Source organism: Lactonifactor sp. BIOML-A5, assembly GCF_009677585.1.
Lineage (GTDB): Bacteria > Bacillota > Clostridia > Lachnospirales > Lachnospiraceae > Lactonifactor.
Genome location: NZ_WKYV01000029.1, coordinates 1 through 54,455 on the forward strand (window position 1 = coordinate 1; position 54,455 = coordinate 54,455).

64 protein-coding genes and 1 pseudogene are annotated in these 54,455 nt (G+C 41.4%); 61 read left to right on the forward strand and 4 right to left on the reverse strand.

Features of this window, described 5'->3' with window-relative positions:
* From GKG41_RS23345 to GKG41_RS18705, 9 genes and pseudogenes are all read left to right on the forward strand, one after another.
* Window positions 1–234: pseudogene (locus GKG41_RS23345) on the forward strand (hypothetical protein); the annotation flags it as partial.
* Window positions 212–802: a DNA-directed RNA polymerase subunit alpha C-terminal domain-containing protein gene (locus tag GKG41_RS18670; protein WP_173015654.1), complete on the forward strand. Its 591-nt coding sequence runs from the start codon at window positions 212–214 to the stop codon at window positions 800–802. The pseudogene GKG41_RS23345 and the gene GKG41_RS18670, both read left to right, overlap by 23 nt.
* A 90-nt stretch (window positions 803–892) precedes the next feature.
* Window positions 893–1,105 carry a helix-turn-helix transcriptional regulator gene (locus GKG41_RS18675; protein ID WP_154261367.1) on the forward strand — a complete coding sequence of 71 codons (213 nt, stop codon included), beginning with the start codon at window positions 893–895 and terminating at the stop codon, window positions 1,103–1,105.
* Between the two features lie 22 nt (window positions 1,106–1,127).
* Window positions 1,128–2,198 (forward strand): adenine-specific methyltransferase EcoRI family protein, encoded by a 1,071-nt coding sequence (locus GKG41_RS18680; protein WP_154261368.1) that lies wholly within the window; start codon window positions 1,128–1,130, stop codon window positions 2,196–2,198.
* A 3-nt stretch (window positions 2,199–2,201) separates the two neighbouring features.
* A complete protein-coding gene (locus tag GKG41_RS18685; RefSeq protein ID WP_154261369.1) occupies window positions 2,202–3,365 on the forward strand; it encodes a DUF262 domain-containing protein in 1,164 nt (387 codons plus the stop codon).
* Window positions 3,366–3,558: 193 nt separating this feature from the next.
* Entirely contained in the window at window positions 3,559–4,269 is a 711-nt protein-coding gene (locus GKG41_RS18690; protein ID WP_154261370.1) for a hypothetical protein, read from the forward strand.
* Window positions 4,270–4,308: 39 nt separating this feature from the next.
* Window positions 4,309–4,566, forward strand: a complete 258-nt coding sequence (locus tag GKG41_RS18695) for a hypothetical protein (RefSeq protein ID WP_154261371.1) — start codon at window positions 4,309–4,311, stop codon at window positions 4,564–4,566.
* 603 nt (window positions 4,567–5,169) lie between these two features.
* Window positions 5,170–5,388, forward strand: coding sequence for a DUF6809 family protein (locus GKG41_RS18700; protein WP_154261372.1), 219 nt, complete (start codon window positions 5,170–5,172; stop codon window positions 5,386–5,388).
* A 69-nt stretch (window positions 5,389–5,457) separates the two neighbouring features.
* Complete coding sequence (locus tag GKG41_RS18705; RefSeq protein ID WP_154261373.1) at window positions 5,458–5,691, forward strand: hypothetical protein; 234 nt, start codon at window positions 5,458–5,460, stop codon at window positions 5,689–5,691.
* 47 nt (window positions 5,692–5,738) lie between these two features.
* Here the strand turns inward: GKG41_RS18705 and GKG41_RS18710 are convergent, their stop codons facing one another.
* From GKG41_RS18710 to GKG41_RS18725, 4 genes are all read right to left on the reverse strand, one after another.
* Entirely contained in the window at window positions 5,739–5,993 is a 255-nt protein-coding gene (locus tag GKG41_RS18710; protein WP_154261374.1) for a hypothetical protein, read from the reverse strand.
* A 26-nt stretch (window positions 5,994–6,019) separates the two neighbouring features.
* Window positions 6,020–6,430: an ATP cone domain-containing protein gene (locus tag GKG41_RS18715; protein WP_154261375.1), complete on the reverse strand. Its 411-nt coding sequence runs from the start codon at window positions 6,428–6,430 to the stop codon at window positions 6,020–6,022.
* 172 nt (window positions 6,431–6,602) lie between these two features.
* A complete protein-coding gene (locus tag GKG41_RS18720) occupies window positions 6,603–7,124 on the reverse strand; it encodes an ImmA/IrrE family metallo-endopeptidase (protein WP_154261376.1) in 522 nt (173 codons plus the stop codon).
* 66 nt (window positions 7,125–7,190) lie between these two features.
* A complete protein-coding gene (locus tag GKG41_RS18725) occupies window positions 7,191–7,517 on the reverse strand; it encodes a helix-turn-helix transcriptional regulator (protein WP_154261377.1) in 327 nt (108 codons plus the stop codon).
* A gap of 524 nt (window positions 7,518–8,041) precedes the next feature.
* Between GKG41_RS18725 and GKG41_RS18730 the strand changes: the two genes are divergently transcribed.
* The 52 genes from GKG41_RS18730 to GKG41_RS18985 all read left to right on the forward strand — a co-directional run bounded on the left by GKG41_RS18730 (window position 8,042) and on the right by GKG41_RS18985 (window position 54,445).
* Window positions 8,042–8,302 (forward strand): helix-turn-helix transcriptional regulator, encoded by a 261-nt coding sequence (locus GKG41_RS18730; RefSeq protein WP_154261378.1) that lies wholly within the window; start codon window positions 8,042–8,044, stop codon window positions 8,300–8,302.
* Window positions 8,303–8,487: 185 nt separating this feature from the next.
* Window positions 8,488–8,886, forward strand: a complete 399-nt coding sequence (locus GKG41_RS18735) for a DUF4406 domain-containing protein (protein WP_154261379.1) — start codon at window positions 8,488–8,490, stop codon at window positions 8,884–8,886.
* Between the two features lie 17 nt (window positions 8,887–8,903).
* Window positions 8,904–9,215, forward strand: coding sequence for a hypothetical protein (locus tag GKG41_RS18740; RefSeq protein ID WP_154261380.1), 312 nt, complete (start codon window positions 8,904–8,906; stop codon window positions 9,213–9,215).
* Window positions 9,215–10,345, forward strand: a complete 1,131-nt coding sequence (locus GKG41_RS18745; protein WP_154261381.1) for a DUF2800 domain-containing protein — start codon at window positions 9,215–9,217, stop codon at window positions 10,343–10,345. Before GKG41_RS18740 ends, GKG41_RS18745 begins: the two co-directional genes overlap by 1 nt.
* Window positions 10,346–10,349: 4 nt before the next feature.
* The gene (locus GKG41_RS18750; RefSeq protein WP_154261382.1) at window positions 10,350–10,895 is read left to right on the forward strand and encodes a DUF2815 family protein; all 546 of its coding nucleotides are present in this window, start codon (window positions 10,350–10,352) and stop codon (window positions 10,893–10,895) included.
* A gap of 53 nt (window positions 10,896–10,948) precedes the next feature.
* Window positions 10,949–11,113, forward strand: coding sequence for an NUMOD4 domain-containing protein (locus GKG41_RS23640; protein ID WP_243141075.1), 165 nt, complete (start codon window positions 10,949–10,951; stop codon window positions 11,111–11,113).
* An 83-nt stretch (window positions 11,114–11,196) separates the two neighbouring features.
* Complete coding sequence (locus tag GKG41_RS18760; RefSeq protein ID WP_154261383.1) at window positions 11,197–13,137, forward strand: DNA polymerase; 1,941 nt, start codon at window positions 11,197–11,199, stop codon at window positions 13,135–13,137.
* A gap of 11 nt (window positions 13,138–13,148) precedes the next feature.
* Entirely contained in the window at window positions 13,149–13,586 is a 438-nt protein-coding gene (locus GKG41_RS18765; RefSeq protein WP_154261384.1) for a hypothetical protein, read from the forward strand.
* Window positions 13,561–15,924, forward strand: coding sequence for a virulence-associated E family protein (locus tag GKG41_RS18770; protein ID WP_154261385.1), 2,364 nt, complete (start codon window positions 13,561–13,563; stop codon window positions 15,922–15,924). Before GKG41_RS18765 ends, GKG41_RS18770 begins: the two co-directional genes overlap by 26 nt.
* A gap of 244 nt (window positions 15,925–16,168) precedes the next feature.
* On the forward strand, window positions 16,169–16,456 hold the full coding sequence (locus GKG41_RS18775) for a VRR-NUC domain-containing protein (protein WP_154261386.1): 288 nt from the start codon (window positions 16,169–16,171) through the stop codon (window positions 16,454–16,456).
* Window positions 16,437–17,804 (forward strand): DEAD/DEAH box helicase, encoded by a 1,368-nt coding sequence (locus tag GKG41_RS18780; RefSeq protein ID WP_154261387.1) that lies wholly within the window; start codon window positions 16,437–16,439, stop codon window positions 17,802–17,804. Before GKG41_RS18775 ends, GKG41_RS18780 begins: the two co-directional genes overlap by 20 nt.
* A complete protein-coding gene (locus tag GKG41_RS18785; protein WP_154261388.1) occupies window positions 17,782–18,267 on the forward strand; it encodes a hypothetical protein in 486 nt (161 codons plus the stop codon). The genes GKG41_RS18780 and GKG41_RS18785 overlap by 23 nt, the downstream gene beginning before the upstream one ends.
* Before the next feature lie 10 nt (window positions 18,268–18,277).
* Entirely contained in the window at window positions 18,278–18,643 is a 366-nt protein-coding gene (locus tag GKG41_RS18790) for a type II toxin-antitoxin system PemK/MazF family toxin (protein ID WP_154261389.1), read from the forward strand.
* A gap of 120 nt (window positions 18,644–18,763) precedes the next feature.
* On the forward strand, window positions 18,764–19,171 hold the full coding sequence (locus GKG41_RS18795; RefSeq protein WP_154261390.1) for a hypothetical protein: 408 nt from the start codon (window positions 18,764–18,766) through the stop codon (window positions 19,169–19,171).
* A 173-nt stretch (window positions 19,172–19,344) separates the two neighbouring features.
* Window positions 19,345–19,698: an HNH endonuclease gene (locus tag GKG41_RS18800; RefSeq protein ID WP_154261391.1), complete on the forward strand. Its 354-nt coding sequence runs from the start codon at window positions 19,345–19,347 to the stop codon at window positions 19,696–19,698.
* A gap of 91 nt (window positions 19,699–19,789) precedes the next feature.
* Complete coding sequence (locus GKG41_RS18805; protein WP_154261392.1) at window positions 19,790–20,095, forward strand: hypothetical protein; 306 nt, start codon at window positions 19,790–19,792, stop codon at window positions 20,093–20,095.
* A gap of 262 nt (window positions 20,096–20,357) precedes the next feature.
* The gene (locus GKG41_RS18810; RefSeq protein WP_154261393.1) at window positions 20,358–20,822 is read left to right on the forward strand and encodes an RNA polymerase subunit sigma-70; all 465 of its coding nucleotides are present in this window, start codon (window positions 20,358–20,360) and stop codon (window positions 20,820–20,822) included.
* Window positions 20,788–22,041, forward strand: coding sequence for a site-specific DNA-methyltransferase (locus GKG41_RS18815; protein ID WP_154261394.1), 1,254 nt, complete (start codon window positions 20,788–20,790; stop codon window positions 22,039–22,041). The genes GKG41_RS18810 and GKG41_RS18815 overlap by 35 nt, the downstream gene beginning before the upstream one ends.
* A gap of 70 nt (window positions 22,042–22,111) precedes the next feature.
* Window positions 22,112–22,867 (forward strand): phage terminase small subunit P27 family, encoded by a 756-nt coding sequence (locus GKG41_RS18820; RefSeq protein ID WP_154261395.1) that lies wholly within the window; start codon window positions 22,112–22,114, stop codon window positions 22,865–22,867.
* 1 nt (window position 22,868) lies between these two features.
* On the forward strand, window positions 22,869–23,093 hold the full coding sequence (locus GKG41_RS18825; RefSeq protein ID WP_154261423.1) for a DUF4314 domain-containing protein: 225 nt from the start codon (window positions 22,869–22,871) through the stop codon (window positions 23,091–23,093).
* A gap of 3 nt (window positions 23,094–23,096) precedes the next feature.
* A complete protein-coding gene (locus tag GKG41_RS18830; RefSeq protein WP_347563350.1) occupies window positions 23,097–23,330 on the forward strand; it encodes a DUF5049 domain-containing protein in 234 nt (77 codons plus the stop codon).
* 128 nt (window positions 23,331–23,458) lie between these two features.
* Window positions 23,459–23,785, forward strand: coding sequence for a hypothetical protein (locus GKG41_RS18835; protein ID WP_199884606.1), 327 nt, complete (start codon window positions 23,459–23,461; stop codon window positions 23,783–23,785).
* 14 nt (window positions 23,786–23,799) lie between these two features.
* The gene (locus tag GKG41_RS18840; RefSeq protein ID WP_154261396.1) at window positions 23,800–24,039 is read left to right on the forward strand and encodes a hypothetical protein; all 240 of its coding nucleotides are present in this window, start codon (window positions 23,800–23,802) and stop codon (window positions 24,037–24,039) included.
* A 103-nt stretch (window positions 24,040–24,142) separates the two neighbouring features.
* Window positions 24,143–24,622, forward strand: coding sequence for a phage terminase small subunit P27 family (locus tag GKG41_RS18845; protein WP_154261397.1), 480 nt, complete (start codon window positions 24,143–24,145; stop codon window positions 24,620–24,622).
* A complete protein-coding gene (locus GKG41_RS18850) occupies window positions 24,622–26,169 on the forward strand; it encodes a terminase TerL endonuclease subunit (protein WP_154261398.1) in 1,548 nt (515 codons plus the stop codon). Before GKG41_RS18845 ends, GKG41_RS18850 begins: the two co-directional genes overlap by 1 nt.
* Window positions 26,170–26,234: 65 nt before the next feature.
* The gene (locus GKG41_RS18855) at window positions 26,235–27,461 is read left to right on the forward strand and encodes a hypothetical protein (protein ID WP_154261399.1); all 1,227 of its coding nucleotides are present in this window, start codon (window positions 26,235–26,237) and stop codon (window positions 27,459–27,461) included.
* Window positions 27,418–28,458, forward strand: coding sequence for a MarR family transcriptional regulator (locus GKG41_RS18860; protein WP_154261400.1), 1,041 nt, complete (start codon window positions 27,418–27,420; stop codon window positions 28,456–28,458). Before GKG41_RS18855 ends, GKG41_RS18860 begins: the two co-directional genes overlap by 44 nt.
* Before the next feature lie 75 nt (window positions 28,459–28,533).
* The gene (locus GKG41_RS18865; RefSeq protein ID WP_154261401.1) at window positions 28,534–29,796 is read left to right on the forward strand and encodes a phage portal protein; all 1,263 of its coding nucleotides are present in this window, start codon (window positions 28,534–28,536) and stop codon (window positions 29,794–29,796) included.
* Between the two features lie 149 nt (window positions 29,797–29,945).
* The gene (locus tag GKG41_RS18870) at window positions 29,946–30,677 is read left to right on the forward strand and encodes a head maturation protease, ClpP-related (RefSeq protein ID WP_154261402.1); all 732 of its coding nucleotides are present in this window, start codon (window positions 29,946–29,948) and stop codon (window positions 30,675–30,677) included.
* Window positions 30,678–30,692: 15 nt separating this feature from the next.
* Window positions 30,693–31,889 carry a phage major capsid protein gene (locus tag GKG41_RS18875; RefSeq protein ID WP_154261403.1) on the forward strand — a complete coding sequence of 399 codons (1,197 nt, stop codon included), beginning with the start codon at window positions 30,693–30,695 and terminating at the stop codon, window positions 31,887–31,889.
* Window positions 31,890–31,912: 23 nt separating this feature from the next.
* Window positions 31,913–32,176 carry a head-tail connector protein gene (locus GKG41_RS18880; RefSeq protein WP_154261404.1) on the forward strand — a complete coding sequence of 88 codons (264 nt, stop codon included), beginning with the start codon at window positions 31,913–31,915 and terminating at the stop codon, window positions 32,174–32,176.
* Window positions 32,176–32,511 carry a phage head closure protein gene (locus GKG41_RS18885; RefSeq protein WP_154261405.1) on the forward strand — a complete coding sequence of 112 codons (336 nt, stop codon included), beginning with the start codon at window positions 32,176–32,178 and terminating at the stop codon, window positions 32,509–32,511. The genes GKG41_RS18880 and GKG41_RS18885 overlap by 1 nt, the downstream gene beginning before the upstream one ends.
* A 2-nt stretch (window positions 32,512–32,513) precedes the next feature.
* Window positions 32,514–32,891, forward strand: coding sequence for an HK97 gp10 family phage protein (locus GKG41_RS18890; protein WP_154261406.1), 378 nt, complete (start codon window positions 32,514–32,516; stop codon window positions 32,889–32,891).
* Window positions 32,891–33,208, forward strand: coding sequence for a hypothetical protein (locus tag GKG41_RS18895; protein ID WP_154261407.1), 318 nt, complete (start codon window positions 32,891–32,893; stop codon window positions 33,206–33,208). Before GKG41_RS18890 ends, GKG41_RS18895 begins: the two co-directional genes overlap by 1 nt.
* A 5-nt stretch (window positions 33,209–33,213) precedes the next feature.
* On the forward strand, window positions 33,214–33,813 hold the full coding sequence (locus tag GKG41_RS18900; protein ID WP_154261408.1) for a major tail protein: 600 nt from the start codon (window positions 33,214–33,216) through the stop codon (window positions 33,811–33,813).
* A gap of 13 nt (window positions 33,814–33,826) precedes the next feature.
* A complete protein-coding gene (locus GKG41_RS18905) occupies window positions 33,827–34,201 on the forward strand; it encodes a hypothetical protein (RefSeq protein ID WP_154261409.1) in 375 nt (124 codons plus the stop codon).
* The gene (locus GKG41_RS23210; protein WP_173015655.1) at window positions 34,198–34,362 is read left to right on the forward strand and encodes a hypothetical protein; all 165 of its coding nucleotides are present in this window, start codon (window positions 34,198–34,200) and stop codon (window positions 34,360–34,362) included. The genes GKG41_RS18905 and GKG41_RS23210 overlap by 4 nt, the downstream gene beginning before the upstream one ends.
* 48 nt (window positions 34,363–34,410) lie before the next feature.
* Window positions 34,411–37,401: a phage tail tape measure protein gene (locus GKG41_RS18910; protein WP_154261410.1), complete on the forward strand. Its 2,991-nt coding sequence runs from the start codon at window positions 34,411–34,413 to the stop codon at window positions 37,399–37,401.
* Window positions 37,398–38,048: a hypothetical protein gene (locus tag GKG41_RS18915; protein WP_154261411.1), complete on the forward strand. Its 651-nt coding sequence runs from the start codon at window positions 37,398–37,400 to the stop codon at window positions 38,046–38,048. The genes GKG41_RS18910 and GKG41_RS18915 overlap by 4 nt, the downstream gene beginning before the upstream one ends.
* Complete coding sequence (locus GKG41_RS18920; protein WP_154261412.1) at window positions 38,045–39,502, forward strand: phage tail protein; 1,458 nt, start codon at window positions 38,045–38,047, stop codon at window positions 39,500–39,502. The genes GKG41_RS18915 and GKG41_RS18920 overlap by 4 nt, the downstream gene beginning before the upstream one ends.
* 78 nt (window positions 39,503–39,580) lie before the next feature.
* Window positions 39,581–39,754 (forward strand): hypothetical protein, encoded by a 174-nt coding sequence (locus tag GKG41_RS18925; RefSeq protein ID WP_154261413.1) that lies wholly within the window; start codon window positions 39,581–39,583, stop codon window positions 39,752–39,754.
* A 17-nt stretch (window positions 39,755–39,771) separates the two neighbouring features.
* A complete protein-coding gene (locus tag GKG41_RS18930; protein WP_154261414.1) occupies window positions 39,772–41,592 on the forward strand; it encodes a hypothetical protein in 1,821 nt (606 codons plus the stop codon).
* 15 nt (window positions 41,593–41,607) lie between these two features.
* Complete coding sequence (locus GKG41_RS18935) at window positions 41,608–42,165, forward strand: hypothetical protein (protein ID WP_154261415.1); 558 nt, start codon at window positions 41,608–41,610, stop codon at window positions 42,163–42,165.
* A 17-nt stretch (window positions 42,166–42,182) separates the two neighbouring features.
* The gene (locus GKG41_RS18940) at window positions 42,183–44,102 is read left to right on the forward strand and encodes a DUF859 family phage minor structural protein (protein ID WP_154261416.1); all 1,920 of its coding nucleotides are present in this window, start codon (window positions 42,183–42,185) and stop codon (window positions 44,100–44,102) included.
* Between the two features lie 32 nt (window positions 44,103–44,134).
* Window positions 44,135–44,545: a phage holin family protein gene (locus tag GKG41_RS18945; protein ID WP_154261417.1), complete on the forward strand. Its 411-nt coding sequence runs from the start codon at window positions 44,135–44,137 to the stop codon at window positions 44,543–44,545.
* 48 nt (window positions 44,546–44,593) lie between these two features.
* Entirely contained in the window at window positions 44,594–46,162 is a 1,569-nt protein-coding gene (locus GKG41_RS18950) for an N-acetylmuramoyl-L-alanine amidase (protein ID WP_154261418.1), read from the forward strand.
* Between the two features lie 171 nt (window positions 46,163–46,333).
* Entirely contained in the window at window positions 46,334–46,750 is a 417-nt protein-coding gene (locus GKG41_RS18955) for a recombinase family protein (RefSeq protein ID WP_154261419.1), read from the forward strand.
* Window positions 46,741–48,021, forward strand: coding sequence for a recombinase family protein (locus tag GKG41_RS18960; protein WP_347563351.1), 1,281 nt, complete (start codon window positions 46,741–46,743; stop codon window positions 48,019–48,021). The genes GKG41_RS18955 and GKG41_RS18960 overlap by 10 nt, the downstream gene beginning before the upstream one ends.
* Complete coding sequence (locus tag GKG41_RS18965) at window positions 47,966–49,300, forward strand: recombinase family protein (protein ID WP_154261426.1); 1,335 nt, start codon at window positions 47,966–47,968, stop codon at window positions 49,298–49,300. The genes GKG41_RS18960 and GKG41_RS18965 overlap by 56 nt, the downstream gene beginning before the upstream one ends.
* A gap of 154 nt (window positions 49,301–49,454) precedes the next feature.
* Window positions 49,455–51,227, forward strand: coding sequence for a DUF4209 domain-containing protein (locus tag GKG41_RS18970; RefSeq protein ID WP_154261420.1), 1,773 nt, complete (start codon window positions 49,455–49,457; stop codon window positions 51,225–51,227).
* Between the two features lie 783 nt (window positions 51,228–52,010).
* Window positions 52,011–52,865 (forward strand): KilA-N domain-containing protein, encoded by an 855-nt coding sequence (locus GKG41_RS18980; protein ID WP_154261421.1) that lies wholly within the window; start codon window positions 52,011–52,013, stop codon window positions 52,863–52,865.
* A gap of 107 nt (window positions 52,866–52,972) precedes the next feature.
* On the forward strand, window positions 52,973–54,445 hold the full coding sequence (locus tag GKG41_RS18985; RefSeq protein WP_154261422.1) for an SMEK domain-containing protein: 1,473 nt from the start codon (window positions 52,973–52,975) through the stop codon (window positions 54,443–54,445).
* Window positions 54,446–54,455: the final 10 nt, after the last annotated feature.

Below are 54,455 nucleotides of genomic sequence, written 5' to 3' on the forward strand. Positions count from 1 at the left end.
TCAAAATGGACGATTAAAAGTTTAATAGGGATAGTATGCGCTTTTTTGGCTATCCGATGGTTTTTGTTTCATAGTAATGAATTATATACGTTGGGTGAACATCGCTTGGGATATTGGATTCGTGATTTTTGGGTTCATATTGACCACAAAGAGGATCGATCAGATATCATGGTGATTTATGCACCGGAAGATAAGATGGAAGGTTATAATTATGCTAGTGAAGACATCGAGTAAAAGATGCAGAACGGATAATCTGGAATGGCTTCTGAATGAAATTGGAGTTAAGGATATTTCGGAAGTCCAGGGATTAAGTGTATCAGAGTTCATAGAAAGATACTCACAGAAGCATTTCAGCAATATATGTCTGGATAGGTTGCTGGAAGTGGGATATGTGTATGTACCAGAAGGGGAGAAGCTGGTTGCAGAGCTTCCGATCACGACCCGACTGAAAAACATTTTATTACGAAATGATGTGTACATATTATCCGATATTGTCAAATATTCCAGAGAGGATATTATGAAGTTCCGAAACTTGGGAGAAGAAACAATGAAGGAGTTGGAAGGTGTTTGCGAACAGGAAGGTGTCCGATTCATTTCTTTACACGAGATTGAAGACCGGATGCTGGAAGTAAAATTCAGTGATAGGCAGCTGACTAAAATGTTTCATTTGAATATTCTTCACTCGGAGGACTCTTTGAATGTGACAGATGAAGAGGTAGAATGCCTTATACAGTTGGATAAAGGAATGCTGAAGAAAATAGAGAAGATGCAAAAACTCTGCGAAAATCATGGTAATAAATAATTATCTAAGTGTCATCATCCATCATATACATAGAAATATTGAAAAATTCACAGAAATGTGATATGCTGTGTTTAAATTGGGAGGTGTAGAATGGCTGTTACGTATAAAAGACTTCAACACATGATGATTGAAAAAAATATTTCGAATGCAGAGCTTATGCGCAATGCTCAGATTTCAGCAAATATTATTACAAAAATAAAAAATGGACAATATATTGCACTTGATAAGGTTGAAAGTATTTGTAGAGCAATGAGATGTACACCTAATGATATATTAGAATTTATTCCAGAAGATGGAGAATGAGCATGATGCGAGGAGAGTTATAATGGCACGATTAAATGATAAAATGGCAGATGCCAAGAAAGCAAAGAATGATGAATTTTATACTCTATACGAGGATATTCAGAAAGAAATTAATGCTTACTTAGAATATAATCCAGACGTATTTAGAAATAAAACTGTATTGCTTCCATGTGATGATCCAGAATGGAGTAATTTTACTAGATTTTTTGCTCAAAATTTTGAAAATTTTGGACTGAAGAAGTTAATAAGCACAAGCTACGCAGCAGATAGCAAACCAGCAGGTATTCCTTATCAACTTACATTATTTGAGATGGAAGGCTTCGGGTATGATGAAGCGAAGACACGAAGTCATGGAAAGATTTTTACTTTAACAAGAAGAAAGAATAAATCTGGGAAGATAGATATAGATGACTTGGAATGGCAATATCTTGAAGGCGATGGAGATTTTCGTAGTGATGAAGTGAAGGCACTAAGAGACGAAGCAGATTTTATCATTACAAATCCACCATTTTCAATGTTTAGAGAATTTTTGTTTTGGATTATGGAGGCAAAAAAACAGTTTCTTATTATTGGAAATATTAACTGCGTACTGTATAAAGAAGTATTTCCCTTGATAATGGATAATGAAATTTGGCTTGGAAATGGTATGGGGCGTTGGATTTCGGGTTTTATCGTACCGGAAGCATATGAACTTTATGGAACAGAAGCAAGGATTGAAAATGGCCAGCGTATTGTTGCAACGAATAATTGTTTGTGGTTAACAAATATAGAACATGGTCGGCGTCACCAACCACTTCATCTTATGACAATGGCAGATAATCTTAAATTTAGCAAGCACAAGAGTATTCGAGAGCAGGGTTATCCCAAATATGACAATTTTGACGCAATTGAAGTATCTTATACAGATGCAATTCCAAAGGATTATGATGGTATTATGGGTGTACCCATTACATTCTTAGATAAATACAATCCAGATCAGTTTGAAATTGTTGGAGAATTCAACCACGGTAAAGACGGAGATTTTGATTTGGCTGCTCCGACAATTAATGGTAAGAGCATATATAAGCGTGTTGCAATTCGCAAGAAAGGTTAAATTATGGAAACGAATTTAAGAATAGATATAACAGTCGAAGATATATGTAAAGGATTTGTATACAACGAATATGAAGGAAAAGGCTTGTTTGGTTTATCTGGTAAGTTGACTATTCAGCCGGAATATCAAAGAAACTATATCTATGCTGATGGGAAAAAGGATGTCGCTGTTGTGGATTCTCTTTTAAAAGGCTATCCTTTGGGATTAATTTATTTTACGAAAGTTGCGGAAGATAAATATGAAGTTTTGGATGGTCAGCAGCGTATTACCAGTTTTGGTAGATTTGTTACGGGGAAGTTTGCAATAAAAGATGCAAATGGAATTCCACACTATTTTAGTGGGCTTGCGGAAGATCAAAAAGAAAAGATTATGAAGAGCAAGTTGACTATTTATGAATGTGAAGGAACCGAAACTGAAATAAAAGAGTGGTTCAAAACTATCAATATTGCAGGTGTTCCGTTAAATGACCAAGAATTATCCAATGCAATTCACTCTGGACCATTTGTTACTTTAGCAAAGGAAGAATTTAGTAATAGTCAGAATGCAAATGTACAGAAGTGGAGCGCATATATTGCGGGTTCTCCATTAAGACAAGAATTTTTGAAAACAGCGTTGGATTGGGTAAGTAAGGGTAATATAGACGCTTACATGAGTCGGCATAGATATGATACGAATATTACAGAATTGAAAAGTTACTTTAATAGCGTTATTGATTGGATCTCTAGTGTTTTTGATGACGTTGATAGCTCAATGAGAGGATTGGATTGGGGTAGATTATATGAAAAGTATCATAGAAATGCATATAATCCGCAGGAGGTTTCCAAAAAAGTTCAAGCATTGTTATCAGACTATTATGTCAATGATAAAAAGGGAATTTATGAATATATTTTAGGTGGATGTGTTGATCACAAACTATTAAATATACGTGTATTTAATGAGCCAACAAAAAAATCTGTATATACAAAGCAGACTGCTGAAGCGAAATTAAAGGGGCATTCCAATTGTCCTCTTTGCGCTTTGGGGTCAGATAATAACAAGACTCGTATCTGGAAACAAACAGAAATGGATGCGGACCATGTTACAGCTTGGAGTAATGGTGGAGCAACGGATGTTAGTAATTGCCAGATGTTGTGTAAGACACATAATCGTGCAAAGGGAAATAGATAGGTTTTCTACATAAGGCTGCAGTTTCAAAGTATTCTGCAGTCCTTTTTATATCAATGAATCATTACATTTCGTTACATAAAAGAAAAATGTAACGATTGTGCATTGACAGTATAGAGTAGAAATGATAAGATGTATTTATCAAAATTGGCTTAATGACCAATTGAAGAGAAGTATCTGACAAGGAGGCAAAGCGTTGAGTGCAATAGTCGTGAATGAGAATAAACTTGCTGAATTGATATCAAAAGCTTGTGGACCAAGAAGTTTATCCGAATACAGTAGAGCTTGTGGTATATCACCAGCACATTTATCCAGAGTAAAATCTGGCATTTGCAAGCCTTCAAAGAAAATGTGTTTCAAATTGGCATCAGAACGTTATGCAAAAGAAATAGGCTTATCCAGCCAGGAATTCTTAATAGCAGCTGGTTATAACGGTGATGAAATCGAAAGTACGAAAGAATTTGAAGCTGTAGCATTTCAACAAAGCGATGTAATAACCTTAGGAATTGTTTCTAAAAGGTTGATGTTATGTGGCTGTACATATCAGTTGCTTTCGTTGGGAGAAAACAAAGAGGTAGACTTCGCCTTTTTGGTTTCGCAGGATGGTACCAAGGTCAGATGGGAATTCGTATTAAGCTTCTCGTACCAGATATCCGATTATGTAGCTCGTAGAAATGCGTACTATTATAATCTTGGAAGAATCTTATCTTTTCGGCCACTTCAAAATACACAGTATACTCTTATACTTAATGATGAGGCGCTGTATGATGAATTGGTTCAAGAGATTAATCGGTATATGGTATTAGCGAATGTTTCTGTTGCATTGATTGATTTTGAAGCGATGGAAATCAAGAAGGAGGTCGTGTTAGACCGAGGCGGTAGAAACATGAAACTGTCCTTAATTTGACAATTGAATAAAGAAAATTAATTACGGAGGTCGTGTGTAATGAACGATATGAAAAATTGTTTATTTGAAGCCTACTGCGAGTATACGGAAGAAAAGCAGTTGGAGTATCAGAAAACAGAGCAGTATCAGGAATTACAGCGACAGTTGGATGAAAACAAAAGAGCGATTGATCGTCTAATCTCCGATAATCTGGAGTTGAAAGAATTATTCCGGGCAAGAGAAGATCTGTTATTAAAACATTACACAGATTTAGAAACTGAGACGATAAAAGCATTTATCAATCTGATTCATCATTAACTCGCTGATTCCTTCACCGGTAGATGGGTGTCATGAGAATGATGACACCCTGGCGAATCGGTGTTAGATGATGAAACGGAATATAGAAGGAGGAACATAAAGTGTTAAAGAAACAAAGGTGCCAAAAGGATATAATAAAATATATACTACATATATAATTCTTATTATTTACGACATACCCGGGAACATTTATTGAAGAGTTTGTTTTAAGTTTCAAGTGAAGTTTTTTATCGATTAAATTATCAAAATTGAATAATGTGATTGTGGATTTGTATATAGAACGTGGGTAGATTTTTGTTGAACATTTTTTGAATATTATAATAGGTTTTTTTGTTGTACCAAAAAATAGATTTGATAATAATTTTGATGCTAAATTTCATGAAAAAATTAAAGGCTAGTTATGCAAAAATGATATTTGTATAACTAGTCTTTTTATGTGACAAGATAAAATTGATAATCGAACTAATGTTCGATATAATATAAATAGGTTCGCTACCAATGCAGGACATTTGTTAAACAGACCAATCAGTATTTATCCCGGTATTGGAGGTGTGGTTTACGATGGAACTTGAAGAATGAATCAAGGATGCACTTGAAGAATCAATGCAGGCATATATACATTCGGAAAAATACCAAGAACAGAAGCAGAGCGTTAATGATATGGTAACAGATTTTCGTGATGGCCTAAGCGAGAGCCAGAGTCGGAAATTCAATGCTATATTAGATGCAATGACGGATCAGAATTCAATGTTTGCTTCAGAAGCATATATGCATGGTGTTGTAGAAGGAATTGCTTTACACAGCAAGGTAATAAGTGAATGAGAAAAGGACGGACCGGCTTTGATTTCCCTTTGAGTTGGTTTTTCTTTTTGGTGAGAGGATCGTGGTAGAATGGAAGAAAATTATAAAGTTGGAGATACGGTATACATTATAGAGAGTAATCGGATTATTCGTAAATGCACTGTTGGACGTGTATCGGGAGGGATATATTTGATTCGATTTGAAGAAGGTGGAGCGATACAAGTAAAGAAACATAGATTGCATGGCAGCAGGGAAGCAGCAGAAGCGAGTCTGCCTCAGACACAGAAAACAAGACGTTTAACTCAATATGACTATATGCATTAAAATAGCCCGGTTGATTTTCAGCCGGGCGAAATTTTTTTATTCAGTTTTTATAGCGTCTTCTGTCTCAGTGCGATACCGTTTACAACACCAGTTACATATGCTTTTGATGCGAATGTGCCATCGCTAGTATTGATGGCATCGATTATTTTGTTAAATTTGATCTGCTGTTCTGGATTAAGACCAGAGCGGAATTCTGAAAGCATATTGTTGATTTCTGTTTTTTCTGTTCTATATTCTTCGGATTCTGTATAATTTTTCATGGCATCATCAATGGAGTCCATGATACATTCTGCTAATTCCATGTTGTAACCTCCTGCTGGAATAAGTTTTATACTGTTGTAGTTGCAATGTGTATAAAATTATTGTCAGCACTGTCGGCATCGTTACTGCGATCCTGAGTCCTCAGTAAGTAAATGTTTCGAATTCTCTGGGAGAAACGACAAAATACTGAGGTGACAGGTTTGACGCATGAAAAGAGGGCTGCCGTCGAAATATATGCGTGCAGGGGACAGCTTATTGATTTCTCCTTTCTATAGTTTTCTTTGTCGAACAAGCGCATAAGCCAATGCCATGCGGAATGAACTATTGAATAAAATGTTCTCTGGATACTGGCATAAAGTTCCTCAAGACATTCATTCACCAGTTTGCTGACAGCAGCATTAATGGCTTCTACGATTTTATGAATTGAGAAGGTAACCTCCTCATTATTTCTTTTTACGATTCTAATTGTCTCTTCCATACGTTTTTCACCTCGCTTTCTTGACTCAGATTTCAGTGTAAATATGTATAATACACTATATATTGTGGCTATATGGATTTTATCATACAAGATATAGAATTACAAGCACATTTGATGTAAAAAGGACTTATGACGGTTCCCGATGAATGGGAACTCTCATCAGTCCTTTTTGCTATGCTGCCAGGAATAATCGCAGCATTCTTCTTTCGTAAGAGGCATAGCACCGAGGACCGTATTTCATCCATTTCATGTAGTATTCGAATGAATACTCGGATGCTTCAGCTGATACGCAAAATATGTTTGCGATATCGGAAGCACCACTACAATGCGTGATGGCAATTAACGGAGGGGGAGCAATCGCATATTTTGCAAAAAAATTTGCCTCTGCTTCCTCGATGGCACTATTGCTGTCATCGGGATTGTCGTGATGACCTAAATAAATATGACCAATCTCGTGGAAGATTGTCCATCGCATACGCTCGTACTGAGCATAGTCATTATAATAGATGACATATTGGTTCATTCCAGTAGCAGGATTAATTTCTACTCTAGAAAAGCCGTCTGGATCAATACAGAGGGCATTCATATATTCTTCCGGAGTAAGGGAAGAGTATGGTTTCAAAACGTAATAAAGTTTGTTTGCGATATCGAAGCAGTCAATGGGGTAACTACTTATTTCGCACTCTTCAAACATAAAAGAAACTTCCTGTTTGATATCTTCGCACCTGTTGTCTGTCAGTATTCTCAAGTTTAATCCTTTCTAGTTTTCTGACTCAAAAAGGGCGTTAACGAGATCGGCTTTCTGCTTCTGTGTCCAATTCTTTGCATTCCGAGCAATCGCACGCTGAGTACGATAATACTCAAGTTCAGAGTCTTCTTCAGCTTCCTGACCAAGTAGATAATCGGAAGTGGTGTGAAGTGCAAGAGCTATATTAGCGATGATTGGTCCTTTCGGAGTACGGTCACCTTTAATATATCTTGACATGGAAACTTCAGTTACACCGACCTTTTCTGCAAGCTCTCGTTGAGTTAAACCATGTTTTTGTAATAAATCAGAAATCCTTTCTCCTAATATCGTATTTGTCATAATTGGTATCCTCTTTCTAATATAGATTTGCATATGCTCTGCATGGCACTTTTTGCTCTGCGTCTTTAGCATTTTGCAGTGTTTGGCTTACTTGATTATTTTATAAGGGATCTTTGCTTCAGTATCTTTTTGTATTATAGTTTCCAAGCGATGATACATATATTCGACCGTCCCTTGAGGTTTTCGTATTTCAGCTCCAACTGGCTTGCTTTCTTGACAGGCTTTTTAGTTCCTGCACTACAGCATTCATGCAAACGTTCTTTTGCATTCATTCGTAGTATTAATTGTAAAAAAATAAAAATTCATGGTGATTTCTGATTTACCAAAAGTATAACAGAACTTACCATTTGTGTCAATAGAAAAATAAAAATGGAAAGTTTTTTAAGTGCGAAAAAGCTTGAAAAATAAGGAAAAATCGAGATTTTGAGTATTAGAAATGTAAAACTAATGGAAAGTTGTGTGTTGACAACTTACCGAATGTTTAATATAATTTCCTCAGACTTAAACGAAAGGAGAGAAGACGCATGAACGTAAGAATGCTGAAGGCGAAGAGAGTTGAGAAAAATCTTCGTCAGAAGGATCTGGCAGCTGCCTTGGGAATTACCGAAAAGGCAATGTGCCATAAAGAATGCAGTTCTGAAAATAAGTTCAAAGCGGAGGAGATGCTAACCCTTGTCAAGCAACTGGACTTATCATTTGCAGAGTTCGATGCAATTTTTTTTAATCACGAACTTACCAAATGCTTAAGAAGAACTCAAAAACTTACCAAAAATGGAGCTGGATAAATGTATCGGATTAAAAATACAGAAGGGAATGAAAACATCACTCGACCTGGCAGAAGAGTATCGATGCAATCATCCCATCGCAATCAGTTTACCACAACTGATATGAAAAGAAAACGATTATTTATCCAATATAACGAGACAACCACGGTCATGAGAACCGAATGTAGAAAGGATGGTTATAAACCATGAAGACAGTTTTTATTTGTTCACCGTTTAGAGGAAACGAAGAAGAGAATGCAGAAAAAGCAAAGTTCTATGCACGTATTGCGATTGGCACAGGAGCCGTTCCGATTGTACCGCATCTTTATTTTCCAATGTTTCTTGATGAGAAGAAACCAGCCGAGAGAATGCAGGGCATTGAAATGGGGCTGGAACTCATGGATTGCTGCGATGAGGTCTGGGTCTTCGGATTCAATATCACTTCTGGCATGCAGTTCGAATTAGATCATGCGAGAGAAACGAAGGTTCCGGTTCGTCTGTATGACAAAGATATGAACCGCATCAATCTTAGAACGCTCCGCATTGATGAAAGAGCAACACCGGAATATGTGGCATCCATTAAAGGGTTGAAACTTTTGAAATAGAAGAAAGGGGTACGAACATGAGCGAAGCATATTTATTGGTAGCACAGGGCTACGAGATGGTAGCAGCAGGGTTACGTCAGTTAGCAGAAGCTGGTGGAAAGATGTCGGAAGTTCCGGTTCCAACAGAAAAAGCTGAAATGACACTTGCTCCTAAAAAAGAAGAAACGGTAATCACACAGGATGAAGTTCGTCTGGTTCTGGCAGAGAAATCCAGAGCCGGAAAGACACAGGAAGTTAAGATGCTTCTGAAGGAATGTGGGGCAGACAAGCTCTCTGCAGTACCGGAAGAAAAGTATCCAGAACTTTTGAAGAAAGCGGAGGCGCTCTAATGGGCGCTCATGCAAGATTCTCTCCATCCTCCGGCAGCAGATATCTGAACTGTCCTCCGGCACTTTTGCTGGAGGAGCAGTTTGAAGATGAACAGTCTCCGTATGCTGCAGAAGGCAGTGCCGGACACAGAATGGCAGAGTATCTGATCAACAAACATTTAAAAAGAAGAGATAAGCGTCCGGTGTCCGATTACTATTCGGACGAGCTTCTGGAAGCGGTCGATGATTATGTCGCATACGTCATCGGGCAGATTGAAGAAGCAAAGCGTATCTGCAGTTCTCCTGTGTTTGCAGTGGAACAGCGAGTCGATCTTCGCTGGCACGTGAAGGACTGTTTTGGAACAGCGGATATGGTGATTATCACTGACAAGAAAATACAGATTATTGATCTGAAGTTGGGGAAGGGTGTCATGGTCGATGCTGAAGAAAATGTTCAGCTTATGATCTACGGACTCGGAGTTCTTGATATGGCAGATATGTTGTTCGACATCGAAACTGTAGAACTTACCATTGAACAACCAAGACTGGAACATTTCTCAACGTGGGAAATCTCTGCAGAGGAGTTACGAACATGGGGAAAAGAAGTTCTGGAGCCAAGAGCAAAGATGGCTCTTTCTGGGGAAGGGGAATTTAAGGCTGGTGATCACTGCCGATTCTGCAAAGCCAGATTTCAGTGCAGAGCAAGAGCCGAGGAGTTACTCAAGCTGGCACAGATGGAATTCAAAGAACCAGACCTTCTGACAGATGAAGAGATGGCAGAGGTTCTTTCCAAAGCCGATGATCTTAAGAAGTGGGCAGAGGAAGTGTACGCATACGCTCAGAATGAAGCGGTTGTTCATCATAAGGAATGGCCGGGATTCAAATTGGTGATGGGTCGCAGTAACAGAAAATATACGGATGAAGAGGAAGTGGCAGAAGCTGCAAAGAAAGCCGGGTACACGGATATCTTCAAATCCAGTCTCATCGGGATCACCGAAATGGAGCGACTGATGGGAAAGAAAAAATTCAAAGAGGTTCTCGGAGCTTTCGTGTATAAGCCGGATGGCAAAGTGACACTGGTACCGGACTCAGATAAAAGAGAAGCAGTAAATGTATCAACCGCAGAAGCGGACTTTAAACAGGAGGACTAAATATATGAGTACAACAATGAACAGCACAAAAGTTATTATTCCATGCAGATTTTCTTACGCACACATTTTCGAACCGAATTCTGTGAATGGTTCCGATCCTAAGTATTCTGTGAGTCTTATCATCGATAAACAGGATAAGGATACTATTGCAAAAATTAAAAAGGCAATCGAACTGGCGAAAGAAGATGGCAAAGGCAAATGGGGCGGTAAGATTCCTGCCAACCTTAAAACACCTCTTCGTGATGGTGATATCGACAGACCGGATGATGAAGCATACGCAGGAAGCTACTTCGTGAATGCCAACAGCAGACAGGCACCGCAGGTAGTTGACAGACAGGTACAGCCTATCATCGATCAGAGTGAAGTTTATTCCGGCTGTTACGGTAGAGTATCTGTTACTTTCTACGCTTACAACTCCAATGGAAATAAGGGTGTTGCAGCAGGTCTTGGAAATGTGCAGAAACTTCGTGATGGTGATCCATTAGGTTCCAGAGCAAATGCGAGAGATGAATTCGACGCAGTAGATGCAGATGACGATTTCCTTTCCTAAGTAATCATGGGGTGGGGAGTTTCTCCACCCCTACATAAAGGAGTTGAAGTTTTATGAAAGATTGGAAAGACATAGAGGGAATGGAAGGCAGATACCAGATGAGCGGTGATGGGAGTATTCGTGTTCTGTCACATTTCGTCAGAGGAAGAAAAGTGCCAATGAAAATTCTGGATTTGAAATACCAGGAGGTAGTGGCAATAAAGAAACGACTGGAATAGGGTGAACATCCATACTGCATTGCAGAAGATATGGGTGTGTCCCGTAAGGTGATCAGCCGGATTAAGAGTGGGAGGTCATACGGATGGATAAACAGTTAGCGATTGATATTGAAACCTATTCTGATGTGGACCTTATCAACTGTGGAGTTTACAAATACACGGACTCCGACAATTTTGAAATTTTGCTGTTTGCATATTCCGCGGATGATGAAGAAACGAAAATCGTGGATTTGGCATCCGGGGAAAAGTTGCCGGAAGAAATCATAGAAATGCTCCTTGATGATTCTGTAATAAAAACAGCGTTCAATGCTAACTTTGAGCGTACCTGCTTATCCAGACATCTTGGCGTGAAGCTGAAACCGGAAGCATGGAGATGTACAGCGGTGCAGGCTGCGATGCTTGCTCTGCCTCTTTCACTGGAAGGTGTCGGTGTGGTTCTGGGGCTGGATAAGCAGAAGATGTCGGAAGGAAAAGAACTGATCCGTTATTTCTGTAGTCCATGTAAACCGACCAAGAGCAATGGCGGTCGAACCAGAAATCTTCCGGAGGATGCACCGGAGAAATGGGAACTGTTCAAAACCTACTGTATCCGGGACGTAGATGTCGAAAAGCAGATACGAAAGAAGCTGTGGAAATATCCGATACCAGAGAAGGAACAGCAGCTGTACTGCTTGGATCAGCGCATCAATGACAGGGGCATTATGGTTGACCGGAATCTTGTAAATCATGCCATTGCATGTGACTTGCTTTATAAGGAAACTGCCACCAAGAGAGCCTACGAACTCTCGGAGCTGGAAAACCCAAACAGCGTATCACAGCTTAAAAGGTGGCTGACAGAAAAGGGTATCGAAGTAGATTCGCTTGCCAAAGCCACAGTGGAGGAATTGGTGGATAAGACAGAAGGGGATGTGCAGGAGATGCTGAAACTCCGTCTGGTAATGTCGAAAACTTCTGTCAAAAAGTATGAAGCTATTGAACGTTCCGTCTGCAGGGAAAGCAGGGTACATGGACTGCTTCAATTCTTCGGAGCCAACCGCACCGGGCGGTGGGCAGGAAGATTGGTTCAGATTCACAACCTGCCACAGAACCATATTTCTGATTTGGAACTGGCAAGAGGTCTGGTGGCGGACGGCAGATACGATGACGTGGAAATGTTATACGAAAGTACACCAAATGTTCTCTCAGAACTGATCCGTACCGCTTTTGTAGCAAAGCCGGGAAGTCGATTTATCATCAGTGACTTCTCAGCCATTGAAGCCAGAGTGCTGGCATGGCTTGCCGGGGAACAGTGGCGAATTGAGGTGTTCCAGACACATGGGAAGATTTATGAAGCATCCGCATCAGCGATGTTCCATGTGCCGATTGAAGAAATTACTAAGACCTCACCGCTTCGTCAGAAAGGTAAGATCAGTGAACTTGCACTGGGCTACGGTGGTTCGGTCGGTGCCATGACTGCAATGGGTGCATTGAAGATGGGACTTTCGGAAGAGGAGCTTCCATCCCTTGTAACCACATGGAGAAATGCGAACCCACACATTACACAGTTCTGGTGGGCGGTAGATGAAGCTGCAGTCAAAGCAGTCCGGGATAAGAAGCCATCCAGAGTAGGGAGAGTGGCATTTGAATATTCCAGCGGTATCCTGTTTGTCACGCTGCCATCGGGCAGGAAGCTCTCTTATGTAAAACCGAAGATGGGAGTCAACAAATTTGGCAGAGAGGGCATCACCTATGAAGGAACCGGGGAGTCCAAGAAGTGGATGCGACTGGAAACTTACGGTCCGAAGCTGGTGGAAAATATCGTGCAGGCAGCAAGCAGGGATATCCTTGCAGAAGCTATGCTCCGTTTGGAGAAAGAGGGATTCGACATTGTATGCCATGTACATGATGAAGTAGTTCTGGAAGTGCCGGAGGGAGTTTCGTCCGTAGAGGAAATAAATCAAATCATGGCAGTGAATCTGGAATGGACAGATGGACTGCCACTAAGTGCAGCAGGGTTTGAAAGCCCATTTTACAAAAAAGATTAGGAGAACACAGTATGGGAACAAAATACAATTCGGAAGGGTATCGTGACCCGACCGCACACTTAGGGATTGATCTGGCAGAGCCGGAGCAGACCCGTCAGATCGTAAGACTGGCATATCGAAACGGTAGAATGGAACTGTATGTAAAAGAGTTCTTTCCCTGCACGATAGCAGTCGGAAGAAAGATATTCCCGTTAATCAAGAAATTTGCAGGGAAGAAAGACATTGATAATTTACGAATGTTCTTGGAGATGGAGGTTTCCGAGCATAGCGAAAAATATATGGAATTTGCCAGACGCAGATCATTGGAGCCGGAAGGTTCGAAGCAGTTCCATTTTTATAATGCCAGAAGCCGGGAAGAACAGGTTCTGTATAAAAGAGCCAAGAGCAATCTGGAAATGTTAAACAGTAAAGGGGGCAGACCAAATGAAGATCGCAGTATCAACGGGTAATTCCCGAATGGAAAAGAAGTGGAATTTAAAAGAGATGGAACTTTCGGAGTTCCGTGATCGTATCTCACAGACTATCCGTACATCGGAAACGATGGAGCAGTATCGCAAGATGTCAAAGGCACAGCAGGATGATGTGAAAGATGTAGGTGGTTATGTTCTTGGGAGACTCAAAGGTGGCAGACGAAAGAAGGACTGTGTACTTTCCCGTTCTGCACTGACTCTGGATATGGATTATGCACATGCCGATGTAGCAGATCAGATTGAAATGTTCCAGACATTTGGATGCTTTATTTACTCCACCCATAAGCACACCAAAGAGAAACCAAGACTTCGACTCATTGTTCCGCTTTCCAGAGAAGTGACACCGGATGAATATATGGCAGTCAGCCGTAAGGTAGCAGAAGAAATCGGAATGGAGTTATTCGATGATACCACCTACGAACCGAGCCGACTGATGTACTGGCCTAGTACCTCTGCAGATGGGGAATTTTTCTTTCATGAGATTACAGGCGAACCGCTGAACCCGGATGAGGTGCTTTCCAAATACAAAGATTGGAAAGATGTATCTTCATGGCCGGTATCTAACAGACAGCATTCCATTGTACAGAAGGATATCAAGAAACAGGAAGATCCGCTTCAGAAGCGTGGTGTCATCGGAGCGTTCAATCGTACTTTTACAATTACACAGGCAATTGACACTTTTATTTCCGATGTGTATCAGCCAAGCTCCATGCCCGGTCGTTATGATTACGTTCCGGCGGACTCTGCAGCAGGTGTTGTGATCTACGATGATGTGTTTGCTTATAGCCATCACGCCACAGACCCAGCTTGCGGAAAGCTGATGAACGCTTTTGATGTGGTCCGCATTCATAAGTTCGGTCATCTGGATGCGAAGGCTTCTGAGGATACGGACTCTACGAAACTTCCGTCCTACAAAGCCATGCAGGAATTTGCTTCTCAGAATGAACAGGTACGCATCACACTTGGGAAGGAACGTGAAGAGTCAGCCAGAATGGATTTTGCAGAAGAGGACTGGAAGAAACAGCTGGAGTATAACCGACAGGGTATCCTCATCAACAATCTGAAGAACCTGCTTCTCATTCTGAATAACGATGAAAACTTAAAAGGGGTCGTGTTCAACCAGCTGTCTGATGATATGGAAATCAAAGGGGAAGTGCCTTGGAGCCATCCATCCAAGTTCTGGAGAGATGCGGACGATGCACAGCTGATTTCCTATATCGATCTTACTTATGGAAATTTCTCAGCGAGAAATTATGACATCGCAGTATCAAAGGTAACGGATGATCGTTCCTACCATCCGATCAAAGAGTTCCTGGTATCACTCCCGGAATGGGATGAAATCCCAAGAGTAGACACACTGCTTGTCGATTTCTTGGGGGCAGCAGATAACGAATATGTCCGTGCAGTTACCAGAAAAACCTTAGTAGCTGCGATAGCCAGAGTTATGACTCCGGGATGTAAGTTCGATACCATGCTGGTGTTATCTGGTCCGCAGGGAAAGGGTAAATCCACACTCATTGCAAAGCTGTGTGGGGACTGGTTCAATGACTCGCTTCTGTTATCCGACACAAAGGATAAGACTGCTGCCGAGAAGCTGCAGGGGTATTGGATTCTGGAAATCGGAGAGTTAGCAGGTCTTAAGAAAACAGATATTGAAACGCTCCGTGGGTTCCTGTCCCGACAGAATGACATTTACCGTGCTGCCTTTGGAAGAAGAGCGACTCCTCATCCAAGACAGTGTGTGTTCATCGGAACGACCAATGCAGATACTTATCTTCGTGATATTACGGGTAACAGACGCTTCTGGCCTGTGAAAGTTCCGGGCGGTACGGGCAGAGGTTCTTGGGAACTTACCCGTGAGGAAGTGGAAATGATTTGGGCGGAGGCACTTCATTATTACAAAAAAGGTGAAACCCTCTATCTTCCAAAAGAACTGGAGCCGATTGCAGTGCAGGAACAGAAGGAAGCAATGGAACAGGACGAAAGGGAGGGTACGATTCGCGACTACCTTGAGATGCTCTTGCCGGAGAACTGGGAGTCCATGACTCTTTATGAAAGAAGGAACTTCATTAACGGATCAGAATTTGAAGGAAGCCGTAAGGTCGGAGTGAAGAAGCGTACCCGTGTCTGCAATATGGAAATCTGGTGCGAGTGTTTCGGAAAAGAGCGTGGCAATCTGAAACGACAGGATGCCAATGAAATCGCAGCCATTATGAGTAACATCGAAGGCTGGAAGCGACCGGAAGGTAAGATGCGCTTCTCCATTTACGGAGTAGTCAAAGGGTATGTAAGAGAAGAATTGATGGAAACAGAATAGGGAAACAATCGGCAATGGTGATGCCGACAACGCCAGTTGCCATTGCCGATGAGGTATCCGAAAACAGGATATGACGGCAAACAGAAAAAAGGCTGGAACCGCAAGGGAAGCAGGGTGGCTTGTTTCTATGTTGCCTATAAATATCTATTAAATAGAAATCTATAAATATAGCCCCGTAACACACGCGAATATGCGTATTGCACGTATACGCGCATAAAAGGGAAATTGGGAAACGGAGGTTTCAATGAGTTATAGCGAAAAGTACGTGGAACAAAAATTAGTAACCGAGGCAAAAAAGATGGGAGGCTTGGCGGCAAAGTTCGTGTCTCCCGGTTTAGATGGGGTGCCGGACAGATTGATACTGTTCCCCGGAGGCAAGGTGGCATTTGCAGAACTGAAGGCTCCGGGCAAGAAGCTCCGCCCCTTACAGGAAAAAAGAAAGCGAACACTGGAAGGATTAGGCTTCCGGGTTTATGTGATAGATAGCGTAGAAAAGATTGGAGGGATTTTACATGAAATACAAACCGCATGATTATCAGAACTATGCTTCTGAATTCATTATAAAAAATCCATACTGCGGACTGATCCTTGACATGGGTCTTGGAAAAACGGTCATTACCTTATCCGCACTGTGGGAGTTAATCCTTGATTATTTTACAGTCGGACGAGTGCTTGTGATCGCACCGAAGCGTGTAGCAGAAGATACATGGAGCCGGGAATTTATGAAGTGGGATCATCTGGCGGGCCTTAAAATATCAAAGGTGCTGGGGACAAAGCAGCAGAGGGAAGATGCCCTAAAAGCAGAAGCAGACATTTTCATCATTAACCGTGAAAATGTGGCATGGCTTGTGGAAAACCATAAGTGGGATTTTGATACCGTGGTGATTGATGAGATTTCGTCCTTTAAATCCAATAAGGCACAGAGGTTCAAGGCTCTGAAAAAAGTGCGACCACAGATTAAAAGAATGATCGGACTTACCGGGACACCATCACCGAACAGTCTGATTGATCTCTGGCCACAGATGTATCTGCTGGATATGGGACAGAGACTTGGACGATACATCACCGGATATCGTGAGAGATTCTTCGTGCCGGACAAGCGTAATAAAGAAATCATATATTCCTACAAGTTAAGACCGGGAGCAGAGCAGAAGATATACAGTTTGATTTCCGATATTTGTATTTCCATGAAGGCTTGTGACTATCTGCAGATGCCGGATCGTATCGATACCCAAGTGGAAGTTACAATGTCGGATAAGGAGCAGAAGTTCTATGACCAGCTGGAAAATGACATGGTGTTAACAGTCGGAGAGGATGAACTGGATGCAGTCAATGCAGCTGCACTTTCCAATAAGCTCTCCCAGATGGCAAACGGTGCGGTCTACGATGAAAATAAAAAAGTGATTCCAATCCATGAGAGGAAACTGGATGCACTGGAAGATCTGATCGAAGCTGCCAATGGTAAACCAGTCCTTGTGGCTTACTGGTTCAAGCATGATAAAGACAGAATTAAACAGAGATTTGATGTAAGAGAAATTGATACGGCAAAGGATATCGCAGACTGGAATGAGGGGAAGATTCCTGTGGCATTGATCCATCCGGCATCTGCAGGACATGGATTAAATTTGCAGGATGGAGGTTCTACCATCATCTGGTTTGGACTTACTTGGTCGTTGGAATTGTATCAGCAGTTGAATGCAAGACTCTGGAGACAGGGGCAGCAGAACACGGTGGTGGTACAGCACATAATAGCAAAAGGAACTGTAGATGAAGATGTCATGAAGGCGTTGGAAAGAAAGGATGCCGGGCAGTCGGCATTGATCGATGCAGTTCGTGCAAGGATTGGAGGTAGAGAGAATGAAAGCAGGAGAAGTGCTTGATAAATATCAGGAATTAAAAAAAGAACAGACAGTATTGAAATTCCAGCTTTCCAGATTTAAAGGGGTTTCACCCGATGACATCATTGAGTCTATGACCTTCTCCCATGCCGATGGGGAGAGGGTCCAGACCAGCGGTATCAGTGATAAGACTGGGAAGATAGCTGTGAATTATAAAAAGATTGCGGACAGGGAAAATGAAGAATGGCTTTCCTATTTGATTTCCAGACTTGAGTACGTGGAAGCTGAAATAGAATTCTTTGAATTCACGGTGAAGGGATTGTCCAATGGAGTCGGTGAGATCATGTGGGATATGATTGTAGAGTCCATGAGCTGGGGAGAAGTTGAAGAAAAGTATCATATCAGTCATGCAACTTTAGGAAGATACAGAAAGAGTGCGATAAAAGAACTGGACGTGATTTATGAAATGCGTGATAGACAAACCGAATTATATATGCTGGGATAGGAGGATGCTTATGTGTAAACGTGGTGATATATACTATGCTGATTTTGGAGTAAAAATGGGTTCGTGTGAACAGGGCGGTATTCGTCCGGCAGTCGTTGTGAGTAATAACAAAGCAAATGCAAATTCTCCGGTGATTACGGTTGTTCCGCTTACAACAAAGATTTGGAAGAAACCTTATCTTCCAACGCATGTGCAGATACCATATTCTGTAACAACAGGATTACATAGAAAGAGTATGGCATTAGCAGAACAGGTGGAGACTATTGATAAAAAGAAACTGACCGAGAAGATTGGAGAAATTTCCGATGACATTCTGATGGAACAGATAACAGTAGCTCTTCAAATTCAGATAGGTGCTTATGAGGAGTATAATTGAGGCAGTTGGGAAACCGACTGTCTTTTCTTTTTTTCTGGAAGTGATATAATAATACAAATGAATAAAGGTTTTGAGAAAAAGCAGATTTTGTTCAGTGAACATTGCGAAGGAGAGTACGTTATGGAAATAAGTAAACAAGCCGTTTATTTTGAACCAAGTTTAAAATTGAAAAAATGTCATAGAGATTCCTGTAGAGGGAATTTGAAAAATAGTGAAATGTTCTTGTGGAAAAATCCAAATAAAAGAATAAGATTTTCGTGTAAAAAATGTGAATTATGCGGAACGATTTATCTGGATTGTGAACTGTACAGTACAATTAAAAATAAAGAACAGTTAGAAATACTCAATTCTGATATGGGTGAAGTTAATCAAGCTATTACAAAAAGAAAAGAAAAACTTCGAGCAAAAAAGAGGAAAGAGCTTTGTGGTGTGGGCGGTTCAGGAACTCTTGAAGATAAAAGATACATTGGGAACAGCATGGAAAGATCATTTATACAAATAAATATTGATAACTTAAAGAAAAAATAAGACTTGATTATATATGAGACAAACACGAGACTGACAAACGCCAAATTGTGTGTTATTGTTATAGTGCAAAAAAAATGAACTGAGGGAAACAAACCTTCGGTTCTTTTTTTATGCCGTGGCGGAGGTTTCGTACTCTTTTCAACCGCCACGGACATAGAAGGGAGGAACTTGGAATGCCAAGAAAACCAAAGAAACCTTGTAAGCATCCCGGTTGTCCGAATCTGACGGAAGGCTTTTATTGTGAAGAACATGAAAGCCTGCATCGTGGTGAAAGAACAGGTGCTGCGAACCGTGGTTATAATCGCAAATGGCAGAAGGCAAGAGGTCGTTTCTTAAGAGTAAATCCGTTGTGTGTGGAATGCCAGAAGGAAGGAAAATATGTGAGAGCAACAGTTGTTGACCATATTGTTCCTCATCGTGGCGATCCCGTGTTGTTCTGGGACGAGTCGAACTGGCAGCCTCTTTGTAAACACCACCATGACAGCAAAACAATGACGGAAGACCGATACCAGGAGTATCGTTACTAATTACCAGAATGTAACAGAAATCCTTGGTGGTTCTTCGTATGGATAAAAAAGAACGCTTCGTTTATAGTGTCTCGCTGAAGGAGGCGATGCTATGGACGAAAGTGAAAAACAATTTTTAAGGGAACTGTTGTCACACCGTATGGAGGTTCATTACCAAAGAATTTGTGATGCCAAGTCCTATCAGCAGAGAAAAGAAGAACTGGAATACTACGATGAAATGGAGGAAAAGTATCGTAAGGTGTTTACTTCGTTGTCGGAAGAACACCAGAAAGTTATCAGAGAGTATGTCGAGAACGTAAGCGATGCAGCTACGGAAGAAACAGAAAGATATTATCGTTCCGGCTTTGAAGATGGATTAAAGCTGATGGGTGCGCTCATCAAATATTACATCCGGTAGCTGATGCCGGGGGATATCAAATCTCTGTGATCCTGCCCCGGTCAGACCGCCGCCCCCTCAAACGTGAATTTTCGCAGAATTAAACACGGGGGATAGGTCGGTTGTGCGAATTGATACGAAGAAAGCCTAGAAATTCAAGGAATTTCCGGTGAAGAGTTTCGTTAAAAAGTAAATAAAAACCATGTTTTTTATGGGTAAAAAAGTGCGAAAAAGAGGTGCTTTTTTACTCATTTTTTTATGCTCGTTGAAAGGGAGTGAAAGAATGACAGAGCAACAGGCAAAACAGATTGTGGAGATGCGACTCAAGGGAGTCGGCTATAAATCGATTGGAACAGTGGTTGGGCTGTCCCGTGACATTGTGAGGAACTATTGCAAAAACCATAATCTTACGGGATATACGTCAGCACTGACGAAAAACGTACAGATGAAAATGGACAGCGGCGAAGCCTGCCTGTATTGCGGTGGTTCAATTACCAAACCGAAGACGGGCAGACCGAAAAAGTTCTGCTCAGAAAAATGCAGAAGAGAATGGTGGAAGATGCACCCGGAAGCATTGAAGCGGAATGAAAAAGCAATGTACGAACTGGTTTGTGGTCATTGCGGGCAGACGTTTATTTCCTATGGGAATAAGAACAGAAAGTATTGCTGTCACGATTGTTACATTAAGGATAGATTTTGGAGGGATGAAGAATATGAAAACAGCAAAGTTGTCGGTCTTACCGATTAAAAACTTGAACCCGGCAGAATACAATCCCCGAAAAAAGTTGAAGCCGGGAGATAAAGAATACGAAAAGATTAAACATTCCATAGAGGAATTTGGATTTGCCGATCCTGTGGTAGTCAATTCTGATATGACCATCGTTGGCGGTCACCAGAGAGTGACGGTCGCAGCTGCACTTGGATATACGGAAGTGCCATGTGCGATTGTGGACGTGACAAAGACACAGGAAAAGGCATTGAACATTGCACTGAATAAAATTTCCGGTGAATGGAACCAGGAGCTTCTGGCAGATTTGATTGAGGATTTACAGAATTCAGAATTTGATGTTGGCTTTACTGGCTTTGATCCTCCGGAGATTGAACAGCTTTTTAATAAGGTTCATGATAAGAAAGTCAAAGAAGATGATTTCGATGTGGACGCAGAATTAAAGAAACCGACCGTAGCCAAGACGGGTGATGTGTGGTTTCTTGGAAAACACCGTGTCATTTGCGGAGACTCCATTCTGCCGGAAACCTATAACATTCTGATGGATGGAAAGAAAGCAAATCTGGTTCTTACTGATCCGCCTTACAATGTGAACGTTGAGGAGACTGCTGGGAAGATTAAAAATGACAACATGGCAGATGAGGATTTCTATAAGTTCCTCTTTGCAGCATTTGTAAATATGGAACAGAACATGGAGGACGATGCTTCCATCTATGTGTTCCATGCTGATACCGAAGGATTGAATTTCCGTAAGGCGTTTGTGGCAGCAGGCTTTAAGCTGTCCGGGTGCTGCATCTGGAAAAAGAATGCATTGGTGCTTGGGAGAAGCCCGTACCAGTGGCAGCATGAGCCATGTCTGTTTGGATGGAAAAAAGGTGGAAAACACCAGTGGTTCTCTGATAGAAAGCAGACAACCATTTGGGAGTATGATCGCCCGAAAGCATCCAAAGACCATCCGACCATGAAGCCGATTGCTCTCATGGCGTATCCAATTCAGAATTCATCCATGATGGGATGTCTGGTACTGGACCCGTTTCTTGGTTCTGGTTCCACGCTTCTGGCTTGTGAACAGACCGGGCGTATCTGTTATGGTATTGAACTGGATGAAAAGTTCGTGGATGTTATCGTGAACAGATATATGGAACAGAGAGGCTCCGGCGAGGATGTGTATGTTCTTCGTGATGGTGTGAAGATAAACTATGCGGATTTGATACTGCCGGAATCACGTGAAAAAATATAATAATTAACTTGCTATTTCCTCCGTTTAGAGTGATATATGTACTAACAAAAAATGAATGGAGGAAATACATATGAAATTCAAAACAACAGCAGAAAACAGAAAAGATGTAGTGAAAGCTATGGAAGAAATCCTTGGAGAAAAATCCATTTATGTAGGCGCACCGTCCTTTGGTTATAAGGTCGGTGATTTTACCATTGACAAGGATGGAGTAGTTGAAACTGAAAATGAGAAAGCAGGGAAGCAGATGCAAAGTGAACTGATTGCAAGAGGAATTGCAGAAGGGGAAAAAGACAAACTGAATATTGATATTCCGCTGGAAGGATTCACAGCAGACGGACTCAAAAATCTGGTTTATCTAATTCACAGCAAGCAGTACCTTCTTGAAAAAGCAGTCGGCACGAGGGCACTTTGGGTTTCTGATACACTTGTGGAAAAACTGAATGCAAGAGAAGGAATGCCATTGGAAGAAACAATTCTGATGATTTCCGAAGGGGAGACAGAGGGATTGATTTTAGGCAAAGACCGAATCAACTTTTGCGGTTTTCCATTTTCAATCGAAACAGCGAATGTGTACACAAAACTTGTAGCAGCAATCGCTCAGATGGCGAAAACACAGAAACGGATTAAACCGCAGGAGTGCATAGAAGAAAATGAAAAATATTACATGAGAAGCTGGCTTGTAAGACTTGGATTTGGCGGTAAGGATGGAAAAGAAGTAAGAAATACGTTTCTTACAAATCTGAAAGGACATACCGCATTCCGAACAGAAGCGGATAAGCTGAAATGGAAAGAAAAATATGGGAAGGCAGGTAAGGTTCATGAATAAAATGTTTTTCCCAAGCAGAGAAATGGTAGAGCAAGTAAGAAAACAGTATCCGGTGGGATGCAGAGTAGTACTTGAACGGATGGATGATGAACAGGCACCGCCAATTGGAACAAAAGGAACAGTACGAGGTGTAGACGATACAGGATCAGTGATGGTTCAATGGGATAACGGAAGCGGACTGAATGTAGTGTACGGCGAAGACCGCTGCCGGAGAATTGAGGAGTAGTGTATGAGAACAGCGATTTATTGTAGAGTTGGGAATAAAGAGCAGGTTATTCCAAAGAAGATGGACGAAAAGGTAAAGGAGCAGATTCTTGCCATCCGGGAGACTGGGCTTACAAATATGTTCGATATCCGCAATGTTCAGAAGATTGCCTGCGATATGGAATTTTGGGAATTAGTTTTCTTCATTGATGACCATGAGGATAGATATACACGTTTCATTCTCACTGGAGAAGAATAAAAAATGTACACAAATTTCTTAAAAATGTTTGTGTACATTATGGTCCAGAATTGACTGGATATATGTGTGTTCCAGAGGTAATATGCTACTACCGAAAGGGAAAACAAAGAAAAACGGAGGAACGCACGATGAAAAATGTTTACGAACTGAGAAACGAATTTGAACTGAAAGAATGGAGAACCGCAATTACAAGAGAGGATTTTGAAGCAGCCTTTTACAAAACAAAAGAAAAAATTACTTTTACATTAAACGGCTGGGATGGAAAATCCTACGATGGTGAAAGCAGAAGCGGATGCATTTATCGCACCAGCATAAAAGGATTTGAAGATGAAACTTTTGTAAAAGTTGGAAAGCACCTTTTCTACATTGTCGAGGATAGCAACGTGCTGGAACATGCAACAGGCGAATACCACAAAGAAGCTGATTGGTTTCTGGATGTTTTAAGGAAAAACTAAAGAGGGCATTGGATATGTGGAGTGAAGGTTCAATTGGAAATGTAAAAGGTGGAAAAGGAATTTGTCATTACTGGGTAAAACACTATGATGAGCCAAGTGCTTATGGTATCAATGGCGGTAAGATTTCAAAACTGAGGATTGAAAAAGATGGTGTTGCCACTTGTATTTACGACAGAGGCTGGGACATCAAGCCGGAAGACGATGACGAAATGACAAACCTTGCACTTTGTATTTTGCTGAATAATTATAACTAAACAGCAGACAGGGAGCTTTGAAGGCTCTCTTTGTCGTAGGAGAGAATGAGTGAGACTTCTTCGGAGGTCTTTTTTTAATGCCATTTTTAAGGAGGTGGGGACAATGGCTCAGAGAGGAAGAAAACCAAAGCCGACTGCAGTAAAGGTTTTGGAAGGAAATCCGGGAAAGAGAAGTCTGAATACAAAGGAGCCGAAGCCGGAGAAGAAGGCACCACGTTGCCCTTCCTGGCTTGAAGATGAAGCGAAAAAGGAATGGAAGCGGATGGCAAAACAGCTGGAGCATCTCGGTATTCTGACTGAGGTGGATATGGCAGCATTCGCAGGTTACTGTCAGGCCTATGCAAGATGGAAAGAAGCAGAAGAGTTCATCACGCAGCATGGTACGATTGTAAAGACTCCATCCGGCTACTGGCAGCAGGTGCCACAGGTATCCATCGCCCAGACGTACTTAAAGATCATGAATAAATTCTGTGAGCAGTTCGGTCTGACACCATCTGCAAGAAGCAGAATTGTTACCGATAATGGTGATAACAAAGAAAGTGATGAAATGGAACTTTTGCTGATTAAGGGAGGTGGAGCTTAATGTATGATAAAGCGAAAGCGGATCACGCAGTCAACTTTATCAACTGCTTAAAGCATACCAAAGGTCAGTGGCGTGGAGTTCCATTCGATCTCCTTCCTTGGCAGGACAAAATTGTTCGTGATATTTTTGGAACGGTCAAGGACAACGGGTATCGCCAGTATAATACAGCCTATATTGAAATCCCAAAGAAGAATGGGAAATCAGAACTGGCAGCTGCGATTGCACTACTCATGACCTGTGGTGATGGGGAGTGGGGAGCGGAAGTTTACGGATGTGCTTCAGACAGGCAGCAGGCTTCTATCGTATTTGATGTTGCGGTTGATATGGTGGATCAGTGTCCGGCACTAAAGAAACGTATCAAACCAGTTATGTCCGTGAAGCGACTTGTGTATAAACCGACCAACAGTTTCTACCAAGTATTATCAGCGGAAGCATATACCAAGCATGGTCTCAATGTTCATGCGGTTATCTTCGATGAGCTTCATGCCCAGCCGAACCGAGAGTTGTTTGATGTTATGACAAAAGGTTCCGGTGATGCCAGAACACAGCCATTGTACTTTTTGATTACAACTGCAGGAACAGATCGAAATTCCATCTGCTTCGAACAGCATCAGAAGGCATTGGATATTATCGAAGGTCGAAAGATTGATCCAACTTTTTATCCTGTAATATATGGAATTAAAGACGATGATGATTGGGGAAGCGAGGCAAGCTGGTACAAAGCGAACCCCTCTCTGGGACATACTATCGCCATTGAAAAAGTACAGAATGCATACATTAGTGCCAAGGAAAATCCGGCAGAAGAGAATATCTTCCGTCAGCTGCGATTGAACCAATGGGTGAAGCAGTCTACCAGATGGATGCCGATGGATAAGTGGGATGCTTGTGCGTTCCCGGTTGACCCGGAAGAACTGCGTGGCAGAGTATGCTATGGCGGACTCGACCTTTCCAGTACATCGGATATTACAGCCTTTGTTCTGGTATTCCCACCAAGGACAGAGAATGAAAAATATATTGTTCTTCCACACTTCTGGATACCGGAAGAAAACATGAGACTCCGAGTACGAAGAGATCACGTTCCATACGATGTGTGGGAACGACAGGGATTTCTGGAAACTACAGAAGGAAATGTTATTCATTATGGTTTTATTGAGAAGTTCATTGAGAACCTTGGGATGAAATATAATATTAAGGAAATTGCATTCGACCGATGGGGTGCGGTCCAGATGGTACAGAACCTTGAGGGTATGGGATTTACTGTTGTCCCATTTGGACAGGGATACAAAGATATGTCACCGCCAACCAAGGAACTGATGAAGCTGACATTAGAAGAGAAGATAGCACATGGAGGGCATCCGGTTCTTCGATGGATGCTGGATAACGTGTATGTGCGACAAGACCCGGCAGGCAACATCAAAATGGATAAGGAAAAATCTACGGAGAAAATTGACGGTGGTATTGCTTTGGTAATGGCTTTAGATAGAGCTATCAGAAATGGTGGTACAGCTGGAAGCGTATATGATAACCGTGGAATTCTAGTATTTTAAAGAATGTCGTATCAATGTATATGGAAAATATGATATAATTAAAAAAACCAAAAGGAGGCATGAATATGTTTTCTATTCCATATACATTCGCAAATGAAGACGAGAGTTATATTACGATTCCGGCATTAAAAAAATTTGCAAGAGAAAAGCGGAAGGAAGATCTAAAAACAACTGTTGATCGACCGCAGCTAATACAAGATATTGAAAATTATGCGAATCAATCCCCGGAAAAAGAAGAGGAAGTTTTGGAATGGCTGGATCATGTACTGATTGAAGGAATCAAAGATGTTCAGATAAAGCTGATAGATGACGACTCGTTTTTGACAGATCTTTTGAGTGATGATGAATATGTAAAAAAAATTATGGAACCCTTGATAGTGGATGAAAATAACAGGCATTTAAATAAAGGGTATTCCAGTGAATTGCGCCTGTTTCGTTATGAGATAACGAATGAATGGGAGTATGGAAGAAGAATAAGGCTGTATATGGGTAAATTGTTATGCACTTTTGATAAAAAACATGGTTCAGCAACAGTCCCATATCCAATAGCTGTTGATATATACTGCGACATGGGGATTATCACATCACGTTCAAAATCAAAATCTGGATTATATAAATATGCTGAAAACTTTGTTTTAGAAGCAGCGACATCGACTAAATCTGAAAAAGAAACAGCTGAAGCTATAAGATGGGTATGCGAAAAGTTATCGATTGCTACAAAAAAGAGTTTTGAGGCAGAAACTGTATTTAAATCTAGATTGTATTGTATGTTGGAGCGATATACACAGACACCAAAAGAGATTATAGAATTGATGGATCAGAAAAACACGGAGATCAATGGAATTGTTGACTGTTTAATGCATAAAGTTTGTAATCTGAAGCATGCATATGAGGAAGATGTAAAGTCAAATGTGCTGAATATGGTAGAAAAATACTTTTCTATCAGTTATCCAGATAAAAATATATTTATCAAGGATAGAGAAGCATATCCTCTTAAGCTGAATGCTACAGACGAAGAAGATTCGAAAGTTGAACAGACAGCTGCATTAGAAGAACCGCTTCAGTCAAAAGCAATTTTCTTTGATAATAAAAAAATGTTGCAGAAAAGTCAGGCATGTGATGGCGTCACATTTATGTTTGCAAGAAATAAGATGTATTGTTCTAAGCAGTTTAAGGTAAAAATAGTAGTGAATAAGGATTACTGTATACTTAAATTTACAGAGTATACAATGGAGGAGGATATTATCCATGTATTGTTCTCACTTATCAGCACTGCAGGGAATGCTGAATGACGTTCAGATACAGGCATTAGAGGCGTATTTCAGTAATTTGATTGGCGGTGCAACGAAAAATATAACTGTGTCAAAAGTAGCTAAGGCACTAGGAATTTCGCCACAGTTGGCAAGCAGGGTATTAACAAAGTGTAAAGAAATAGGACTATTGAAAGTATTCTATACAATTAGATGCCCAGAATGCGGTATGCTCATAAAAAGGGTAGATTCTGTTGCAGACATTCCCTCAGAGCCGTTTGAATGTTACGGTTGCAATGAGGAAATTGAGGTAGAAGCAAGTGATATTGAGCTTATATATGCACTGGAAGATGATAGTGTTTTTATAGAAGGGCAGCAGGAAGGATTGGATTTATCAGCTAGGGCTGTTGTCCCTGAGGATTCTATGGAAACCATTTTTCTAGCTGGTAATATTAATGAGTATTTGTTCCATCCAACTGATGATGAATATCAAAAATTAAGAGATATGTATTCATCTATTGCAAGTCGTAAAGGAACAACAAAAAAGATTGGGGATACATTGGAAAATCTGACAGAGTATCTTTTTAATCTATGTCCTATTTTTAAAGCGGCAGGAATCCGGACAACAACAAACCAGATTGATTGCTGTGTAAGAAACAAAATGTATTTGAAGTTTGGAATTTTTGACACGATTGGTGCAAGATTCTTTATTGAATGTAAGAATGAAAGCCAGACTCCAAGTGGAGGATATATGTCAAAATTACATAGTATTATTACTACTGCAAACGGAGGTGGGAATGGTAATTGTATTAAGTTTGGAATTATCATTTCTAAAGAAAAAGGTCCTTCTACTTTTAAAGAGTTAGCGGTAAAATATTACCTTTCACATCAAGTAGTGATAATATCTATCTGCGGAAATGAATTAAAGGAATTGTTTGATAGTAAGGGAAATTTGTTGGACCTTATTGAACGAAAAGCAAGTGAAATAATGATGGATGCTACAACAGACCTGAAAGAGGCTGGATTGTATGATTCATAATAATAAAGAACATCTATTTTGAAAAGCATGTGAATTCAAAATAGGTGTTTTTTCTATTTCTTTAGGAGGTGTCATATGGGGATCAAGAGTTTATTTGGTTTTGGACAGGCAAGGGACAAACCCACAAACAGTTACGCAGGTTCGGCTCTTTCTTTTTTGTTTGGCAGAAGTACAAGCGGTAAGCCTGTCAATGAACGAACTGCCATGCAGACAACAGCGGTGTATGCATGTGTTAGAATTCTATCTGAGGCAATCGCATCACTGCCATTAAATATTTACAAATATACCAATACTGGGAAAGAGCGTGTGTATGATCATCCGCTTTATCACGTGCTGCACGATGCACCGAATGAGGAAATGACTTCCTTTGTATTCCGGGAAACTCTAATGAGCCATCTGCTTATCTGGGGTAATGCCTACGCACAAATTATCCGTGACGGACGAGGGCAGGTGCTTGCTCTGTACCCACTACTCCCGGATAAGGTGCAGGTGGATCGTGCAGAGAACGGAGAGCTTTATTATCTCTATTCCAGAAATTCAGAGGAAAATCCAAACTTCAAAGAAAACGGAGATATTATTCTTCGGAAAGAAGAAGTGTTGCATATTCCGGGACTTGGATTCGACGGTCTGATTGGGTATTCCCCGATTGCGATGGCGAAGAACGCAGTTGGTATGACGATTGCCTGTGAGGAATACGGTGCCAGTTTCTTTGCGAACGGTGCGACACCGGGCGGTGTTTTGGAACATCCGGGGGTATTGAAAGACCCTGCAAAGGTAAGGGACAGCTGGCATTCGGTGTATGGCGGTTCTAAAAATGCAGGTAAAGTAGCTGTTCTTGAAGAGGGCATGAAATACCAGCAGATTGGTATACCGCCGGAAGAAGCACAGTTTCTGGAAACAAGAAAATTTCAGATCAATGAGATTGCACGAATGTATCGTATTCCACCACACATGGTCGGGGATTTGGAAAAGTCTAGCTTCTCCAATATCGAGCAGCAGTCTCTGGAATTTGTCAAATACACCCTAGACCCTTGGGTGTGCAGGTGGGAACAGGCTATGATGAAAGACCTGCTTCTTCCACAGGAGAAGAAAGATTATTTTATCAAACTGAACGTGGACGGTCTACTTCGTGGAGATTACCAGAGCCGTATGAATGGCTACTCTGTTGCAAGACAGAACGGATGGATGTCAGCAAATGATATCCGTGAACTGGAAGATATGAATCCAATCCCGGCAGAAGCTGGCGGCGATTTATATCTGGTCAACGGCAGCATGACAAAGTTATCGGAAGCAGGAGCCTTTGCACGGAATGCTGGAGGCAACCTTCCAAAGGTGTAACATGCAACAGCAAGTTGCAATACGTGTGTCAGAAACACACAATTTAACACAATGAAAACAATAGAATACTATGAAATTGGCAGGACGGTATCCGTTTGGGTACGGTCCATTTTTTATGCCCATTTTCATGGAAAGGAGATAGAGAGCTTATGAAACGTAAGTTTTGGAACTGGCTCAAGAATGAGCAGGAAGGGACAAGAACCTTATTTCTTAACGGAGAGATTTCCGATGAAACATGGTATGGCGATGAAGTGACACCGAAGCTGTTTAAGCAGGAACTGCTTGCAGGGAAGGGGGATATCACTGTGTGGATCAATTCACCCGGTGGTGATGTGTTCGCAGCAGCACAAATCTACAACATGCTTATGGACTACAAGGGAAGCGTGACCGTGAAGATTGATGGTCTGGCAGCATCGGCAGCTTCTGTTATTGCAATGGCAGGAACTACGGTTCAGATGTCCCCGGTGGCAATGATGATGATCCATAATCCGGCAACCATTGCGATTGGCGATTCTTCTGAAATGAGAAAAGCCATCGAAATGCTGGATGAGGTGAAGGAAAGTATCATGAATGCCTATGAAATCAAGACGGGTCTTTCCCGTTCCCGTATTTCACATCTGATGAATGCAGAAAGCTGGTTTAATGCCAAGAAGGCTGTGGAACTTGGCTTTGCAGACGAGATCCTCTTTGCCAAAGGAAACGAGGATGAAGAGGAGCCGGAAGAGGATGACGATGAGGAAGAAAAGGAACTGAAGATGGAAGCTGTGATGTTCTCAAGGGCAGCAGTGACCAATTCGCTTTTATCCAAACTGATCCCGAAACCAGAGAAAAAGACACCAATTGAACAGTTGGAAAAACGACTGAATCTTTTAGCACATTAAGGGAGGATTTTCATTATGAATAAGATTTTAGAATTAAGAGAAAAAAGAGCAAAGGCGTGGGACGCTGCAAAAGCATTTCTGGATGCCAAAAGAGGAACGGACGGTCTGTTGTCTGCAGAGGATACTGCAACCTATGACCGTATGGAAGCAGACGTAGTCAATCTTGGAAAAGAAATCGACCGTCTGGAAAGACAGGCTGCCATTGATGCAGAACTGAATAAACCAATCAATTCTCCGATTACCAATAAGCCAAACGGCAGAGTAGACGGAGATGTAAAAACCGGACGTGCCGGGGATGAGTACAAGAAAGCATTCTGGAATGCAATGCGTAAAAAGAATTATTACGATGTATCCAATGCCCTGCAGGTAGGTACAGAGTCCGAAGGTGGCTACCTCGTACCGGATGAATATGAAAGAAAACTGGTGGAAGCTCTGGAAGAGGAAAACTTCTTCAGAAGTCTTGCAACAGTCATTCAGACATCCAATGGGGAGAGAAAAATTCCGGTAGTTGCATCCAAGGGTGAAGCATCTTGGATTGATGAAGAGGGAGCATTCCCAGAGTCTGATGACAGCTTCGGACAGATCACAATTGCATCCTACAAAGTAGCGACAATGATTAAAGTTTCTGACGAACTGTTAAACGACAATGTATTCAACCTTGAGAACTACATTGCAAAAGAGTTCGGTAGACGAATCGGACGTAAGGAAGAAGAAGCATTTTTCCTTGGCGATGGCGTTGGAAAACCGACTGGTATTTTTAATGCGACTGGCGGTGCTTCTGATGGTGTGACTACTGCAGGTGCAAACATCACTTTTGATGATGTCATGGATTTATTCTATTCCCTCAAATCTCCATACAGAAAGAAAGCAGTATGGATTTTGAATGACTCCACAGTGAAGGCACTTCGTAAGTTGAAAGATGGAAATGGAAATTATATCTGGCAGCCATCTGTACAGGCAGGTGTACCGGATATGATTTTGAACCGTCCTTACTACACATCTTCTTTTGTACCGGAACTTGCTGCAGGTGCAAAGGCGATGGCATTCGGTGACTTCTCTTACTACTGGATTGCAGACAGACAGGGACGTTCCTTCAAACGTCTGAATGAGCTTTACGCTAAAACTGGACAGGTCGGTTTCCTTGCCAGCCAGAGAGTAGATGGTAAACTAATTCTTCCAGAAGCAGTGAAGACACTAACAATGAAAGAGTAGCCTTTTGTGGGAGGTGTATCTTCATGCTTGTGACTTTGGAAGAAGCCAAGGAATATCTGAAGGTGGAGTTTGAGGATGAAGATACACTCATCCTCACTTTACTTTCTACGGCAGAAGGGATGTGCGGTGATATCTTACGGAAAGAACTGATGGAAGAGGCAGATGTTGCAAAGACTGCAGTATTGTATGCGGTAGGGGTTCTGTATGAAAAACGTGGAACAGACATCAAAGAACTGATTCCGACTCTGAAATGTATTCTTTCAAGCAGACGCAAGGAGGTGTTCTGATGGATATCGGGTCTATGAGACAGCGGATCACACTGCAGGAACATAAGACTGTGGTGGACGGGATTGGAAATCATACCTCCGACTGGGTAGATTTTCATTCCTGCTTTGCCTATGTCAATCTGGCATCCGGCAGTGAAAATGGCACAGAACCTTCTGTACGTTCTGAAGATATTCTGACATTTATCATTCGATGGTGTAAAAAGCTGGAGGGACTAAGCAGCAAGGAATACCGCATTTCCTTTGGCGGTCATTTTTATAACATTACCTGCGTGGATGATGTGCAGTTCGGTCACCGGAAGCTGAAACTGACAGGGAAAAAGATTGTGAGGGAATAGGTATGGCGAAGAAAATATCCATTGGAAATATGTCCAGTGCCATCATGGAAGCCTTGGAAGAGTACAAGGAAGTCACGGATGAAATTGTAAAAAATGCAGTGGATACCGTTTCCAAAGAAGCAAAGGACATTGCAAAGACGGGTTCCCCGGAACGTTATGGCGGTTACAAAAAAGGCTGGACGATCAAAAAGACCATCGACAAAAGCAGTCAAGTAAGCGTTACTGTTCATAACCGTGCAAAGCCGGGACTTACCCATCTTCTGGAAAAAGGACATGCAAAGCGTGGCGGTGGCAGAGTAGAAGGCATTACACACATTGCCCCGGCAGAGGAGTATGCCATCGAAGAACTGGAAGCAGAAATCCGAAAGGGGCTGAAATAATGTCATTTGATGAAATCGTAACCATGATAGGCGGTATGGAACTGCCTTTTGCATATCACCATTTTGCAGAAGGAGAGTCCCCGGAACCGCCTTTTTTAATCTATGTAACACCCGGCAGTAACAACTTTGGAGCAGACGGAAAAGTCTACTTTAAAGCCAAACAGTTGGATGTGGAATTATATACGGACAAGAAGATGCCGGAATTGGAAGAACAGGTGGAAGCAGTATTGGATGCGTATGGACTGTTTTACGAAAAGACCGAAACCTTCATTGAGTCCGAGAAATTATATGAAGTTTTATATGAAATGGAGGTTTAACGTTCATGGGAAATAAAGTGAAATACAATCTGAAAAATGTGCATGCTGCGAAGCTGACAGAAACAGTAAAAGATGGAGTGACCACTTTTACCTATGCGACACCAAAGGCAATTCCGGGCGCAGTCAGCATTAGTCTGGATGCGGAAGGTGAATCCAGTCCATTCTATGCAGATGGTATTGTATATTTTCGTTCTTCTACCAATAACGGTTACAGCGGTGATCTTGAGATTGCCCTTATCCCGGAATGGTTCCGAACAGAAATCTTACAGGAAGCATTGGATGCCAAAGGTGTGCTGGTGGAAAACAGTAAGGTAACAGAAAGCGTCAAGTTCGCCCTGCTCTTTGAGTTTGATGGCGATGTGAATGCCATCCGTCATGTCCTTTATAACTGCAGTGCATCCCGTCCATCTATCGCATCTGAAACAAAGGAAGATACGATCGAACCGGGAACAGAAACACTTTCTGTAACTGCTGACCCTCGTTCCGATGGTCTTGTAAAGGCTCGTACCGGAGATACCACAGATGATACAGCTTATGCAGACTGGTATAAGAATGTTTATATCCCTGCAGAAGCTACAGAAGCATCTGAAGCAGCAGAGGAATAGGAGGTAGCGTGGGATGATCAAACGAGAAATTGAAATCTGCGGAAAGAACGTGCCATTTCGTTCTTCCGCAACCATTCCACGTTTGTACCGGGCAAAGTTCAAACGTGATATTTTTAAGGATTTATCCAAGCTGGAGGCTTCCTACAAAGGGAAGAAAAATGATGGGGCAGAGTTCCAGATTGAGGATTTGGAAATCTTTGAAAATGTAGCTTACATCATGGCATATCATGCGGACAATTCCATTCCATCTACCATTGAGGAATGGCTGGATCAGTTCGATATGTTCTCCATTTATGAAGTTCTGCCACAGATTCTGGAACTGTGGGGAGAGAACATGATGACGGATGTGGCAGCAAAAAAAGGGTTGGCAGAAGTGAGCGCGAAATGACAACGCCACTGTTCCTTCTGCGTAGTGTAGAGATTGGCATTTCTATCCGGGATTTAGATTTATTGACCGTAGGTCTTGTCATTGATATGTGGACAGAAAGAGCTAATGATGGCGTGAAATATAACCGAGTGGCAACACAGGAAGATTTTGATAAGTTTTAATGACGCATCTGAAAGGGTGCGTTTTTACATATAACGGGAGGTGAGACGATGGCAGGCAGAATTAAGGGAATTACGATTGAGATTGGCGGTGATACCACTGGTCTTGATAAAGCCTTAAAGAGTGTAAATTCTTCGATTACCAAAACTCAGTCTGCATTAAATGATGTGAACCGCCTGCTGAAACTCGACCCTTCCAATACCGTATTGGTCGCACAGAAGCAGCAGTTACTTTCGCAGGCAGTCAGTCAGACCAAAGAGAAACTGGAAGCTCTGGAGTCCGCACAGGAGCAGGTGGCAGATGCCTTCAAACGTGGGGATATCGGAGAAGAAAAATATATGGCGTTTCAGCGAGAAATCGAAGAAACGAGAGGAAAGCTAAATCAGTACAAAGCGGATTTGTCCAGTCTGCAGAGCGAACAGGACAGCCTTGCAACAAATACTGAAAGGCTTCAGAAATTGTTCGATGCGACCGGGACAGAAGTAGATGATTATGCAGATGCCCTTGGGAGCAAGCTGGTGTCTGCCATCAAAAGCGGAAGTGCCAGTTCCGACCAATTAAAAACAGCCATTGATAAAATTGGAAAAGCTGCCACAGGCGGTAAGGCAGATGTAAAAGAATTACGGGATGCTTTGGATACGGTCGATGATGGTACGGCAATCAAAAATCTCATTGAAGATTTGAAAGATGCTGGAGAAGCTGCAGAAGATACCGCCGAGGATATCGGAGAAATCGCAGAAGCAACTAAGGGTGCTGCCCTTATGGAAGCTGCGGATCAGTTATCAGCGGTCGGGGATAAAATAACGGAAATCGGTGAAAGTGCAATGGATGCCTATACCGAAGCAGAGAATGCAGTCACAAAAGTGAATGCCTACTTTGGCGAGACCGGAGAAGCTGCCGAGCAGTCCGCTTCCGTTATTAAATCTGTGTATGAAGCAGGTATCGGGGAAAGCATGGAAAGCGTAGCCGATGCAGTCCTTATGGTAAAAAAGAACCTTGGGGATTTAAGCGATACTGATCTTACCAATCTGACCCAGCAGGCAATTACCCTTGATGAACTTTACGGTATTGATATGAATGAGACCCTTCGTGGTGTTAATTCCCTCATGCAGCAGTACGGACTGACTGCACAGGAAGCGATGGATTACATCGTAAAGGGTACGCAGAATGGTCTGGATAAGACGAATGAACTTGGTGATAACCTAAGTGAATACGCTGGCAAGTTCTCACAGGCAGGATATTCTGCTTCTGAGTATTTTCAGCTTTTGGATAACGGACTGAAGAATGGTGCGTATAACCTGGATAAGGTAAACGATGCCATCAATGAAGTCACAACACGATTGGCCGATGGAACGATTGGAGAGTCCATCGGCTCTTTTTCTACAAAAACGCAGGAACTGTTTACTTCTTGGCAGAATGGGGGAGCAACACAGAAGGAAGTTATCGATTCCATTGTTGCAGATATTGGTAACTGTACCAATCAGCAGGAAGCCTTAAATATGGCAGCACTTGCTTTCGGAACAATGGCAGAGGACGGGAACTTAAAGTTCATTACTTCTCTGACCTCTGTAGGAAGCACCTATGATAGTGTGGCAGGCTCTGCACAAGGGATGTTTGATGCCACAACTACACCGATGCAGCAGATGGAAGCCAATACCAGAAAACTGCAGCAGTCGCTGGTTCCGCTGGGAGAAAAACTGATGGAACTAGCAAATACCATCATTCCTCCACTTGTGGCAATGATCACTACGATCAGCGTTTGGTTTGAAAAACTGCCGGGACCGGTACAGAATTTTGTCATTATCCTTGGGGCATTGATTGCTGTGTTTACGGCACTCGTCCCCGTGATCGCTGCCGTAGCAGTATCAGTGGGTGCATTGAATATATCGCTCCTTCCAATCATCGGTATTATTGCAGGGGTAGCAGCTGCGATTGCTGCTTTTATTGCTATCGTTCAAAATTGGGGAGCCATTACGGAGTGGTTCGGAAATCTATGGAATACCATCTGTACCGGGATTGGACAGATGGTGGAGAACTTGAAAGCATGGTTCTTAGGCCTGTGGGAACATCTGAAATCTGTTTGGGATGGTATCTGTAATGTAGTACAGACGGCAGTCATGCTGATTGGTTCCATTTTGCAGGCAGCATTTGATATCATTACCCTTCCATTCCAGTTTGTTTGGGAGAACTGTAAAGAAATCATCATGGCTGTATGGGAAGCTATCAAATCCGTGGTGTCTTCTGCCATCCATGCAGTATCCAGTGTGATTTCAACCGTGATGGGAGCAATCCAGAACGTGATTTCCACTATCTGGACAGCGATCAGTACAAAAATATCTACGGTATTGAATGGAATAAAGACCATTGTTTCAACCGTTTTTAATGCTGTAAAATCCGTGGTTTCCTCTGTATGGAATGCCATCAAATCTACCATTGCAACGGTGGTGGATGGCATTAAGAGTAAGGTATCGAATGTATTTAATTCTGTAAAAAGTACCGTGACTTCTGTATTTAACGGAATTAAATCGACAGCAACATCGGTGTGGAACGGTATTAAAAACGCCATTCTGACTCCGATTGAAGCTGCGAAAAATAAGATTAAAGGGATTGTGGATCAGATCACTGGATTCTTTAAGAACATGAAAATCAGCCTTCCAAAGATTAAACTCCCACATTTCAAAATCTCAGGTTCCCTGTCTATCGCACCGCCATCCGTGCCAAAGCTGTCCATTGACTGGTATAAGGAAGGGGGTATCATGACAAGTCCTACGGTGTTTGGTATGAATGGTACAAATATTATGGCAGGCGGTGAAGCAGGGGCAGAAGCCATCCTTCCATTGAAAGGATTCTATGACAATCTGGAGTCCATTCTTTCCAGCAGGCTGGATATGTCTGCAATGGAACAGTACCTTGCAGTGATCGCTGCCAATAGCAGTAAGGGCATCTACCTGGAAGATGGAACGCTTGTGGGACATCTGCTTCCGGCAATCGATAATAAGCTGGGACAGGCACAGAAGCTGAACAGGAGGTTGAGCTTATGATTTTAGATGTAAGCATTAATGGAATTTCATTATACGGTCTGGGATGGATAAGGGAAAACATTGATTTTCCAACACCGCAGTCCCAGACCAATACGATTGTGGTTCCGGGAAGAAATTCTCCGATTCGATATACAGAAAGTTTGGGAAGTGTATCCTATCAGCCTCGTAGCTTTACGATTACACTTTCCATGCAGGGAAAAAGAGAAGCCTTTAATCAGAAAGTCAGTGAAGTGGTGAACCGCTTTGCCGGAAGGCTCTGTGAAGTGATTTGTTCCGATAGTGCAGATGTGTATGCGGTAGGAACTTTAGAGGCTTCACCAACGTATGATCCGAAAAGTCATAAAGGGCAGCTGGTGTTATCCTGCACGGATGGAGACGCCTATCTGTATCATACGAAAGAAACGATCGTAGCAGTATCGGTAAGCGGAACTGTCACGCTTACCAATGACTATATGCCAGTAGTTCCTGTAATCACAACGACTGCGGAGACTGCCTTTTCATGGAAGGTTGGAGAAGATACGTTTCAGAAATCCGTCAGTGCCGGGATATGGGAGTTTCCGGAGATGGAACTACAGGAAGGAAAAAATACACTTACGGTTACAGGAACCGGAACAACCACATTTCGATACAGGGAGGGTAGGCTATGAGTTTATTTCGCATCTATGTGGATGGTGCGATTTTCTATCATCCACACTTATCCAAACTTGCAATTACGCAGGCACAGATAAATGAGGATGCGGAAAATATCGACAGTCTGACTCTGTCTGCACCGTTCAATCATCCATATTTGGATAGCATCAAACCGATGGCTTCAGTCATCGAATGCAAAAAAGGAAAAGTTACGGTGTTTGAAGGACGTGCGCTTGACGATGGCAGTGATTTCTACAACAGCCATACATGGACTTGTGAATCAGCACTTGCCTATCTGAAAGATACCCTTCAACCGCCTTATGAATATAAAGGAACGCTCCGGGGACTTCTGGAATTGTTCGTAACAGAACATAACAAATCTGTAGAAGAAAAGAAGCAGTTCACCATTGGAGAAGTGACGGTCACAGATGAAAATGATTATATCGCATACAGCAATTCGGAGTATTCCGTGACGTTGGATGCGATTAAAGAAAAGCTAATCAAAACCCACGGAGGTTATCTGCGGGTGCGATACACCGATGAAGGGAAAGTGCTGGATTATCTTTCTGATTATACTGCTTATTCTTTACAGACTGTGGAGTATGGAAAGAACCTTCTGGATGTGAAAATCAACCGGGATCATACAGAACGTTACACAGCCCTTATCCCTTTGGGAGCAAAGATCACCGTTACCGATGAAGAGAGAAATGAAACAGAAACCGATGAGCGAGTCAGCATTGCCGGAGTCAACGGTGGTGTGAACTATGTGTATGATGAAGAAGCCGTGGAAGAGATCGGCTGGATTTGGACTACGGAAATTTGGGAGGATGTGACCGTACCGGGAAATCTTCTGACGAAATCCAAAGCCAGAATCGCAGAACTTGCCAAAGGCATCACCAGTATGGAACTTACCATTGTAGATGAGTCTGATACCGGAGCCGACATCGGGGATATCCGGGCAAGGCAGTATGTGTACTGCAAGTCACCGCCACATGGGATTGATGGCAGGTATCTATGTGTTGAGAAGACGAAAGATTATCTGAACCCGTCCGGGAACACCATCACCATTGGTGCAAGCGGTGTCACGCTGAGTTCCATTTCTGCAAAACAGAATGACAATCTGACTTCTCTGGAACAGGATATCTTGGGACAGACCGTGAAGATTGAGAACATCTCCGGGAAGGTGGATGACATCAATAATTCCAAGATGTACCGGACAGAACTTGTGGTGGATGGCGTGAACATTTTCCGTGATAAAGGACAGCAGAGTACCATGCGGTGTAAGGTCTATTCCTGGGATAAGGATATCACCGATACGTTGGATGTTTCCTGCTTCATCTGGCATAGAAAATCAAACAATGAGACTGCTGATGCTGATTGGGACAGCCAGCACATTGGAATGAAATCAGTCATCATTACTACGGAGGATGTGCATGACAACGCATCCTTTTATTGTGAAATAAATTTATAAAATTTGAAAATTTTTGTACTTTTTCCTGTTTTCATTACGTTATATAATGAAAAATTTTTTAATACAGGAGGTACAAAAATGGAGAAAATTGTTAGAGATGAAGAATGGTTAAAAATGAAGGAAGAAATTCATAGACAGGCGTTGGAATGGAAACGCATGCATGAAGAAGAAAAGAAACGAGGATATTCTATCAATGTCGTAAATGATGGAATATATCAAATAGATAAAGAAGGTTTCTTCATTATAAAATAAATTAGGAGGGTATATACATGGCTACAGTTCTAACTTCCAGCCAGCAGACCTTCGTTGACATTACGGATCAGCGAAAGCTGTCGGCTTATATTACTTCCAATCTGCCAAAGACGCAGAGTGAGGATCCAAACGTGCTGCCACACACGTATGCTCCAAGCTGGGCAACCACAAATCTTGTGCTGACTCCGGTCATTTTCTTAGACCAGACCAACGTGGCGCTAAATGCATCTGGCCTTACGATTACATGGAAACGAAAAGATGGAACTAGTGCAGAAGCATCTCTTGCATCCGGAGAGAGTGCATCGGGTGGTATTCTTACGGTAAGCAAAGATATGCTGGCATCATCTTCCTCTGGCATGATTACTTATATCTGCTATATTAGTTATTACGATTCGGAAACGAAGAACACCGTCAATATTTCTGCAGATATCACCTACACTTTGGTAAAAAATGCAGAAAATGCCAGACTGGCTTATGTGACTGCAGATACCTATGTGTTTAAGTATAATACCAGTTCTGCTCTGGTGGGTGCTACGCAGGCAATCCTTACTGCACAGGTACAGGGCGTGACCATCAGCAAGTGGCAGTATAAAAACAGTTCCGGTACATGGACGGATTATCCAACCACTACGGATAACAGTAATGTCACCAGTGGAACGTTGGTAGTAAAACCTGCCCATGATGTATTCGTAAATAATGTAGCGCAGATCAAGCTGGTAACGGACGATGCAGATGTCTATGATACCATTACCATTACAAAAATGTATGATGGTGCGAAAGGGGAGCAAGGGGCTTCGGGTAGTGTCGGAACAGGCGGACTTTCCATTATTCTTGGAAATGAAGCTCAGACCATTGCCTGTACCGCTGCCGGAGCAGTAGCTGAAGAACTTACCATCACCATTCCATTTGCAGGGTATGTGGGAATTACACAGACTGCTTGCACTTGTGCGGTAGGGATACTTCCAACTGGAATGACGGTGAAAACCAACACTGCTGCGACAGCTACAGCAACAGGTTCTTTAGTTCTGACCGTTGCCTCCGGCGCGACACTTGGCGGTGCAGATGTACTAAATGGAACGATTGATCTTACCTTTACCATTTCCGGTAAGTCTGTCGTGAAAAAGTTTGGATGGACAAAATCAAATAAGGGTAGCAATGGAAGCAACGGAACGAATGCCGTTGTTTTTTCTGTTTATGCACCGAATGGAACTATCGTAGTTAACCAATCTGGTTCCTTGATCCTTGCAACTTCTGCCTACAGCGGAACGACAGCCATCACGAGTGCCACTTATCAGTGGGCGAAATATGTGAATGGTACATGGACGAACATTAGTGGAGCAACATCAACCACACTTACGGTTTACGGTTCTGATATTGTAAATATTCAGTCTTACCGATGCACCATGACTTATAACAGTAAATCCTACGTGGATGTGATTACCGTAGAAGATAAATCAGACCCGTATGTGTCGGAGATGCTTTCGATTGGCGGTTTTACGGTAAAGAACAATCAGGGGGGAGTTGTTCCTTACGTGATTGTGCGGACGAATCAGAAAGAAGTTGATCCACTTCTTGGTCCAATCAGTGAAACAGCACCTACATCCCCAAGTAATGGGGACTACTGGTACAAGATAGACCATGAAAATCAAACAGTAACATTGATGGACTACAGCGGGACTTGGCAGGAGTCTATGGAAACGCAGAGTCTTACTTATTCATGGTATATGCAGGACAAGGATGGAAATACCGTAGAATTTGATAAGACCGGAAAAGTAATTTATTTATCTGCAGCAGATATCGACAGCCTTGTAACTTTGCAGTGTGATGTTTCAAATTAACGGGAGGTGGTAGAAATGGCAATTATCACCTCTTGTCAAGCGAGCTTCCAGAGCTTTGAGGATTATGAGCAGGCAGTCGAAGATTTAGAAGCTCTGAAGGTGAATGTGAAAGAGTGTTATTCCGAAATCACAAAAACTTCGGAGCAGATCACATCTTCTGTGCGAGAAGAGTATGTATCTAAATCGGAGATGGAACTGATTCAGCAAGATTTCCAGACGAGTATCACGCAGAACAGTTCCGAAATCCGTATGGATTTTACTGCGATTACAAATGAAATCAAAGAAAATGTATCTGAAAATCAGACGCTTTTAGAGGAGTATATCCGTTTCAAAGGTGCACTTATTGAACTTGGAAAAGTAGGAAATGCCTTCACGGCAGAGCTTTCCAATGAGGAACTGGCTTTTAAGGAAAACGGACAGAGGATTGCGTATATTTCCAATCAGATATTGGTAATCACCAATGCTGAAATCAGAAATAAGCTGTCTCTCGGCAATGAAAGCAGAGGGTGGTTTGACTTTCTGCCAAGAACGTCGGGAAACTTGTCTATTAAATGGCGTGACCCTACAGCATAAGGAGGAGGTGAGAGTGCATGGCATCAAGTGGTAGTTTTTCTGGTTCCATCAGAGATGGACACTATGTCCTTCGTGTTGACTGGTCACAGTCACAGAATGTGTCTGCCAATACTAGTACCATCACGGCAAAGATGTATCTGGTGAATGACTGGAGTTTGAGCATCAGCAGTCGTTCCACGAACTATACAATGATTGCCGGAACGAAACAGACGTATACTTCACCGTCTATCAGCAGTACCGGGACACATTTATTGGGATCACTCACTCAGACTGTTACGCATGATAGTGATGGTAGTAAGAGCATTGCGATCAGTTCCGTTTTTTATATACAGGCAACATTAGGTGGAACGTATTACGATTCCATTTCTGCAAGTGCTACAGTAACCTTGGATACTATTCCAAGAGCATCGAGTGTATCTGCAACTAGCGTAAATATGGGTTCTGCCAGCACGATTACAATTACCAGAGCATCTTCCTCCTTTACGCATACACTCACCTATGTCTTTGGTAGTGCGACAGGAACGATTGCTACAAAGACAACGTCCACGTCAGTATCTTGGACACCATCACTTGATTTGGCAAACCAGATACCGAATGCTCTGACAGGAACCTGCACGATCACCTGTGCAACCTATAACGGCAGTACCAAAATCGGAAGTAAGACTTGTACGCTTACTCTTACTGTTCCGTCCTCAGTGAAACCGACCATTACCAGTCTGACAGCAACGAGAGTGGACGGAGATGTTCCAAGTTCGTGGGGCATTTATGTACAAACAAAATCGAAGGTGACGCTCACCATCAATGGGGCAGCCGGAAGTTATGGTTCAACCATTTCTTCCTATTCGATTTCTGGTGGGGGATTTACAAGTACCTCTTCCAGCTTTACAACCGGATTTTTAAATTCATCCGGTACGATAACCTTTACAGCAACCGTGACTGATTCACGAGGAAGGGTTTCTTCTGCTGCGACTGTTTCGATTACGGTACAGGCTTATTCACCGCCAAGTTTTACAAGTTACTTGAGCCAACGATGTACAAGTGGTGGTACGGTGGATGATGAGGGAACCTATGTAAGAGGTTTAGTTTCTTTTTCTTATTCGACCTGCAGCAGTAAAAATACAGTAACAGGTTCGATTCAATATAAACAATCATCAGCGACATCCTGGACTTCTGCAGGGGTCGCTTTTTCTTCGGGAACGGCGGTAGTATTTGGCGGTGGAGCGATTTCTACGGAAACTTCCTACGATATCAAGTATACGTTGGCCGATGCATTCACCTTGGTGTCCATACAGGATATTGTTTCAACCGCAGCAGTAGTCATGGACTTTAAGGCTGGCGGTAAAGGGGTAGCGGTCGGGAAGGTAGCAGAAACCGATAACTTGTTTGAAGTTTCCGAAGATTGGGATGTAAAAGTGTATGGAAAACTTTTGAAAGATTATATTCAGAGTCTGGCTGCTACGGTGTATCCAGTTGGAAGCATTTATATGAGTGTTAATTCCACCAACCCTTCTACTTATTTTGGTGGAACATGGGTGGCATGGGGAAGCGGACGAGTTCCGGTCGGTATCAATACTTCCGACACCAATTTCTCTACAGTGGAAAAGACAGGCGGTGCATCTACAGTAACACTAACCACATCGCAGATACCTGCTCATACCCATACATTTACGGGTAGTTCTGCAACCACAAATAGTACAGGAGCACATACCCATAACTTGAACTTACAGAAAACGACATGGTCTGGTTCCAGTAGCAGCAGGGTTGTGGTGGATGCTTCTTCTGGCTACACCGCACTATCAAATAAAGCAACAACCAGTGCAGGCGCACATTCACACACGGTCACCGCCAAAGGTTCAAATGCAAATACTGGAGGTGGTGGATCACACACAAATTTACAGCCGTACATCGTCTGCTATATGTGGAAACGCACGGCTTAAATTATATCAAAATGAAAGAGAGGACATTTAACATGAAGGTTTTTACAGAGATTATTCATTACGCATGGGCAGCAATGGGAGGATTTGTTGGTTGGTTTTTAGGGGGATTTGACGGGTTTCTCTATGCACTGATGGTATTTGTCATTGTGGATTATCTGACAGGTGTCATGGTAGCAGTTCTAGAAAAGAAATTGTCCAGTGAGGTTGGCTTCCGGGGCATTTTCAAAAAGATTTTAATCTTTTGTCTGGTAGCAATCGGTCACATCATTGATACGCATATTATCCAGAATGGCAGTGTCCTCCGTACCGCAGTCATCTTTTTCTACTTATCGAATGAGGGGATTTCTATCTTAGAGAATGTAGCAATGATTGGACTTCCGGTACCGGAACAGTTGAAATCCGTATTGCAGCAGTTAAAGGATGAAAAGGACAGCAAAAAATAGCAGGCACCGAGAGGTGTCTGTTTCTTTTAGCGGAAAGGAAGGTAGCAAATGAAATTAGTTGAATCAATTTTGACAAAGAATCCGTGCTATAAAGCCGGGAAGAAGATTACAGTAAAAGGACTGATGCTTCATTCTGTGGGGTGTCCACAGCCAAAGGCATCGGTCTTTCTTAATTCATGGAACAGTGCTAGTTATGATAACGCTTGTGTTCATGCGTTTATTGATGGCAATGATGGAACAGTCTATCAGACGCTTCCTTGGAATTATCGTGGCTGGCATTGTGCTTCTGGAAGTAAGGGTAGCGGAAATAATACCCACATCGGGGTTGAAATGTGTGAGCCAGCTTGCATCAAATATACGGGCGGTTCCTCTTTTACCTGCTCCGATAAGGCTACAGCCAAAGCAGTTGTAAAAAGAACCTATCAGTCAGCGGTTGAGTTGTTTGCGATGCTTTGTAAAAAGCATAATCTGAACCCGACTGCGGATGGCGTAATTTTAAGCCATAGGGAAGGATACAAAAGAGGGATTGCTTCTAACCACGGAGACCCGGAACATCTCTGGAATGGTCTGGGTCTTTCTTACACAATGGATGGTTTCCGCAAAGATGTGAAAGCTGCGATGGAAGGAACATCATCTTCTGATACCGGGAAAACAGCTATCATGGGAATTGCCGTAGCAACCGCAAAGCAGATGCAGGAATATATCAAAAAGGTCAATGCAAACGTAGAACAGTCTGTGATTGATATGATTCCATTCTATCTTTCAGAAGGAAATGAAGAAGGGGTACGTGGTGACATCGCTTTTGCACAGTCCTGTCTGGAAACCGGAAACTTTGGTTTCTCGCAGTCTGCGGTGACTTTGGATCAGAACAACTTTGCCGGAATGGGCGTCACCCAGAATGGCATGAAGGGATTGTCTTTTGATACACCACAGCTTGGTATCCGTTGTCAGATTCAGCATCTGAAAGCCTATGCTTCTACAGATGCTCTGAAGAATGAGAATATCGATTCACGTTTTAAATATGTAACAAGAGGTTCTGCACCGTATGTGGAGTGGCTTGGCATACAGGAAAATCCAAAAGGCATCGGTTGGGCAGCCGGAGCAGGGTACGGTGAAAAAATCCTTACTATATTGAATAAGATTATAGGAACATCTATCTCTGCAGATACCACTCAGGCCGTTAAGGATATGAGCGGATATGTGGAAGTCATTTACAAAGGCTCCGATGGTTTGAATGTGAGAAAGACTCCAGTGATGGGGGATAATGTGTCACAGGTAGTATACGGCGGTGTTTATACGGTCACAGGCATTAGTGCTGATGGTGAGTGGTATCGCCTTAAATCCGGTGGCTATATCACAACGAATAAGAAATATGTTTCTTATAGGAAGCAACTCGAATCCAATAAGGACTTCAAACCATACAAAGTGCGTGTCGCAATTGATGACTTGAACATCCGCAAAGGCCCGGGTACGAATTATGCCAAGACCGGAAAGTACACTGGAAAGGGTACGTTCACGATTGTGGAAGAAAAAATCGGACAGGGTTCTACCAAAGGATGGGGAAAACTGAAAAGCAAAGCAGGATGGATTGCTCTTGATTATGTAACAAGATGTTAATTAACAATGAAGCCAGATGGGAGTTTTAAACTCTTGTCTGGCTGATTTTTTTCCAGAGGACAAGTTTGGACAGGGTGAAAATAAGTAGGGTGGAAACAGCAGAGTTGCTTGACTTTATAGGGTTTTAGAGTGATTTATATACTATCCAAAACGAAAGGAGTACTTATTTATATGGTGATTGCAGGAACGATAAACAGAGTAGCTTTTTATTGCCGAGTGAATCATCGTGACAGAGATTACGAAAAGTATCTGGCGGATGTAATGAAACGTTTGGAAGAAAAGTACGGGAATCAGAAATGGGATTTGCAGATATTTTTTGAAGAGGCATCAGGAGCCGACCCAGACAGAAAAGAATTCATCCGACTGAAAGCAGAGATTACAGCAGGGAAAATTGATGTGGTGGTTACTATGAAGGCTTCCACGATTGCCCGTGACTGGGAACAGTTTATGGAGTTCATTCTGATTTGCAGTAAGAAAAATGTGGATGTGGTATGCCTTGACAAGGTAGAGGATGCACAAGCCATTTTTCGGAGGATTCAGGAGTTTCAGAAAAGGTTTTTTGAAGGAAGTGATGTAACGTGCGAATAAAAGTGATTAACAAACGACCAGCTTCGGTCTTACAAAAGAAAAGGGTATGTGCTTATGCCAGAGTTTCCACAGACAGCAGAAGACAGGAAGACTCTCTTGAAAACCAAATGGAAACCTATGAGAGACTGATTACCGGAAATCCGGAATATGAATTTATCGGAGTATTTGCTGATCAGGGCATATCCGGCTATTGTGAGAACCGCCCACAGTTCCAGAGAATGATGGAGAAGGCAAGGGCAGGAGAGATTGATTTAATTGTTACAAAATCCATATCGAGGTTTGCAAGAAATACCGTCACCGTTCTAAAGTTTGCAAGGGAACTGAAAGAACTGGGTGTCGGTATTTTTTTTGAAGAACAGAACATTAACACTCTGTCAGGGGACGGTGAGATGATGCTTGCTGTCCTCGCTTCTTTTGCACAGGAAGAAAGCAGAAGCATGAGTGAAAACAATAAATGGTCCATTCGGAAGAAGTTTGAGAGAGGGGAAGTGATGATTACCACATCTCGCTTCCTCGGTTATGACAAAAACGAATATGGAGATTTGATTGTGAACCGAAAGGAAGCGGAAATTGTCAGTCTGACTTTCGACCTTTATCTGATGAATGTCGGCTCGTCAAGGATTGGACAGCTGCTTGATTACCTAGGTGTAAAAACGGTAACGGGAACCACATGGGAGAGCGGGACCATCAACGGGATGCTTTGCAATGAAAAATACAAAGGGGATTTCCATCTGCAGAAGTATTACACACCTGAAAACAAAAGAAACCATACAAGGAAAAACAACGGGGAAGTGCAGAGTTATTACATTTCGGAAAATCACGAGCCAATCGTATCGCCAGAGGTATGGGAAAAGGTGCAGGAAGTCCGGGAACAGCGGAAGCGTGACAGGAATATCGGGCAGGACAGCACAATGAAGTTCCAGAACCGCTATCCCTTAAGCGGAATGCTGATTTGCCCTTACTGCGGAAAAACGCTCCGGCGCAGACAAGTTTACAAGAAGAAAATCCAATGGCTCTGCAGCACCTACATTGAAAAGGGAGTCAAGGCATGTAAAGGGATAAGGATTGATGATGCCGAATTGCAGGGCTTGAACATTATGGAACAGACAGTGATTGAGGAGGTGGTTAAAAATGGCAAGAAGCATTACTGTTATACCAGCAAAGCAGATTTCGACTGCGGAATCAGGAACAGCACAGGCAGTGCAGAAATTGAAGATGGCAGCGTACTGCCGAGTGTCAACCGACCAAGAAGAACAGTTATTAAGCTATGAGAATCAGGTCAATTATTACACGAATTACATTAGTGAGAATCCTCTCTATGAATATGCAGGGACCTATGCGGATGAAGGGATTTCGGGAACCAATACCAAAAAGAGGGATGAATTCAACCGCATGATTGCTGATTGCAGGGCGGGAAAAATAGACATGATAATTACCAAGTCCATTTCCCGATTTGCAAGAAATACGCTGGACTGTTTGAATTATGTGCGAGAGTTGAAAGATTTGGGGATAGGGATTATTTTTGAAAAGGAAAATATCAATACCCTCGATGCAAAGGGAGAAGTGCTGCTTACCATTCTTTCCTCACTAGCACAGGACGAGAGCCGATCCATTTCAGAGAACTGCACATGGGGAATCCGCAGAAGGTTTGAAACAGGAAAGCACAAAATGAGTACAAAGCGTTTCCTTGGCTACGACACGGACGAGAATGGCAAGTTGATAATCAACAGGCGGCAGGAACCGATTGTGGTGCGGTTGTTTCATGAATTTCTGGACGGAAAAACAACGGACTACATCAAGCGTATTTTTGAAAAAGAAGGCGTACAGAATTGGGATGGCGGTACGAAGTGGCAGGCTACAACCTTAATGAGTATGTTAGAAAATGAAAAATACAAAGGTGATGCCTTGCTGCAGAAAAGCTACACGGTGGATTTCCTTACCAAGAAACGTACACAGAACAAAGGGGAGATTCAGATGTTTTATGTGGAGGGTGACCACGATGCCATCATTTCAAAGCGGATTTGGGAATGTGTACAGCTTGAAATAAAACGCAGGAAAAAGTACCTGGAGGAGCATGGGACAAACTCCTATTCCCACCGGCCGGAAAGCAATCCATTTGCATCCAAGATAATTTGCGGAGACTGCAATAAGGTATTTGCACGGAAAGGCTGGCGGAGTAGCACGGGAGTTGACCGTAAGGTATGGCAGTGCAGTGAACGGTACAAGGTCAAAGGAGTCATGGGTTGTGCCAACCGCCATGTAGAGGAAGAAACACTGATAAAGGCATATCTGATGGCTTGGAATGCGTTGGTGGAAAACCGAGCGGATTTCATGGAGCAGTGGACGGAACAATTGCAAAGCGAGAACCTCTTGGAGGGCTATCGGGCAGAGAAGTTCATAGAATACACCGATGGAGCAGAGCCGTTGGCGGAGATGGATACGGATTTTATGCTGAAAACGCTGGACCACATCAAGGTCTTTGAGGATGGAACATTATTGGTAGTGTTTCTGGATGGAACGGAGATTGAATGTAAAAATGAAGAGGAGTAAGAAAAGATGCCGATTGGGAGTTGCGATTCCTGATCGGCTTTTTTTCTTGCTCTTTTTCAAATAGTAAAAATGAGATGTCTGTGGTAAAATATTAGTGCTTAGTTACTATGAGTTGTTTGAGGATTTTAGGATTATTTCATGAAAAAGAGGAAATATGATGTATAGAGAATATGATGAATTTATTGCAGGAACAGAAATTTTCGATGATATAAATAAATCGTTAGATAAAATTCAAAAAGAATTGTCAGAACTTATAACGGACGATATAGATGAAGAAAAAAAGCGTTTAATAACATGGGAAGGACAATTATTTATATGTTGTGAAATTCCACTAGAACAAAGAGATGAAGAGCAACAGTTTTTATTTCCACAAGCGGTATATACTAAAGGGTTAAAAATTCCAGATATTGACAACTTTGAGGCAGAACGTTTAGATTTTTATAAGCATAGGTTTGAAATGATTACAAACGTTCCGGCTAAGATAAGATATGCGAATTATTGTTTCCAATATTGCGAGAAGAATCAAAAATATAAATATGCAATGCAAATATGCCAGTTATTATGTGAACATTTAAAGAATGTGATATTGGGGCATGAATGTATAGTAAGTTTTTCCCGATTGTTTGAATTGGGTTTGTCTTTTTCTAACAAAGATATTATTCAGAAATTGGATGGTGTAGTTGATGAATTGATTTCAAGGGATTATTCACAAGAAGACTATCTCTATTTATTGTCGATATCAAGAATAGTAGCAGGAAATATTGCGAAAAACAAAAATGATTTTATTAAGGCTGAGACGCAAGAAAAATTTGTTAATATAATCGAAGAAATGTCGGATTATTATTTTCAGAGAGGCGATTATACGCTTTATAGAAATTGTTGTCCGAATTATATGGAGTGGCTGAAAATCTTAAAAAGACAGGATGAAATTGATGCGGTGTTATTAAAAATAGGGGAATCGTATGAGTTAGATGCAGATAAAGAGGGAAACTCCAATTTAGTAAAAGCAGAGTTTTATCAATTGGCTGCGAAACATTACGCCAATATTGGGGAGCGAGAAAAAGTATATCATCTTAAAGTGAAAATTAAAAATGCTTTTAAGGATGCTGGAAGTTCTGGAGAATTCAAAACTATTTCTACAACTCAAAGTGTTCCTTTGGAGCAATTGGAAAAGGAAACAAAAGACTTTTTTAAGGAAAGTATTGAGGACACTTTTGCAACAGTAAGTCACAGCAGTGATTTCATTATAAATAAAGAAAAGATTGTGCTTCAAGCGACTGAACAAGCTAAAAATCCCTTATATAAATTAGTGGATTTCGGTCATATCGAAGGCAACAGAAAGGTATTCTCAACGCAGGATGACGATGATGTTGTAAAGCATCTTACATTCCAAAATTATGGAATTGAATTGGAAGTTATGTTTTCTACGGTTGTAAGTTTCATTTGGAGCAAAATGATTGATATGGGGCTTACTGCTCAGATGGTTATTGATAGAATTTGTGAGACAGAGTATATGGATGAAACGCAAAAAGAAGTTATTGCTGTGGGAATAAATCGGTTCTTTGAAGATGACTATGTATCCGCATTACATGTACTTGTACCACAATTTGAAAGTTATTTTAGAACGTTCTTTGAATGGGGTGGATTTCCAACCACTTCATTAAAAAATAATGGACTTCAACATGAGCAGAATTTCAATGATTTTTTGAGACAGGATTTTGTTCGAGAATCTTTGGACGAGAATTTGTTATTTATGATAGAGTTTGTGATGGTAGAGCAGTTAGGGAAAAATCTACGAAATAAAATTGCACACGGACTCAGTGATAGTAAAGTATTTAGAAAGAATAATTGTTTGATGGTAGTTTACTTGTTTTGGTTAATTACAGCTATCAAATGGGCATTTCCATCAGAGAGTGTGGACGAGTAGTTTGTAAGAGGGGTAAAGATTATCCCCCCCTAAGCGAATATAAACAATTCGGCAAAAGACTCCGGTTTTGCTATTTAGTATAAGAAGTAACTTTCACCGCATACGGAGACCATTGTACTTTTGTCCCACAAATCACCAGACAGTCATATCAACGTAAAGATTGAATTTGGAGAAGGTGAAGGGAAAGTACCTTTAGACGCGATTGCAGAGCGTGCAAAGAAATATTAGCCAAAGCCGAAAATCACATATAAAATGATACAGGAATATGTTGAAAAGAAATATGGATTTAAGGTACATACTGCTTATATTGCGGAGGTAAGGAGGCCTTTAGGTTTGCCCCTGTATGATGCTCCTAATGCGACAGAGGAATTGAAGCAACCGAGAAAATGTCCACCAAAAGAACAGATAGAAGCAATAACAGATACACTTAAATATTTTGGAGTGATTTGATGGATGAAAATATATTTCAGATTACAGAACCAATAGTTTAAATACATCAAAATGCCTATGAGATTTATTTGCCCTTGGTTGATGATTTGTGCAGTAGAACAGTATCAGAAAATGAACTATCACATTTGCTTGATTATTTACTGGATTTTGCGTGCGATGAAAAAATACTGGAATTGTATAAAATGGTATGCAGAAAATATTTATATGTTTATCCGGGTTGCGTTAAATTCCATATTGAAGCATATTGGGGAAGGTGAAAGTAAAGAAGTAAAGGATTTTAAATAATGTGTCAGTAACAATAAGAAAATACTGGGTATAGTTGAGGGGGGTACAATGGTAAAGGTAATTAAAGAAACAATTCATGCTAATGGGATAAATATCGGAATTTATACGCAGGATTTTGAAAATGAATTTATTTCATTAACAGATATTGCAAGGTATAAAAGTGATGACCCAACAGCGGTTATTCAAAATTGGATGAGAAATCGAGATGTGATAGAATTTCTGGGATTATGGGAAAGGCTTCATAATCCAGATTTTAAACCCCTCGAATTCGAGGGGTTTAGAAAGCAGGCCGGAGCAAACGCATTTACAATGTCGCCAAAGAAGTGGATAGATGCTACAGATGCAATTGGTATTGTTTCAAAAGCAGGACGTTATGGTGGAACATATGCTCATAGTGATATTGCTATGTCTTTTGCAACTTGGATTTCACCTGAATTTCAATTGTATATTATGAAAGACTACAGGAGATTAAAGACCGATGAGAATAGTCGATTATCTTTGAGCTGGAATTTGAATAGAGAAATTTCTAAATTGAATTACAGGATACATACGGATGCGATTAAGGACAATTTGATTCCGCCAGAATTAACGCCTGCACAGGTGGCTTATACTTATGCTAATGAAGCAGATATGTTGAACGTTGTCTTGTTTGGAAAGACAGCGAAGCAATGGAAAGATGAAAATCCAACGGTGAAAGGAAATATGCGGGACATGGCAACGCTGAATCAATTGCTAGTGCTTGCAAATTTGGAAAGTTATAATGCCGTTTTGATTAATCAAGGAAAGAAACAAAAGGAGAGAATGGAATTGCTTCGGCAGTTGGCGGTACAACAGTTGCAGACTTTGGGGGCAGTAGGTTTAAATAATTTGCTCAAATTAGAAGCGGAGACAAAGAAGAGTTAAATAGGCAAATGAAATAGATTTGGGTATTAGAAATATTAGTTGGATATGATAATACAAAAAATTCAGTAAATGTCAAAAGAGGATAATAGATTAGGAGCATTAAAGATATGTTGCACTCAAACGAAAGAATGGATTTAATAACTGAATATATGACATCATATGAAGAAAAAATTAAAATGGCAAATAAAAACGGATTATTTGATGCTGCTAAAATGTTTGAGTTATTTGCTGTTGAGGTGTGTATTGTTTGGTTTGGACAAAAGTTTAGTAATTTGAATACTGAGAGAGCAACGTATCCATATGTAGATTTAATATCAGAAAATAGAGAACTTTTAGTACAAGTAAGTACTGCTCAAGATGTACCAACAAAAATAAAAAGCACATTGGAAAAAATAAGGGATTCAAAAGATAAAAAATATTCAGCTTTAAAGAATATCGTGTTTTTTGTACTGAGTAATAATAGTATTGATAAGATAAAAGAATATAGTGGTGATAATCAAATTGGGAGTATCTCATTTACTATTAAAGATAATTTGATTACTACAAACGATATTATAACTAAAGCGCAAAATGACCTTAATTTTCAGAAAAAACTATATAAGGTGTTAAAAGATGAGTTTGACAACTTTAATATTAATATCAGAGAGTTTAAAGGTGCATTGGAACTTAGTGCTTCAGGATTAAGAGCTATAGAGGGATTAATTAACGGAGAATATGAAATCGATAGAAATGAATTTCTTAAAACTATAATAAAAGACAATGAGCGATATATTTCAATACAAGGTGGTGCTGGTAGCGGTAAATCGGTTTTATGTAAAAAATATGTTGAAAATCAAGAATTGGTTTTATATGCTCGTGCCGAAAGATTCGTGGAAGAAAGTCATATCGATAACATTTGGGATTGTTGTATCCAAGATGTTTTAGAGTGTCTTAATGGAAAGAAACTAATCTTCTTTATTGATGCCCTTGAGTTTATTGCGGACTGTGCAAAAACAAAATTTGAATTATTACAGTATTTATATGATATGGCGACGAAGTATCAATATGTGTATATAGTAACTTCATGTAGAACAAGTGATAAAAATGCTTTTATAAAACTAGAAACAAATTTCTCAATAAAAATTTATGAAGTTGGAGATATAACAGAAAATGAACTTGCTTTGATTATGAAGAAATATCCGCTTATACATAAAATGTATAAGATGAATTCATATGTGGATTTATTAAAATCGCCTTTTTATATAAATTTGATTATTAGTAATTCAATAGATATTGATGATATCAGGGATGAAAATACTTTAAGAGAATACATTTGGAGAAATATAATATGTTTGGAGAAAAAGTCCCCAATATATAGAGTACTCAGTGGCAAAGTTATTGAAACAGTTGAGAAAATTGTATTCGAAAGAGCTAAAAAATTTTTGTTGGGTATTCATAAAGACGATATAGACAGAGACGTAATGCATGCACTGTTGTCGGAGGGGGTAGTCGCCCAACAAGGAGAATATATTAGACTAAACCCCCATGCCCGCACACTTGGCACCACCATAAATGAAACTATGCAGGCTATAGGGTATTGAACTTGTTAAT

Bases quoted from the DNA above. Each gene is read 5' to 3' on its own strand.
- GKG41_RS18670 (WP_173015654.1), top strand. From the start codon at position 212: ATGCTAGTGAAGACATCGAGTAAAAGATGCAGAACGGATAATCTGGAA.
- GKG41_RS18675 (WP_154261367.1), top strand. From the start codon at position 893: ATGGCTGTTACGTATAAAAGACTTCAACACATGATGATTGAAAAAAAT.
- GKG41_RS18680 (WP_154261368.1), top strand. From the start codon at position 1,128: ATGGCACGATTAAATGATAAAATGGCAGATGCCAAGAAAGCAAAGAAT.
- GKG41_RS18685 (WP_154261369.1), top strand. From the start codon at position 2,202: ATGGAAACGAATTTAAGAATAGATATAACAGTCGAAGATATATGTAAA.
- GKG41_RS18695 (WP_154261371.1), top strand. From the start codon at position 4,309: ATGAACGATATGAAAAATTGTTTATTTGAAGCCTACTGCGAGTATACG.
- GKG41_RS18700 (WP_154261372.1), top strand. From the start codon at position 5,170: ATGCAGGCATATATACATTCGGAAAAATACCAAGAACAGAAGCAGAGC.
- GKG41_RS18705 (WP_154261373.1), top strand. From the start codon at position 5,458: ATGGAAGAAAATTATAAAGTTGGAGATACGGTATACATTATAGAGAGT.
- GKG41_RS18710 (WP_154261374.1), bottom strand. From the start codon at position 5,993: ATGGAATTAGCAGAATGTATCATGGACTCCATTGATGATGCCATGAAA.
- GKG41_RS18715 (WP_154261375.1), bottom strand. From the start codon at position 6,430: ATGGAAGAGACAATTAGAATCGTAAAAAGAAATAATGAGGAGGTTACC.
- GKG41_RS18720 (WP_154261376.1), bottom strand. From the start codon at position 7,124: ATGTTTGAAGAGTGCGAAATAAGTAGTTACCCCATTGACTGCTTCGAT.
- GKG41_RS18725 (WP_154261377.1), bottom strand. From the start codon at position 7,517: ATGACAAATACGATATTAGGAGAAAGGATTTCTGATTTATTACAAAAA.
- GKG41_RS18730 (WP_154261378.1), top strand. From the start codon at position 8,042: ATGAACGTAAGAATGCTGAAGGCGAAGAGAGTTGAGAAAAATCTTCGT.
- GKG41_RS18735 (WP_154261379.1), top strand. From the start codon at position 8,488: ATGAAGACAGTTTTTATTTGTTCACCGTTTAGAGGAAACGAAGAAGAG.
- GKG41_RS18740 (WP_154261380.1), top strand. From the start codon at position 8,904: ATGAGCGAAGCATATTTATTGGTAGCACAGGGCTACGAGATGGTAGCA.
- GKG41_RS18745 (WP_154261381.1), top strand. From the start codon at position 9,215: ATGGGCGCTCATGCAAGATTCTCTCCATCCTCCGGCAGCAGATATCTG.
- GKG41_RS18750 (WP_154261382.1), top strand. From the start codon at position 10,350: ATGAGTACAACAATGAACAGCACAAAAGTTATTATTCCATGCAGATTT.
- GKG41_RS23640 (WP_243141075.1), top strand. From the start codon at position 10,949: ATGAAAGATTGGAAAGACATAGAGGGAATGGAAGGCAGATACCAGATG.
- GKG41_RS18760 (WP_154261383.1), top strand. From the start codon at position 11,197: ATGGATAAACAGTTAGCGATTGATATTGAAACCTATTCTGATGTGGAC.
- GKG41_RS18765 (WP_154261384.1), top strand. From the start codon at position 13,149: ATGGGAACAAAATACAATTCGGAAGGGTATCGTGACCCGACCGCACAC.
- GKG41_RS18770 (WP_154261385.1), top strand. From the start codon at position 13,561: ATGAAGATCGCAGTATCAACGGGTAATTCCCGAATGGAAAAGAAGTGG.
- GKG41_RS18775 (WP_154261386.1), top strand. From the start codon at position 16,169: ATGAGTTATAGCGAAAAGTACGTGGAACAAAAATTAGTAACCGAGGCA.
- GKG41_RS18780 (WP_154261387.1), top strand. From the start codon at position 16,437: ATGAAATACAAACCGCATGATTATCAGAACTATGCTTCTGAATTCATT.
- GKG41_RS18785 (WP_154261388.1), top strand. From the start codon at position 17,782: ATGAAAGCAGGAGAAGTGCTTGATAAATATCAGGAATTAAAAAAAGAA.
- GKG41_RS18790 (WP_154261389.1), top strand. From the start codon at position 18,278: ATGTGTAAACGTGGTGATATATACTATGCTGATTTTGGAGTAAAAATG.
- GKG41_RS18795 (WP_154261390.1), top strand. From the start codon at position 18,764: ATGGAAATAAGTAAACAAGCCGTTTATTTTGAACCAAGTTTAAAATTG.
- GKG41_RS18800 (WP_154261391.1), top strand. From the start codon at position 19,345: ATGCCAAGAAAACCAAAGAAACCTTGTAAGCATCCCGGTTGTCCGAAT.
- GKG41_RS18805 (WP_154261392.1), top strand. From the start codon at position 19,790: ATGGACGAAAGTGAAAAACAATTTTTAAGGGAACTGTTGTCACACCGT.
- GKG41_RS18810 (WP_154261393.1), top strand. From the start codon at position 20,358: ATGACAGAGCAACAGGCAAAACAGATTGTGGAGATGCGACTCAAGGGA.
- GKG41_RS18815 (WP_154261394.1), top strand. From the start codon at position 20,788: ATGAAAACAGCAAAGTTGTCGGTCTTACCGATTAAAAACTTGAACCCG.
- GKG41_RS18820 (WP_154261395.1), top strand. From the start codon at position 22,112: ATGAAATTCAAAACAACAGCAGAAAACAGAAAAGATGTAGTGAAAGCT.
- GKG41_RS18825 (WP_154261423.1), top strand. From the start codon at position 22,869: ATGTTTTTCCCAAGCAGAGAAATGGTAGAGCAAGTAAGAAAACAGTAT.
- GKG41_RS18830 (WP_347563350.1), top strand. From the start codon at position 23,097: ATGAGAACAGCGATTTATTGTAGAGTTGGGAATAAAGAGCAGGTTATT.
- GKG41_RS18835 (WP_199884606.1), top strand. From the start codon at position 23,459: ATGAAAAATGTTTACGAACTGAGAAACGAATTTGAACTGAAAGAATGG.
- GKG41_RS18840 (WP_154261396.1), top strand. From the start codon at position 23,800: ATGTGGAGTGAAGGTTCAATTGGAAATGTAAAAGGTGGAAAAGGAATT.
- GKG41_RS18845 (WP_154261397.1), top strand. From the start codon at position 24,143: ATGGCTCAGAGAGGAAGAAAACCAAAGCCGACTGCAGTAAAGGTTTTG.
- GKG41_RS18850 (WP_154261398.1), top strand. From the start codon at position 24,622: ATGTATGATAAAGCGAAAGCGGATCACGCAGTCAACTTTATCAACTGC.
- GKG41_RS18855 (WP_154261399.1), top strand. From the start codon at position 26,235: ATGTTTTCTATTCCATATACATTCGCAAATGAAGACGAGAGTTATATT.
- GKG41_RS18860 (WP_154261400.1), top strand. From the start codon at position 27,418: ATGTATTGTTCTCACTTATCAGCACTGCAGGGAATGCTGAATGACGTT.
- GKG41_RS18865 (WP_154261401.1), top strand. From the start codon at position 28,534: ATGGGGATCAAGAGTTTATTTGGTTTTGGACAGGCAAGGGACAAACCC.
- GKG41_RS18870 (WP_154261402.1), top strand. From the start codon at position 29,946: ATGAAACGTAAGTTTTGGAACTGGCTCAAGAATGAGCAGGAAGGGACA.
- GKG41_RS18875 (WP_154261403.1), top strand. From the start codon at position 30,693: ATGAATAAGATTTTAGAATTAAGAGAAAAAAGAGCAAAGGCGTGGGAC.
- GKG41_RS18880 (WP_154261404.1), top strand. From the start codon at position 31,913: ATGCTTGTGACTTTGGAAGAAGCCAAGGAATATCTGAAGGTGGAGTTT.
- GKG41_RS18885 (WP_154261405.1), top strand. From the start codon at position 32,176: ATGGATATCGGGTCTATGAGACAGCGGATCACACTGCAGGAACATAAG.
- GKG41_RS18890 (WP_154261406.1), top strand. From the start codon at position 32,514: ATGGCGAAGAAAATATCCATTGGAAATATGTCCAGTGCCATCATGGAA.
- GKG41_RS18895 (WP_154261407.1), top strand. From the start codon at position 32,891: ATGTCATTTGATGAAATCGTAACCATGATAGGCGGTATGGAACTGCCT.
- GKG41_RS18900 (WP_154261408.1), top strand. From the start codon at position 33,214: ATGGGAAATAAAGTGAAATACAATCTGAAAAATGTGCATGCTGCGAAG.
- GKG41_RS18905 (WP_154261409.1), top strand. From the start codon at position 33,827: ATGATCAAACGAGAAATTGAAATCTGCGGAAAGAACGTGCCATTTCGT.
- GKG41_RS23210 (WP_173015655.1), top strand. From the start codon at position 34,198: ATGACAACGCCACTGTTCCTTCTGCGTAGTGTAGAGATTGGCATTTCT.
- GKG41_RS18910 (WP_154261410.1), top strand. From the start codon at position 34,411: ATGGCAGGCAGAATTAAGGGAATTACGATTGAGATTGGCGGTGATACC.
- GKG41_RS18915 (WP_154261411.1), top strand. From the start codon at position 37,398: ATGATTTTAGATGTAAGCATTAATGGAATTTCATTATACGGTCTGGGA.
- GKG41_RS18920 (WP_154261412.1), top strand. From the start codon at position 38,045: ATGAGTTTATTTCGCATCTATGTGGATGGTGCGATTTTCTATCATCCA.
- GKG41_RS18925 (WP_154261413.1), top strand. From the start codon at position 39,581: ATGGAGAAAATTGTTAGAGATGAAGAATGGTTAAAAATGAAGGAAGAA.
- GKG41_RS18930 (WP_154261414.1), top strand. From the start codon at position 39,772: ATGGCTACAGTTCTAACTTCCAGCCAGCAGACCTTCGTTGACATTACG.
- GKG41_RS18935 (WP_154261415.1), top strand. From the start codon at position 41,608: ATGGCAATTATCACCTCTTGTCAAGCGAGCTTCCAGAGCTTTGAGGAT.
- GKG41_RS18940 (WP_154261416.1), top strand. From the start codon at position 42,183: ATGGCATCAAGTGGTAGTTTTTCTGGTTCCATCAGAGATGGACACTAT.
- GKG41_RS18945 (WP_154261417.1), top strand. From the start codon at position 44,135: ATGAAGGTTTTTACAGAGATTATTCATTACGCATGGGCAGCAATGGGA.
- GKG41_RS18950 (WP_154261418.1), top strand. From the start codon at position 44,594: ATGAAATTAGTTGAATCAATTTTGACAAAGAATCCGTGCTATAAAGCC.
- GKG41_RS18955 (WP_154261419.1), top strand. From the start codon at position 46,334: ATGGTGATTGCAGGAACGATAAACAGAGTAGCTTTTTATTGCCGAGTG.
- GKG41_RS18965 (WP_154261426.1), top strand. From the start codon at position 47,966: ATGGCAGCGTACTGCCGAGTGTCAACCGACCAAGAAGAACAGTTATTA.
- GKG41_RS18970 (WP_154261420.1), top strand. From the start codon at position 49,455: ATGATGTATAGAGAATATGATGAATTTATTGCAGGAACAGAAATTTTC.
- GKG41_RS18980 (WP_154261421.1), top strand. From the start codon at position 52,011: ATGGTAAAGGTAATTAAAGAAACAATTCATGCTAATGGGATAAATATC.
- GKG41_RS18985 (WP_154261422.1), top strand. From the start codon at position 52,973: ATGTTGCACTCAAACGAAAGAATGGATTTAATAACTGAATATATGACA.